At 41.7% G+C, this 57,671-nt stretch carries 30 protein-coding genes and 2 pseudogenes (2 of these 32 running past the window's edge); 18 read left to right on the top strand and 14 right to left on the bottom strand.

Annotation, left to right across the window (positions count from 1 at the left end; genetic code table 11):
• Together NSTC731_RS35570 and NSTC731_RS35565 are read right to left on the bottom strand one after the other, a co-directional pair.
• Positions 1 to 193 carry the start of a calcium-binding protein gene (locus tag NSTC731_RS35570; RefSeq protein WP_445629045.1) on the bottom strand. The gene continues 674 nt to the left of window position 1, outside the view, so the window shows 193 of its 867 coding nt (coding positions 1-193); it begins with the start codon at positions 191 to 193; the stop codon falls past the left edge of the window.
• A 32-nt stretch (positions 194 to 225) separates the two neighbouring features.
• On the bottom strand, positions 226 to 1,491 hold the full coding sequence (locus NSTC731_RS35565) for a glycosyltransferase family 4 protein (RefSeq protein ID WP_445629044.1): 1,266 nt from the start codon (positions 1,489 to 1,491) through the stop codon (positions 226 to 228).
• Between the two features lie 151 nt (positions 1,492 to 1,642).
• On the opposite strand from NSTC731_RS35565, the gene NSTC731_RS35560 reads away from it, so the two are divergent.
• Together NSTC731_RS35560 and NSTC731_RS35555 are read left to right on the top strand one after the other, a co-directional pair.
• Positions 1,643 to 2,368: a DUF429 domain-containing protein gene (locus NSTC731_RS35560; RefSeq protein ID WP_445629043.1), complete on the top strand. Its 726-nt coding sequence runs from the start codon at positions 1,643 to 1,645 to the stop codon at positions 2,366 to 2,368.
• A 156-nt stretch (positions 2,369 to 2,524) separates the two neighbouring features.
• Complete coding sequence (locus NSTC731_RS35555; protein WP_445629042.1) at positions 2,525 to 2,797, top strand: hypothetical protein; 273 nt, start codon at positions 2,525 to 2,527, stop codon at positions 2,795 to 2,797.
• A 254-nt stretch (positions 2,798 to 3,051) separates the two neighbouring features.
• Here NSTC731_RS35555 and NSTC731_RS35550 read toward each other — a convergent pair.
• From NSTC731_RS35550 to NSTC731_RS35540, 3 genes and pseudogenes are all read right to left on the bottom strand, one after another.
• Positions 3,052 to 5,760 (bottom strand): annotated as a pseudogene (locus NSTC731_RS35550) (beta strand repeat-containing protein); the annotation flags it as partial.
• An 861-nt stretch (positions 5,761 to 6,621) separates the two neighbouring features.
• On the bottom strand, positions 6,622 to 9,186 hold the full coding sequence (gene glgP / locus NSTC731_RS35545) for an alpha-glucan family phosphorylase (RefSeq protein ID WP_445629041.1): 2,565 nt from the start codon (positions 9,184 to 9,186) through the stop codon (positions 6,622 to 6,624).
• A 621-nt stretch (positions 9,187 to 9,807) separates the two neighbouring features.
• The gene (locus NSTC731_RS35540) at positions 9,808 to 10,131 is read right to left on the bottom strand and encodes a hypothetical protein (protein WP_445629040.1); all 324 of its coding nucleotides are present in this window, start codon (positions 10,129 to 10,131) and stop codon (positions 9,808 to 9,810) included.
• Between the two features lie 745 nt (positions 10,132 to 10,876).
• Here NSTC731_RS35540 and NSTC731_RS35535 point away from each other — a divergent pair.
• The 4 genes from NSTC731_RS35535 (at position 10,877) to NSTC731_RS35520 (ending at position 15,953) form a co-directional block, all read left to right on the top strand.
• Complete coding sequence (locus NSTC731_RS35535; protein ID WP_174707946.1) at positions 10,877 to 11,014, top strand: hypothetical protein; 138 nt, start codon at positions 10,877 to 10,879, stop codon at positions 11,012 to 11,014.
• Positions 11,015 to 11,551: 537 nt separating this feature from the next.
• Positions 11,552 to 12,253, top strand: coding sequence for an acyltransferase (locus tag NSTC731_RS35530; RefSeq protein WP_445629039.1), 702 nt, complete (start codon positions 11,552 to 11,554; stop codon positions 12,251 to 12,253).
• Between the two features lie 528 nt (positions 12,254 to 12,781).
• Entirely contained in the window at positions 12,782 to 12,898 is a 117-nt protein-coding gene (locus NSTC731_RS35525) for a photosystem II reaction center protein I (RefSeq protein WP_041566417.1), read from the top strand.
• 196 nt (positions 12,899 to 13,094) lie between these two features.
• The gene (locus NSTC731_RS35520; protein ID WP_445629038.1) at positions 13,095 to 15,953 is read left to right on the top strand and encodes a DUF3769 domain-containing protein; all 2,859 of its coding nucleotides are present in this window, start codon (positions 13,095 to 13,097) and stop codon (positions 15,951 to 15,953) included.
• A 145-nt stretch (positions 15,954 to 16,098) separates the two neighbouring features.
• Here NSTC731_RS35520 and NSTC731_RS35515 read toward each other — a convergent pair whose 3' ends face one another.
• The 3 genes from NSTC731_RS35515 to murJ form a co-directional block, all read right to left on the bottom strand.
• Entirely contained in the window at positions 16,099 to 16,398 is a 300-nt protein-coding gene (locus tag NSTC731_RS35515; RefSeq protein ID WP_445629037.1) for a hypothetical protein, read from the bottom strand.
• Positions 16,399 to 16,607: 209 nt separating this feature from the next.
• On the bottom strand, positions 16,608 to 17,129 hold the full coding sequence (locus NSTC731_RS35510; protein WP_445629036.1) for an outer membrane beta-barrel protein: 522 nt from the start codon (positions 17,127 to 17,129) through the stop codon (positions 16,608 to 16,610).
• Between the two features lie 310 nt (positions 17,130 to 17,439).
• A complete protein-coding gene (gene murJ / locus NSTC731_RS35505; RefSeq protein ID WP_445629035.1) occupies positions 17,440 to 19,044 on the bottom strand; it encodes a murein biosynthesis integral membrane protein MurJ in 1,605 nt (534 codons plus the stop codon).
• Between the two features lie 927 nt (positions 19,045 to 19,971).
• Between murJ and NSTC731_RS35500 the strand changes: the two genes are divergently transcribed.
• The gene (locus tag NSTC731_RS35500; protein WP_445629034.1) at positions 19,972 to 22,989 is read left to right on the top strand and encodes a GAF domain-containing sensor histidine kinase; all 3,018 of its coding nucleotides are present in this window, start codon (positions 19,972 to 19,974) and stop codon (positions 22,987 to 22,989) included.
• Positions 22,990 to 23,471: 482 nt separating this feature from the next.
• Here NSTC731_RS35500 and NSTC731_RS35495 read toward each other — a convergent pair whose 3' ends face one another.
• The 3 genes from NSTC731_RS35495 to NSTC731_RS35485 form a co-directional block, all read right to left on the bottom strand.
• Positions 23,472 to 23,798, bottom strand: a complete 327-nt coding sequence (locus NSTC731_RS35495) for a hypothetical protein (RefSeq protein WP_445629033.1) — start codon at positions 23,796 to 23,798, stop codon at positions 23,472 to 23,474.
• 44 nt (positions 23,799 to 23,842) lie between these two features.
• Positions 23,843 to 24,349, bottom strand: coding sequence for a pentapeptide repeat-containing protein (locus tag NSTC731_RS35490; RefSeq protein WP_322703928.1), 507 nt, complete (start codon positions 24,347 to 24,349; stop codon positions 23,843 to 23,845).
• 133 nt (positions 24,350 to 24,482) lie between these two features.
• Positions 24,483 to 26,000 carry an LCP family protein gene (locus NSTC731_RS35485; RefSeq protein ID WP_445629032.1) on the bottom strand — a complete coding sequence of 506 codons (1,518 nt, stop codon included), beginning with the start codon at positions 25,998 to 26,000 and terminating at the stop codon, positions 24,483 to 24,485.
• Positions 26,001 to 26,115: 115 nt separating this feature from the next.
• On the opposite strand from NSTC731_RS35485, the gene NSTC731_RS35480 reads away from it, so the two are divergent.
• The 3 genes from NSTC731_RS35480 (at position 26,116) to NSTC731_RS35470 (ending at position 29,232) form a co-directional block, all read left to right on the top strand.
• Positions 26,116 to 27,180, top strand: a complete 1,065-nt coding sequence (locus NSTC731_RS35480) for a mannose-1-phosphate guanylyltransferase (RefSeq protein WP_445629031.1) — start codon at positions 26,116 to 26,118, stop codon at positions 27,178 to 27,180.
• 78 nt (positions 27,181 to 27,258) lie between these two features.
• The gene (gene yidD, locus NSTC731_RS35475) at positions 27,259 to 27,555 is read left to right on the top strand and encodes a membrane protein insertion efficiency factor YidD (RefSeq protein ID WP_445629030.1); all 297 of its coding nucleotides are present in this window, start codon (positions 27,259 to 27,261) and stop codon (positions 27,553 to 27,555) included.
• A 30-nt stretch (positions 27,556 to 27,585) separates the two neighbouring features.
• Positions 27,586 to 29,232, top strand: a complete 1,647-nt coding sequence (locus NSTC731_RS35470) for an ABC1 kinase family protein (RefSeq protein ID WP_445629029.1) — start codon at positions 27,586 to 27,588, stop codon at positions 29,230 to 29,232.
• 60 nt (positions 29,233 to 29,292) lie between these two features.
• On the opposite strand, the gene NSTC731_RS35465 is transcribed toward NSTC731_RS35470, so the two are convergent.
• Positions 29,293 to 29,487: a hypothetical protein gene (locus NSTC731_RS35465; protein ID WP_445629028.1), complete on the bottom strand. Its 195-nt coding sequence runs from the start codon at positions 29,485 to 29,487 to the stop codon at positions 29,293 to 29,295.
• 12 nt (positions 29,488 to 29,499) lie between these two features.
• Here NSTC731_RS35465 and NSTC731_RS35460 point away from each other — a divergent pair, with 12 nt between their 5' ends.
• The gene (locus NSTC731_RS35460) at positions 29,500 to 29,661 is read left to right on the top strand and encodes a hypothetical protein (RefSeq protein ID WP_445629027.1); all 162 of its coding nucleotides are present in this window, start codon (positions 29,500 to 29,502) and stop codon (positions 29,659 to 29,661) included.
• Between the two features lie 47 nt (positions 29,662 to 29,708).
• Positions 29,709 to 29,882 carry a hypothetical protein gene (locus NSTC731_RS35455; RefSeq protein WP_445629026.1) on the top strand — a complete coding sequence of 58 codons (174 nt, stop codon included), beginning with the start codon at positions 29,709 to 29,711 and terminating at the stop codon, positions 29,880 to 29,882.
• A gap of 257 nt (positions 29,883 to 30,139) precedes the next feature.
• Here the strand turns inward: NSTC731_RS35455 and NSTC731_RS35450 are convergent, their stop codons facing one another.
• Together NSTC731_RS35450 and NSTC731_RS35445 are read right to left on the bottom strand one after the other, a co-directional pair.
• The gene (locus tag NSTC731_RS35450) at positions 30,140 to 31,069 is read right to left on the bottom strand and encodes an iron-siderophore ABC transporter substrate-binding protein (RefSeq protein ID WP_445629025.1); all 930 of its coding nucleotides are present in this window, start codon (positions 31,067 to 31,069) and stop codon (positions 30,140 to 30,142) included.
• 110 nt (positions 31,070 to 31,179) lie between these two features.
• The gene (locus tag NSTC731_RS35445; RefSeq protein ID WP_445629024.1) at positions 31,180 to 33,888 is read right to left on the bottom strand and encodes a TonB-dependent siderophore receptor; all 2,709 of its coding nucleotides are present in this window, start codon (positions 33,886 to 33,888) and stop codon (positions 31,180 to 31,182) included.
• 726 nt (positions 33,889 to 34,614) lie between these two features.
• Between NSTC731_RS35445 and NSTC731_RS35440 the strand changes: the two genes are divergently transcribed.
• The 6 genes and pseudogenes from NSTC731_RS35440 to NSTC731_RS35415 all read left to right on the top strand — a co-directional run.
• Positions 34,615 to 39,951: an amino acid adenylation domain-containing protein gene (locus NSTC731_RS35440; protein ID WP_445629023.1), complete on the top strand. Its 5,337-nt coding sequence runs from the start codon at positions 34,615 to 34,617 to the stop codon at positions 39,949 to 39,951.
• A complete protein-coding gene (locus tag NSTC731_RS35435; protein WP_445629022.1) occupies positions 39,944 to 44,746 on the top strand; it encodes an SDR family NAD(P)-dependent oxidoreductase in 4,803 nt (1,600 codons plus the stop codon). The genes NSTC731_RS35440 and NSTC731_RS35435 overlap by 8 nt, the downstream gene beginning before the upstream one ends.
• Before the next feature lie 22 nt (positions 44,747 to 44,768).
• Positions 44,769 to 48,857, top strand: a pseudogene (locus NSTC731_RS35430) (type I polyketide synthase); the annotation flags it as partial.
• Positions 48,858 to 48,860: 3 nt separating this feature from the next.
• The gene (locus NSTC731_RS35425) at positions 48,861 to 51,473 is read left to right on the top strand and encodes a zinc-binding dehydrogenase (RefSeq protein WP_445632246.1); all 2,613 of its coding nucleotides are present in this window, start codon (positions 48,861 to 48,863) and stop codon (positions 51,471 to 51,473) included.
• Complete coding sequence (locus NSTC731_RS35420; protein WP_445629021.1) at positions 51,466 to 57,312, top strand: beta-ketoacyl synthase N-terminal-like domain-containing protein; 5,847 nt, start codon at positions 51,466 to 51,468, stop codon at positions 57,310 to 57,312. The genes NSTC731_RS35425 and NSTC731_RS35420 overlap by 8 nt, the downstream gene beginning before the upstream one ends.
• 197 nt (positions 57,313 to 57,509) lie before the next feature.
• Positions 57,510 to 57,671 carry the beginning of an acyltransferase domain-containing protein gene (locus NSTC731_RS35415; protein WP_445629020.1) on the top strand. The gene runs 1,245 nt beyond the window's last position, so only the first 162 of its 1,407 coding nucleotides appear in the window; the start codon lies at positions 57,510 to 57,512; its stop codon lies beyond the right edge, outside the window.

Here is a 57,671-nt window from a genome sequence, read left to right as displayed (position 1 = left end):
GCGGCTGGTTAGCAGGAAAAGCTATTCGTTGAGCAATGTTAATAATACTTTGAGATTTACCAAATAATTGGTGTAAAGCCGTAAGGCTATTAGTTAACGCCCGCAAGCGAGGTTGCGGGTCTTTGCGTTGGGAAGCATGAAGACCCTCACCGCTAGGTTTGAAAAAATGGGCAATGGTAAAAATAATTCGCATTGTACATATCGCTTTTATCTTTTGACCAATGACTAATATTTACCAAATCCTTTAGAACTTGGACGCTTTTTCAAACTATCAGAAGTTTTGCCAGCAAACATCCATTGCAAATGCTGTGGTAACAGTTTGGCCAAATCATAACGCTTGATAATTGTCTCTCGCGCATTCGCACGAATTGCTTGCATTTCTTGAGGATTATTCAGCGCCTCTTCAACCCGATTAGCAATATTCTGGGGAGAAAAGAAATCTACCAGCAGTCCATTCACCCCATCCTGTACAACCTCTAAAACTGGCGAAGTCTTAGAAGCTATTAGCAAACATCCTGCTGCCATTACTTCTAACATTGACCAGGATAAGACAAAAGGACGGGTTAAATAAACATGAGCAGAAGAAGCTTGCAAAACCTGAAGGTATTCATTGTAAGGAAGCCTATCTGTAAAGTGCAGCCTCGATAAATCCAAAGATAATTTTAATTTTTCTAACATTAATTGTTTATAAGTCTGACCATCGGGGAGATTCTTTCCATAAGCAACCCGGTCTTCTCCGACAACTACCACGTGGCATTTAGGTCGTCGCTGCTGAATTAGCGCTACCGTTTCCATAAACTGCGGAAAACCTCTATAAGGTTCCATTCCTCGTCCTACATAAGTTACCAACTCTTCCACATGAGAAAGATCCAGATTTATTCTTGGTAAAACTAACTTTGCACCTGGTTTGGGGACAAAATAATTGGTATCAACACCATCATGAATTACAGTGAGTTTGCTATGATATTCTTTGGGAAACTGCTGACGCTGCCAATTAGTTGGAGAAAGACCGCGATCGCAGCTATATAAATCGGTTAAAATCGGCGCGTTTTTCACCCGGATGCGGCATTCATCATCAGCATTCAGCGGATCGTTGGGATCGAAATCTGCATCGGAACCGTGAGCGTGATAAAACCACTCGAAATAACACAATAATTCGGCTTTGGGGAAAACATCTTTCATAAATAAAGTCGGCCCCCAACCAGAATGACCATAAACTATATCTGGAAAGAAACCCTCTGATTTTAATTTTTCTGCCACGCGATAGACAGCTTGAGCAGTGAGAACAGCATTTTCCAGATTGCGAACGTAGTGGTGAGTTTGAGGCGCTGCTTCACGAGAAGGAGTATAAATAGCTTTAAAAACGCCAGGTATTTCTCCTTCCCGACGATTTGTCCCAAAGACAACCTGGCAATTAGGATCTTTACCCAAAACTATCGCTAGGTTGCGAAATTGCGAGGGAAAATTGGGATGTAAAAATAAAACTTTCATTGGAATAATCTTGATTAAATTATTGCCAGATAAAATAAATTAAGACAAGCTGCTTAAGATTATAAGATTATTTATCACAACTTTTAGCAAGTAAATTTAGATAAATGCTTCCCCGAAAATGTGAAAATAATCGCAAATTCGTGTTATTACCATGAAATTTATTGGCATTGATTTGGGCTGGAAATCCCAACCAAGTGGACTATGCTGTTTAGAATGGATAGATGGACAACTGCAACTACTCGATCTAGACCGCAAAGATGCCATTGCAGACATCCTCACCTGGATCGATCGCAGCGTCCAACCAGATGAGCCAGCCATTATCGCCGTAGATGCACCTACCCTCATACCCAATGCTACCGGGAGTCGTCTCCCCGACAAACTCAGCCACAAGTACTTTGGCAAATATCATGCAGGATGCTACCCAGCAAATCAAAACCTACCCTTTGCAGAGCGCACCATCAACTTTGGCTTAGAATTAGAATCGCGCGGTTTTGCCCACGCCCCCACCATAGAACCGCAAAAACTCAGCAGATATCAAATAGAAGTCTTCCCTCACCCAGCAATCGTTAATTTATTCAACTTAGAACGCATCCTCAAATACAAAAAAGGACGACTCAATGAGCGCCGTCTAGAACTAATTAAACTCCAAAAATATCTTTTTGATATTCTCCCTTCCTTCTCTCCTCCTCTGCGCCTCTGCGGTTTGTTCCTTCTTGAAATCCCCACCACAGGCGCAGCCCTCAAAGCAACCGAAGATAAACTAGATAGCTTAATTTGCGCCTATGTTGCTGCATACTGGTGGTATTGGGGAGAAAAACGTAATCTTGTATTAGGCGATCGCACCACCGGTTACATTGTCATCCCTCAAAGAATTTGAGCAAAGGCGAAGCCTTTGCTGCTTTAGAGTCCTTGCTGATGCTAAAAATAACGTGAGTTCGATGATCCTCTCCCGGACAACCTCCCTCTCCCACGGGGAAAGAGAGGAGCAACGAGAAATTAGGATTTTGGCTCCCCTCTCCGATATGGAGCTACCGTGTACACACAAATCGAATTTCTTCTTAAATCCAGTCGTTTATTGAATTCGGGCGGTCGTTTATTGAATTCGGGCGATCGTTTATTGAATTCGGGCGGTCGTTTATTGAATTCGGGCGGTCGTTTATTGAATTCGGGCTGTCGTTTATTGAATTCGGGCTGTCGTTTATTGAATTCGGGCTGTCGTTTATTGAATTCGGGCTGTCGTTTATTGAATTCGGGCTGTCGTTTATTGAATTCGGGCTGTCGTTTGTTGAATTCGGGCAGTGGTTAGGGTGGGGTAAAACCCAATACAGTTCAGTTAAGCTTTTTTCTCTTCCCCTGCCTCCCCTGCTCCCCTGCCTCCCCTGCTCAAGAACAGCCTGCCTGAACAGATAAATTTGCTTAACCCAAGCGTATTGGGGTAAAACCCAGATTCTTGAGCCAGTTCAGACTTGTGTATAGACCGTAGCCGATACGGAGAGGGCTTGTCGAACTCACGTTAAAAATAGCATTCCGCAAACCGTATCGCTTGGTAATGGCAGAGCGCTAATTAGGATTAAAAAACACAAAATTGTTGTTGCTTAGTGACAATCCAGCAGATAGTTGTGCAAATTGTACCTGAGTAAACCCAGATGCACTACCATCTTGGTCAAAGAACAATGCACCTGTAGCGCTGTTGTAAATAAATCGTTCTTCACTAGTGGTTGCAGATGTTCCGATTGTAAACTGACTTGCTGAAAGTGAACCTATTGACCGACTTCCAAACCCATAAGCCGATAGCTGAATCAATTCATTAGTAGCGTTGAAGTCATAAATAGTATCAACACCCTTGTCGTAATTATAGATAGTAAAGGTATCAGTACCGTTCCCACCTGTTAGGGTATCATTGCCACCAAAGTATCCCCCACAGAGCGTATCGTTGCCATTACTCCCCACAATGTTGTCATTGACATCTGTACCTAAGATATTTAATTGTTCGATATTCTTGTAGCTAACCCGATTTGTGCCTGTCGTAATTGACCCAGTGTTAGTAGTAGCATTGAAAGTCGAAGTCATTGCTTTGAAACTACTGCCATAATTTACAAACAACAAATCGTCACCCTTACCCCCATCAATCGTATCTTTGCCAGCATAACCCCCAGAGAGGGTATCGTTGCCATTATTCCCCACAATATTGTCATTGGCATCTGTACCTGTGATATCTAATCGTTCGATATTTTTGTAGCTAACCCGATTTGTGCCTGCTGTAATTGACCCAGTGTTAGTAGTAGCATTGAAATTCGTTGTGATTCCTTGGTTAGCATTGGTATAATCGGCGACCAACACATCGTCACCCTTACCCCCATCGATCGTATCATTGCCAGTACTATTACCCCTAAAGTCTACGGAAAGGGTATCGTTCCCACTGTTCCCCACAATGTTGTCATCGTAGGCTGTACCTGTGATATCTAATCGTTCGATATTCTTGTAGCTAACTTGATTTGTGCCTGTTGTAATTGACCCAGTGTTAGTAGTAGCATTGAAATTCGTTGTGATTCCTTGGTTAGCATAGGTATAATCGGCGAACAACACATCGTCACCCTTACCCCCATCGATCGTATCATTGCCAGCACTGCCCCCAGAAAGGGTATCGTTGCCATTACTCCCCACAATGTTGTCATCGTAGGCTGTACCTCTAATATCTAATCGTTCGATATTTTTGTAGCTAACCAGATTCGTCCCTGCTGTAATCGATCCAATGTTAGTAGTAGCATTGTAATTCGTTGTGATTCTTTCGCTAACATAGGTGTCATCGGAAGATTCGTAGGAAGAGTCGTAATCGAAAGACAACAAATCATCACCTTTACCCCCATCGATCGTATCTTTGCCAGTAATGCCCAGATTGTTCCGATCGTTAACACTAACGCCCCCAATGCCCCCAAAAAAGGTATCGTTGCCATCGCCCCCAAAGAGCAAATTATTGCCTTTTGAGTTGTTAATATTCAAGTAATCATTACCGATATCACCGTTGAGAATGTTATTACCTGTTGTATAACTAACATCCAAGGTATCGTTACCAGCATCACCATTGAGAGTGTTATTGCCTGTTGTATAATTAGCATCCAAGGTATCGTCACCAGCACCACCGTTGAGGGTGTTATTCCCTGTGCCATAAATTCTCCCAAAGTTTCCAAATTCGTAGTCGTAGAAGCCAGAAACGGAGAGATAATCCTTACCAGCGCCACCAGAAAGCAGATTATTACCTGTTGAATAAATAGCATCCAAATAATCATCACCGATATCACCGTTGAGAGTGTTATTCCCTGTTGAATAACCAGCATTCAAGGTGTCGTCACCAGCGCCACCATTGAGGGTGTTATTGCCAGAGGTAGGATTGCCAAATAAAATGAAGCCTCCTCGACTCTCGCTGTAGTCACCAGAGGCAAAGAGAGAATCATTTCCATCGCCACCAATGAGCAGATCGTTGCCTTTTGAATTGTTAAGATTCAAATTATCATCGCCAGTACGAAAACGATAAGCGATGGAGTTATCGCCTGTGTTCCCAACAAGCGTGTCATTCCCAGCACCACCAATGAGCGTGTCATTCCCAGTACCACCTCTGAGTAAGTCATTGCCACTTTTGCCATCGATTTTGTCATCACCCCCCTGACCATTTATGACATCATCTGAGTTATCAAAGCCGTTAACATTATTGTTCAGGTCGTTAAGGAAGGTGACTGTATTCTTATTGAAGATGGTACTTTGGGTAGAGTTGGCATTGAAAACATCAAAGCTGTCTGTGATGGTAGTTTGCCCATAAAACAGGATATTGCCCAAGTTTACACTCGCTCCAGTGGATTTGCTGAGGTTATCCAGATTTTCTAAGGCAAAGTTTTGCAGAATGACTTTGGGAGTAGGGTCGTCTTCATAGTAGGTTGCATTTGCAAAGGTGATTTCCAGATTGTTGCCATTCTGGGTCAGGATCATATTTTGGGCAGTTAAGCGACTATCGCCCTGAAAATTGAGAGTGTCCACTTCAGCAATGACTGCTGCTGTTGGGTGTGTTCCTTTACCTACGCCACCAAAATCGGTGATGATATCAATATCATCGGTGATGTAGTTATAAATAAATTTATCATTGCCACCGCCACCAGTTAGAGTGTTGTTACCCTGGTTACCTGCGATGGTATCGTTCCCTGCAAGACCGTTAATTGTGTCCGCGTCATAAGTACCCAGTAGGTTATCATTACCGTTGGTTCCAATGATATTTGCCATAACTTTTATCTACCTAAATCTAGCTTTTCAGTAACTTCCGTTATCAACATGGACTTTATTGCTATTTTTGGGTACAAAAATTAAACGGCATTTTAAGTTTTTGCCATACTTATACATCATCTTTAATTAACACTAGTATTCATCAAAGATTCATCCAAATAATGGCTTTTACGTGACACTATCTAAGCCTTAAGCGCTGTACAAACTAATGAGCGTGTAGATTCAGGCTCGTGGGTCATTTCAGGCTAAATTAATTATTTTTGTTCAGTAAAAATCAATGAACAAGAATAATTAAAAAATCTTACAATTGAATGCTGAAAATTTATACTTGGTATTTGGTTTATTGCCAGCGTTTAAGTTCTACTAGAAGAGAAAATACTTAACTTTCACTCAGTAAAAATATTTTTATAACCTCCTTGCGAGCCATTTTATGTATATGTCTATCTTGAGAATAGAGAACATCTAAATAATCCCAAAATCTCAGCTTGACTATATATTACTGTATTTACTTAGATATTTTTGCTTCAAAATGTATCTTTGTGTATTCTTCACATTATGTACTGATAAATTTACGTAAAAATATTTTGTTTGTGTACTATAGCGATTCTCAGTTAAGTGAAGTACAGATAATATTTTGAAACGCAGAGGGACGCAAAGTAAAGCGCAGAGGTACGCAGAGATTTGTACCTCAGTAGACTAGGAAATGCTATATTAGTCTTTATGTCTTGAATTTTAAATTGTTAAAATTTTTCATCATTCTAGCAATAATTATTTTTGAAGCGTGACTGCATTGCACACGAAAGGCGTTGCTATTAAATCAGCAACGCCTAATCTTGATTATTCAAAAATTAATCAGCACTCTTATTCTGCCCAAGCAATTAACCTTGGTTCATAAGGATTAGCCAGATTTTTATTTTTCGGCAATACACGCAAAGACAAACCTTGTAAGCCAGAAGCGGTATAGATGATATTACCAGTGTAAATACTCAATTGCTGTCCATCTTCGCCTTGGTAATCCATCACTACTGGCACAGCGTTGACAATTTCACCATTGGCATCGATCGCACCTTGATATAATTCCACCTGCACATCATTATTGCTCAAAGTTGCTAAGTCAACCTTGGCTTTGACAGCAACGGTTTGGTTAACTTCAATGTCTGAAGCTGCCGATACGTCAACATCTTTGATTCTGATGTTGAACCAGTGTTCGCTGAGTTTTTCTTTCCAAGCGGCTAGTTCTTTGGCTGGAGCATAGTTATCAACAGTCAGGGTATGATAGCGATCGCTAGCTGGGAAATAAGCCCTTTGGGCATATTCTCCTACCATCCGCGCTGTATTAAAGAAGGGACAATTCAGGCGAATTGCATCCTTCATTTTGGCAACCCACGGACGGGGCAAACCATCTGTATCCCGATGTTCATAAAATAACGGCACAACTTCCTTCTCTAACAATTCGTAGAGAGCATTTGCTTCTACTTCATCTTGGTAGTTTGGATCGTCATAATTTTCTCCATGTCCAATCGCCCAGCCTGTGCGGACGTAATCAGCTTCATCCCACCAGCCATCTAGCACACTTAAATTCGGCAATCCATTCATTGCGGCTTTCATACCACTAGTACCAGAGGCTTCCCGTGGACGACGCGGTGTGTTTAACCAGATATCGCAACCCGCAACCATTAACCGCGAGATATAAATGTCGTAATTGGGAACAAACACTACCTGTTTTTCTAAATGCTGTTCGCGGATAAAGTGATTGATCTCGCGGATCAGTTCTTTACCGGGGATATCTTTGGGATGTGCCTTCCCAGCAATCACGAATTGCACTTTCCGGTCTTTATTAGCTAGTAAAAGCCGCTTAACGCGATCCAAATCGCGCATCCACAGGGTAGCGCGTTTGTAGGTGGCAAAACGACGAGCAAAGCCAATAGTCAACGCGTAAGGATCTAAAACTTCTTGGGCTTGGGAAATTTCGGAGGCGGAAGCGCCGCGATCGCGCAAATGCTTGACCAAATGCTCGCGCACATACAAAATCATATCTAAGCGGCAGCGCTCGTGATTGCGCCACAATTCCTCATCGGGAATAGCGTCCATCCGTTCCCACAATGGGCTATCTGGTGGTGCTGATGACCAATTTGGGCCGAGATAGCGATCGTACAATTCTTGAGTCGATTTCGCCACACAACTCCGAGCATGGACACCGTTAGTAATTGCGGCGATCGGCACTTCCTCCACTGGCACTTTCTGCCACAAGGCTTGGAACATTTGCCGCGACACCACACCGTGGAGTTGGGCGACACCGTTAGAAAATGTTGCCATTTTCAGCGCCAGCACCGCCATACTGAAAGGCCCGGATAAATCGCCTGTATTCTCGCGCCCCAGTCCTAAAAATTGCTCTTTGGGCAAGCCAAATATCTCTGCATAATACCCCAGGTAGTACAACATTTTTTCGGGAGCAAACAAGTCAATCCCAGCTGGTACTGGCGTGTGGGTAGTAAAGATATTACTCGAAGCCACCACCTGTTTAGCTTGGGCATAATTCAGTCCCTCTTCCTGAATCAGCAAGCGGATGCGTTCGAGGGCAGAGAAGGCGGCGTGGCCTTCATTCATGTGGTAAGCGGTGACTTTCAGCCCTAAAGCTTTGAGCATTTGCACACCACCGATCCCCAGCATAATTTCCTGGTGGATACGCATATCGATGTCGCCACCATACAGCTGATCTGTGATGTCATGGTCGTAAGTGTTGTTGGGTTCAATGTTGGTGTCCATCAAATACAACGGAACCGTTCCCACCTGTACGCGCCAAACTCTGGCATACACCTTGCGTCCTGGATAATCTACCGCAATCCGCAGTTCAGAACCATCGGCATTGCGCTCTAGATGCAAGGGCATATTATAGAAATCGTTGAGCAGATAGCGTTCTTGCTGCCAGCCATCAGCATTGAGATACTGGGCAAAGTAGCCTTGCTGATACAGCAAACCTACACCTACAAGCGGTAGCCCTAAGTCACTGGCAGATTTGAGGTGATCCCCTGCCAGAACGCCCAAGCCTCCAGAATAGACGGGCAAACAATCTACAAGTCCAAATTCCGCCGAAAAATAGGCGTAGCATTCTTTTGGTTTCTGTTCCCGTTGTTTCTGATACCAAGTGCGCTCTTGCAAATAATCGTCTAACTGACGGTCAGCTCGATCCATTTGCGCTAAAAAGCCTTCATCTTCGACAACTTCCAGAAGCCGCGATTGAGAGATAGTACCCAGCATTAACACTGGGTTGTGATGGCTAGACTCCCACAGGTCAGAGTCTAAGCGACGGAATAAATCTTTAGTATCAACGTTCCAATCCCAGTGCAAGTTATATGCTAGCCGCCGCAGTGGTTCGAGTCGCGGCGGTAGTGAAGGGGATACGTTAAATGTGCGAATTGGCTGCATAGGTTGGCAAAACTCCAAGTTTAGCTATGGTTATTGTTTACTCTCTTTACCAATGTTGCCAATTCTTTATACTGTAGTTTGTGAAAAAGCGATGACTTTGTTAAGCATTGAGAATTATTTTTAACCTCGTTGCTAAAGTTTACACCAAGGTGTTTCTAATTCTCTGCCTTACTCTGAGCCATATACTTGGTATATTAAGATTTAATCATTTACTGGTATGTATCACTTAAAAAAATTTACTTTTGAATAAATAATTTATATTTATTTTAGTATTGCTTCCGGGGATCGATCGAGAGTCTTGGCTGAAGGTAAAAATTCCCCATAGCTGTGTCCAGTGAAGTTAAATTTTTTAATTATTTTTTCATAAAACCGCGCTGTCAAAGAAGGCAATCCCGATGAAAGGAGTTTCAAAAGCCTTGGATGAAAATCTTCTCAAGATTGTGATTTTTACTTAGCACTCTCAAGCTAGAAGACAGAAGGGAAACCCCATAAATAATCGGATGAAACCCCTACCAAGCAGTTAATCAAGAAAAGCGATGCCTGGGGCGGGCTACACTTATTCTAACTACTTGGTATGAAATATTTCACTAAGTCAGTAAAATAACTTACAAAGGTGTTATTTTACGCACCTAATGAAGGCTGATCTTTAGTATTTTTTGTCATTGTCAAAGCTACAGCTGCTGCATAAGCAAGTTCTGCTGCCATTTGATAAGCAAGTTTGATACTTGATGAAGTGTCCTTGGCTTTAGGAGATGGGGAAGCTTTTTTTCGGCGCGACTCAAGTTTTACATCACCTGCTGCAATCGCTCGCTGTAAAATGATCCAGGCATCTAGGTCTTCTGAGTCATAATTACCTTGAAGTTGCGATCGCAGTTGATCTTCGGCTATAACACTCAAAAAGCCGATAGTTAGAGCTTCTTGTACAATTTCTTTAATTAAAGCCATAATTTAAACCAAGTGTGTGAGTTAAAACTGATACCTCAATTTGGGAACTTAGATGTTTTTTTGTAAATTTATCCTCGAAACTAAGCTAAGTTTTAGCTTTCTTTAAATAAAATTTATAACGAGTACTACCAAGCACACATCACCCTTTTGGCTCACCCGAATGGGTGATTTACAATATTTTAGATAGTAAGTATATAGACAAAATAAATATTTTGAGCTAGTTTGGCTTTTTCACAAAGAGGGTGTCACAAGTATAGTAGATATCAATCTAAGTTGAACTCTCAACGATCAAATTACTTTGATCGGTAACAAGATAAACATAGGCAAAAATGCCAATAACCGCTGACAGAATTTTTTAAATCTCCCTCCTCAATGAATTTTATTTAAATGTATAAAAATATTCGCAAGTAGCGTCAGCTTTACTCGCACTTCTCTACAAGACGCTTTGCGTAGCTTGCTTCCACAAATTAGTACGACAAGCTACTTCAGCTGCGCGGTAGTTGAATCTCGACTTCGCTCGATTACCGCGCAGTCGAAACTCAGTACAAGTCTGTTACCACCGCAGGCATCGCTATAGTAAAAAAATTAACTTCTTTCCTTCATTCTCATCAACAATAAACCTGGAAATAAACTTATTTCATGAGAGTGTTCCACTAAAAATAAAATGTGTTATCGTTAAAAACAATTGTTCTTAAAAACCATTCATGTCATTAAAAACGTGAATTGGCTAGTCTGTAAATCATCTGTGTGCAACATGATTGGAGCAGCATACTCTAGAAATTCGTTGCAAGAAAGCCGTCATAGCAGTCGGGGAAGCGCTTACTTGTTTGCACCGATGGTTAACTTCAATGTGATGGCTGATGTAGGAGATAATCCACCCTAACTGGATTTTATTTGGGCAAAAATACCCAGAAAAATCCAACAATAATTACATTGTCATGCTAGGCAGAAATTTTATTTAAACTTTGAATATAGTCTAGTTAAATGTATTTTTTGTTGCCAAATAGCTTGTGAAACCGAATTGTTTCAAAAGACTAAAACCGCTTGAGAGTAAATAACCTCAAGACAAACAACACTATCCCTATTTGCTTTAGGAGTGCTGTTAGCAGTAGCAAGCTGTTCAAATTTGCCAGAAAACCAAAACAGTAGCCTATCTAAACCAGCAAATTTTCCATTAAACAATTTAGAATCTAAGTTTTGACACAGCAATGCACTGAAATTGTTTTGTTAATTGATTTTGTGAAATGTCAGCCGAAATTTTACGTGCATATAGTACAAAATCTGCTAGCAACTTAATACAATTGTGCATATTACTTGAGTAATTCTACACACCTAACCATTGGTATTGGCAGAAGATTAGAATACAGCCAAAACAACTTTAAACACTGTCAACAATAATTGATTCACGAGATATGTAGCCATGCAGAACGAGCAATATTTTTCCAAATTGCAGCGCGTGCAAGAACTTTTAGTAACTACAGTGTTAGGAGATATTCCAACACTTCTTCTCGGCCCAAAGTTGCGTAATTTAGGATATCGTAGTATTTTTGCCCAGATAGACAGCCCGGTATATATTCAAAATGGTGTTGAATTTAACGGTACTTCTTGTATTGAGATCGGCACAGGAGTCTATATTTTCAAAGGTGTGCGGATGGATGCGAGAGGACATAAAAATAATAGAATTCATCTAGGAAATAGAGTCGCGATTGAACGTAACGTTGATATCGGGTCTTTAGAAGATACATATATCCATATTGATGAAGACACATTCATTGCTCCTAGCGTGTGTATTGAGGGGCCAGGAGACATTAAAATTGGTAAACACTGCATGATTGCTGCCCATTCAGGGATATATGCTAATAATCATAATTTTGCCGATCCGATGGAGCTGATTAAATACCAAGGTGTTACTCGCAAGGGAATTGTGATTGAGGATGATTGTTGGCTAGGACATGGAGTAACAGTATTAGATGGCGTTACTATCGGCAAAGGCAGTGTTATTGGTGCAGGAGCAGTTGTTAATAGAGATATTCCTGCTTTTTCCGTTGCTGTCGGCACACCTGCACGAGTAATCAAAAACCGAATTGGCAAAGATATAGCAAAGCTTCAAGTTGAGAAATAGGGCATGGGGTATAAGACGCAGGGGGCAGGGGGCAGGGGAGCATACTTCGACTACGCTCAGTAACCAGGGGAGCAGGGGAGCAGGGGACAAGGGGACAAGGGGACAAGGGGACAAGGGGACAAGGGGACAAGGGGACAAGGGGACAAGGAGATAAACAAAACTCCTAACTCCTAACTCCTAACTCCTAACTCTTAACTCAGCACTCCTAACTCAGCACTCAGCACTCCTGAAGGGCATGGGGAATAGTAACTATCCCCTGTAAGCTGTTGCCTTTTTTGGGAAACCTTTGCCATCAGTCAACGTCACAAGGGTAAACGCCTCTGAGTTATCTTTCTTAAGGGCATCTACAAGTCAGACAACTGACATCTTGTACATTATCAATAACCGTAGGATAGACATTCCTAGTCTTGAGTCCCCAGAGTCCTCTAAAAAAGGGACGAGATTTGGGTAATATAAAGTAGCTATCTTTTCTGCATTGCAGATACTGAAAGAACAGCTTTCTTTGTTTTACCCGTTGGAGATATTTCTATGCTGACTTTAAAAATCGCTGTTTATATAGTTGTTGCCTTCTTCGTAACTATCTTCATCTTCGGATTTTTGTCGAACGATCCAGCTCGTAACCCCGGCCGTCGGGACTTAGAGTAAAAGGGCGATAAATCATCCGCGACTTTGGAAGGCGGAAAATACTAAACGCCACGGAAACTTACTAAGCGAAAATTTAGTAAGTTTCTTTCTCCAAGTAGCTTGCTGTAGGTAGCAGAAGGCGACAGTCGGAAGGCAAAATGTATGTTTATCCTTCCCTTTGTCATTTGGCTGTTTGTTAGCCCGATTTTGCTCAGTTATGCTTCATCCAGTTCTGCCACCTAATCCGCCTCCTATCTTTGAATCTTTACAACCTGTAAATCCCGCCTCATCTGCTAGTCATAAAAAGTTTCTTTCAGGTGTAGATACTGGAACACACGAAAACACAGACAAATCCAAGCAGCCCAAGAATTTGGCTCAGTTGGCAATTTCGGGTAACACTAAAAGCGATCTTTTATTGTCAACTCCGATCGACTCAACTCAAGAGCGCTTGGTAGTTGCTGAAACTGCTTCTGTACCTCATTCACCAGAAACCTTTCCACCAGAAGGTTCCCCACTCCCCGGTTCTGCAACTGCTGGGCTTTTGGGGCAGCCACTGGTTGTTGGTTATCCCACGCAAGAGGTTACAACCTCTAATCGCCAAGTTAAAAAAGACACAAAGACAAGTCCGAGCGTCGAACCCCGCCACTCGGAACTTCTGATGTCGGCACTGCGCAAACGGGAGATGCAAAGAAAAGTCGAAGCGGAGGCTTCAGACCAAAATGCAAAAGATGAGCCTTCTCAAAAACTCAGTCAGCGTTCGCTAAATCCAAACTCTAGTGGCGGACAAAAACCAACCTTTTTGGACTCTTCTAGCTTTAGCTATAAAGTTTCTCCAAGTCCCCTTGTCGCTCAATCTCCACGCTCTCTTCAAATCGCCCCAACTGTCACCAACAGTAACAAGTTAGACAAATCCAAAGCAGAAATTTTAGCTGAGAAGTTAACCCAACAAAAACAGCAAGGCGATATTACTACACAACAGTCTCTAAAAAAAGACAATATCTCTTTATCTGCTGCCGATCTAGCACCGAAGTCTCAATCAGTACAAAATTTTATAACATTTAAATCTCGTAAGCCCACAAACCAACTCTCAGCGCCCATCACTGTAGAATTTAAGTCTCAAGTCCAGCAACAAAGCCAAGTACCAACGCCTACACCACAAGTAAATACCACTCAGCCACAAGCTCAACCATCTGGTACAACTGCGCCAGCTACTACACCGCCAGCCGGGCCAAGAACTGTAGAAGTCACTTCAGATCGGCAAGAGTATGACGAGAAACAGCGAATTATTACAGCTGTAGGTAATGTAATTGTGCGATTTGATGGGGCAGTGGTGGATGCCGATCGCCTGCAAGTTAATTTGGACAACTTGATAGCTGCCGGTGAAGGCAACGTCATCTTAACACGGGGCGATCAGATACTGCGCGGACAACGCTTTACCTATAACTTCGTTCAAGATCGTGGGGAACTGGAAAATGGTAGAGGAGAAATTTACGTACCCTCAGCCCAAACAGATTTTGCTTTTTCACCCACGGCTGTAAGTGCTGGTGGAGTTTCAAGACTTCCGCCTAGCGATCGCATTCGAGCTAATCAGCCCCTTTCCGGTGTGAGTAGCCCTGGAGGAATTAATGTGACATTTGGTGGTCAGTCAAATGCTAGCAACATCCCGCGATCGAAAACAGGGGGTGTAGTCAATCGGCTCAGGTTTGAAGCTGAACAAATTGATTTTTATCCGCAAGGCTGGCAAGCAAGCAATGTCCGCATCACCAACGATCCTTTTTCGCCCCCAGAACTAGAGTTGCGTGCAAATACAGTAACTCTGACGCGAGAATCACCCTTGGTAGACCGGATCAGGACACAGAATCAGCGTTTGGTATTGGATCAAAGCGTCTCCTTACCAATTCCGATTAATGAGCGGACTATTGACCGCCGAGAGCGGGACGTTTCACCTGCAATAGTCTCCCCCGGCTACGATGGAAAAGATCGGGGTGGTTTGTATATTGAGCGTGGCTTTCCACTAATTGATACAGAGCAAACACGCTGGACAATAACGCCCCAGTTATTATTACAGAGAGGTGTGCAAGAAGGCGTGGGTGACTTAGGCTCACTGTTTGGTGTGAAGACCAAGATAAATTCTGTTTTGAGTCCACGGACGATAATTCAGGGAACTGGGGAGTTAACTAGTTTTAACTTGAATCACGTGGAAGACAATTTGCGAATCAATTTAGGATTGCGCCAGACATTAGGCACTTCTCTTCCCCATACATTGAATGTGCAATATAACTACCGCGATCGTCTCTACAACGGTACTTTAGGTTTTCAAACTGTCCAGAGCAGTTTTGGCGGCATTATTAGCTCTCCGGTAATTCCTTTAGGAAAAAGTGGCATCAACCTCAACTATCAGGCAAGTGCCCAGTATATTGATGCCAACACCGATCGCCCAGACTTGCTAGAACCAGTGCGGGAAAACGATCGCATTTCACTGGGTCGTTTACAAGCCAGTGCTACCCTTAGTAAAGGGCTGTTGCTGTGGCAGGGAAAACCATTACCACCCACTGCCAGTGAGGGGTTACGATACACCGCTACCCCTGTAGTTCCTTACTTGCTAGCGATCGCTAGCCTTACAGGTACTACCAGTTATTACACCAATGGTGATAACCAAAGCACACTAATTGGTACAATTGGCTTACAAGGGCAAATTGGTCATTTTTCCCGACCTTTTTTCGACTATACCGCCTTTAATGTCAGTTACTCTCAAGGCTTAAATAGCGGATTATCACCCTTTTTGTTCGACCGCTCCGTTGATAACCAAGTATTGACTGCTGGAATATCACAGCAAATCTACGGCCCTTTTCGCTTAGGCTTCCAAACATCTGTTAACTTGGATACTGGTAAAGAAACTAGCACCGATTACATTTTGGAATATAGCCGTCGCACCTATGGCATTACCTTACGTTACAATCCGGTGCTGGAGTTAGGCGGCTTCAGCATCCGGATTAGTGATTTTAACTGGGGTGGCGGCACCGATCCATTTTCGCAAGTTAAGCCAGTAGTAAACGGCGTGCAACAGGATTATTAGTTTAAGGGACTAGGGACGATTCGACAGGCGATCGCACAATTGGTTGATGTGCCACCAGGTACAATACGGTTCGGTTAAAGGGGAAGGTGGGGCCCCCTCTGGGGATAAGGGGAAAGGGGAAAGGGAAAGAAAAAACCTTTAACCCTTACCCATTAACCTTTTCCCCAAATGCAATTGGTGAGTTTACAATGCTTATCCGAACCGTATTGCCACTAGGTATTCTCAAGCTGGCATAGTCGCCGCTTAGTTGAACGTGTGATGGTGGTTGATGTAGGGTTACACAGCATTTGTGAACTGCGGCTTGGTATTCTCGCCATTGCCTACGGATTGCAATACTTGCAGCATCGTTACCTAAATCGGAAAATCTTAGCCCCGCTCGCATCAGCCAAGATTCTACGTCAGTTGTTTCACCAACTATTTCTGGAGTAGGATTAATCTTTTTCATGAGTAATATCTTATACATGTATTCTCAATTACTCATTTCACTTTAAAAGAAACTATCAATACTAGCCAATATCATTTTTTATCAAAATCATCAATAAAAACTATTCATACCTGAATAGAATACTCAGGTATGAAAGAATGAATTACGATTACGGCTGGTAAACAGCATTGCTTTAGCTTGTGAATAGGCTGTTTTCTAGCTTGTAATTACTAAAAGCGATAGCCTAATCCGGCTTGGAAGCTGACAGCATCAGCATCACTATTTCTGTAGGCGTCAATACCCCATTTAGTATCGCCGTAGGCAATGACATTTTTGCTAACTTCTGATTCAACACCAAGGGTAACTACAGGTGAATTCCGATTGCCCAATGGAGTTTTTTGACCTTCGTCAGTTACAAAGGAATAACCACCACCGAAGTAAACGTTAGTATTTTTGGCGATGGGCGCATCATAAGTGACTATGGGCATAATTGCAGCAGCATCACCACCATACAACACAGAACCCCGCAGTGAAACAGGCGCATTGGGTACGGCGTATCGTCCTTGAATATTACCACCAATTTGTGCTTCATCGTTTCCTTGTCCGCCACTGGTTGCACCAACCGCAACACCAGCACCGATGTAATTACCGTTAGTACCGTTAGTAACTGCTGTTTGAGCAGATGCAATGCCGGCTGAGAGGACAATGGAAGCAACAGCAAATGCAGAGGCAGCTAATTTTGTAAGTTTCATAGAATTATTCTCACTAGAGTTAAGTAAAATCAATCTTCTCTAGTACTAGAATCTCTTTTTTTACAAAATGTAACCTCACGCATCTGGTTCACCCAAGTGGCTGAATTATTTCTCACCCACCTGGGTACAACAACTGAAATATTTGATTGAAGAATTCAGAAGTCAGAATTCAGGAGTCAGAATTCAGAACAAGAAAGTGGAAGATTCAGACTCGCCACTGTCTTGTCTTTACGCTGCGCTATCCGGTTTTTCGGACTCCAATTCATACTGACTTCTGATTCCTGACTCCTGAATTCTATTTAGATAACAGTTATTTCTTTAAAAACCGCTGACGTAGACGAGAGATAAAAATATTTACCTCTGGTATTTTCAGCCAGGAAGCGATCGCCGCAAACACCGCAATTCCCACGAAACCAGATATACACAATTGCAACACCAAAATCAGTAAACCCGTTTTACCTAACACTTGCCCACAAGCAAACAAAGTCCCATAACTTGCGACCCCAGCAACTACGCTACCACCAGCCAAACCCAGAATCGGCAAACTCCACTCGCGCCAAGGTAAACCATTGAGTTTGCGATCGAGCAACCATAACAGCATTAACATTGAGCTACAATTTACACCCACCGTTGCTAATACCAAACCGGGAGCGCCAAAAGGTTTAACGAAAAACCAATCTAATATAATGTTGAGCAAGATGTTAAAAATACTGATGCGAAAAGGTGTCTGTCCATCGCCTAAAGCATAGAATACCCGCACCAAAACATCACGCCCCAAATAGACAAACATCCCAATTCCGTAAGCGACTAACAAGGACGAAACTAGCTGTGTGGCTTCTGGCTTGAAAGCACCGCGCTCATATACCACCTGTACAATAGGTACAGATAGCGCCACCATCAACGCCCCTAACGGTAGCATGGTAAAAGCAGTGAGTAGCAGTCCTTGGCGAATCCGTAATTTTAAATCCTGCCAATTTTCGGGGCTAGATAGTTTAGCAAATATCGGTAATAAAGGCAGCAAAATGATATTAGAAATAATCCCTAACGGAGTTTGGACTAATAGATTGGCATAGTTAAATCCCGCCGCCGCGCCAGGGATAGGACTAGCAAAATAAAGGTCAGTGGCAACATTAATTGGCATCATTCCAGAGGAAACTGTTGCCGGAGTCATGATTTTAATTACTTCTTGAACGCCTGGGGATTTAAAATCAAACCGCAAGCGTAATGTCCCTAATCCTAACCGCCATTGAACAATTAGCTGCACTATCCACTGGAGAATTGCTCCTGCCAAGGTTCCCCAAGCTAAAACCATTCCCCCGATTAAAGCGTACTCCGGTTTAATAATGTCCTTGCCCAGTTGCATCGCCAAGATTGCAATACCGCCAACAACGGTAATACTAGATAATAAAGGACTAATAGAGAGTAACCAATATTGATTGGCTGTATTGAGAGTACCAAAGCCAATGCCAATTAAACCGGCAAATAAAGCCATTGGGGCCATAATGCGGAGTTGTTGAATTGCGATCGCTCTGGTTGTTTCTTGCAAACCATGACCGACTAAATCAACGATCGCATCCGCAAACAGAACTTGAGCCACTGTCAACAGCAACAGCAATCCAGCTACCAGCGTTGTCACGGTTTCCACTAAAGGAGCCGCTTCTTCTCGCCGACGCTTGGCTAAAACGCTGACGATCGCACTGTGTAATGGCCCATTTACGCCACCAAGTAAGATTAATAGAAAGCCAGGGATAATATAGGCATAACTATAGGCGGTGGCAGCAGCACCAACACCAAACGCGGCAGCGATCGCCTGCTGCCGCACTAAACCGAAGACTTTACTAATTAATGTGGCTGCGGCAACAATGCCAGCAATTCCAGCGAAAGAACGAGAGGGTTTTTGATCTTGTTGTGTCACGAATAATACCCGACAACTCTTGCAGAGTGCATACTTTAAAACATTTAACCTGAAATTTTGCAGTCTGTCAGGTAAATTTTGACAAATTAGTAATTTTAAATGCCTACCCCGGATTTCTCACCGATACTCAAAGCCTGTGCTTGTGCAGGGGAGCAGGGGAGATGGGGAGCAGGGGAGCAGGGGAGAAGTTGCAGTAAGTTTTTCCCCTCTACCCCTCAGCCCCTCAGCCCCTCAGCCCCTCAGCCCCTCAGCCTCTTCCAAATGCGGGCTACGCCAACGGCAAAGACAAAGCGATGTCTACGGTAAATGCTCGCCTACGCTCAAAATTAAATTCCTGAATTGCGATAATACAGCGAATTACAAGTTAGTTAGATTGCGATTTCAAAAGGGTCAGACCGATTTTCTGATTTACCCCGACAACAATAACTTAGTGACAGCTTTGCTTCAGTTTATAGTGAATATACTCAAATAAGCTTTGCGCTCCTCTGTGTTTTAAATTAAACCCTCAATTGGCGACGAATTTACACAATTGTGTACTTAGTCATCTCCTCTTTTGTGTACAAGCCAAAATTATTTTTTAATCCATTACAAGGATAGATCGAGAAAGGGGAACTATAACAATAACCATCTTCTGGGAAATAGTTGAACTAGGGATTGGGGATTGGAGACTAAGGACTGGATATCGGGCGAGATTTGAATCCCAAACAAATCTTACTCATATTTTATTTCCTAGTACCCAGTACTCAGTCCCAAAGCGCCCATTTGTCCCTACCCCAACAAGTTGCTATCCATCTGAAATTGGTGAATCCTGGACGCGGCCAGTTGAAGACTGTAAAACTTTGCAGTTTGTCATATTTTTGACACTTGTTAACCCCATGAAGTTTGGTCTGAGGAACCCTTGTATAAAAAACGAGATAATCCAGAGCAATGGAACCCAATTCAAATTTCACAGAAAATCAACTTCTTTTATCAAGCGCTCAACTTCAAGAGCAACTAGAGCAACAAAAAGCTCTGGCGAGTGTAATTGTCCGAATTCGGGAATCTCTTGACTTAGAAAAAATTTTTCAAACGACTGTTACACAAGTGCGTCAGTTACTAAATGCTGACCGAGTAGCAGTCTTCCAGTTCGACCGCGAACAAAACTGGCAGGGAGAATTTGTTTCTGAAGATGTTGCAACTGGCTGGAACTCAGCAATGGCAATAAAAGTTTATGACCACTGCTTTGGAGAACAATTTGCTTCTAGTTATCAACAAGGTAGAGTGCAAGCAGTAGCAGATATTTACAATGCGGGACTGAGTGATTGTCATCTGGAAATTTTGAGCAAATTTCAGGTGCAGGCCAACCTCGTTGTTCCTCTATCGCGGAAGCAGGAACTGTGGGGATTGCTTTGCGTTCATCAGTGCAGTGAGACTCGTGAATGGAAAGAATCGGAAATTGAGTTTATTCGTCAAATTGCTGACCATCTTATTGTTGCGATTCAACAAGCAAAGCATCTTCATGAAGTCAAATTGCAAGCTGCAAAATTGGCTCAAGCAGTTCAGCGCGACCAAGTAATAGCTAAAATTGTCGATGAAATTCGCTCACCCCTTGATATTGAAACTATCTTTAAAACCACAACTCAAGAAATACGTAAACTGTTGCAAGCTGACCGAGTTGCCATCTTTAGCTTCAATCCCGATTGGAGTGGTAACTTTGTTGCTGAATCATTTACTGAAGGTTGGACTCCTTTAGTTGGTCTTCTGCCTGCGATCGCTGATAGTTATTTACAACAGACGCAAGGCGGGCGTTACGTTCACAACCAGACTTTTATAGTTAATGATATTTACCAAGGTGGATTAACAAACTGCCATGTGGCTCTGTTGGAGCAATTCCAAGCAAAAGCCTTTGCTACTGCCCCGATTCTCCAAGGAGATCAACTTTGGGGAATCATCGCTGCCTATCAAAATGCTTCACCCAGAGAGTGGCAATCTCATGAAGTCGAATCACTGACCAAAATCGGCACACAAATTGGTGTAGCAGTGCGACACCATAAGTTACTGGCATACGCTCAGTACCAAGCAGAGCAACAAAAAACATTAACTAGCGTGATTACTCGGATTAGGGAGTCTCTAGATTTAGATACAATCTTCCAAACTACTGTCACTGAGGTTCGGCAAATGCTGCAAGCAGACCGAGTGGCAGTTTTTCGTTTTGACCCGCAAAAAGATTGGGAAGGAGAATTTATTTCTGAAGATTTTGTGCCTGAGTGTAACTCGGTAATGGCAGAAAAAGTTTATGACTATTGTTTCGGAGAAAACTTTGCACCTCTTTATGCTCAAGGTCGAGTAAATGCGATCGCTGATATTTATCAAGGAAAGTTCCCCGGTTGCTACGTCCAAATCTTAGAAAAATTTCAAGTACGGGCAAATATGGTCGCACCTCTATTAAAAAAAGGTGAACTTTGGGGATTGCTGTGTATTCACCAATGCACTGCTCCTCGCTACTGGCAACCCTCTGAAATTGAATTTACCAGTCAAATAGCCGAGCAATTAGGAGTTGCATTAAAACAGGATTCTTATTTAAAACAAGTTCAAATGCAAGTTATCCAGTTAGCAGAAGCCACTGAACGCGAAAAATCAATGGAACGCCAAGAACTACTGGCTGCAACTATTGATAAAATCCGCCAGTCACTCGATATTAAAACTATTTTTAGAACTACTACTCACGCTGTGCGAGAGTTACTTGAAGTCGAGCGAATTGCAATCTACCGTTTCAACCCGGATTGGAGCGGTAAATTTGTAGCAGATTCCTTTAAAGATGGTTGGAAACCAGTTGCACAAACCCAACCAACGATTATAGAAACTTTTGAGGATACAGACGACGATAACGAACTTCCGCGTAACGAAACCTTTGTACCGATTCGGGAAGGTGAAAAATTATGGGGATTATTAGTTGCTTATCAAAATTCGCAACCACGTTATTGGAAAGAAGAGGAAATTAATTTACTGGCTCAAGTTGGGGTGCAATTAGGAATTGCGATTCAGCAAGCAGAATTACTCGAACAAACTAAACGTCAAACTTTAGAACTTACTCAGACTCTGCAAGAATTAAAACAAACTCAGACTAGGTTAATTCAGGGTGAAAAAATGGCAGGATTAGGACAACTACTTGCTGGAGTTGCCCATGAAATCAACAATCCTATCAGTTTTATTTTTGGCAATCTTATTCATTTAAATGAATATACTCAAGAACTGCTCAAGGTAGTGAATCTTTACCGTCAACACTCTTCAATATTGCCAACTATCCAAGAGCAAATCAACAAGAGTGATTTAGACTTTATCATCGAAGATTTACCGAAAACCCTTGAGTCTATGAAAGTAGGAACAGAGCGGATTTGTGATATTGTGCTATCACTGCGAAACTTCTCTCGTACAGATGAGGCTGAATTGAAGCCAGTAGATATTCATGAAGGGTTGGATAGTACTTTGTTAATTTTAGGGCATCGCCTCAAAAATAATAATGAACGTCCAGCAATTGAGATTGTTAAACAATATGATAGTTTACCTTTGCTCGAATGCTATCCCGCACAATTAAACCAAGTGTTTATGAATCTTTTGAGTAACAGTATTGATGCATTAGAGGAAAAGTTTAACACTATACAGCAAAGGTATTTGAAATTATTACAAACGTGTCCGAGAATACCCTTGACTATCTGGATTAATACGCAAGCCATTAATAACCAGGTTGTAATAAGAATCGCTGATAATGGTCTTGGGATTCCAGAAGAGGTGCGATCGCATATATTCGATCCTTTCTTCACTACCAAAGCACCAGGTAAAGGTACGGGTTTAGGATTGTCTATTAGCCATCAAATAGTAGTAGAAAAACATCATGGTCAGATGAAATGTTCCTCTAAACCAGGAGAAGGAACAGAGTTTTTAATTGAAATTCCCATTGATAATTAGAGGCTACTGATTTTTAACAATCTCAGTCAATTTAAAATAGGGGAACCAGGATAAGTAGAGGTTTCCTCCGTTCCCCGAAGGCATCATAACAGACTAATACAGCACCACCTGAATCAATATAATAATTTATTTTCTTTAGAGTTTAGGATCGTTTTTTGGGATGCGATCGCAGAGTTGATGTTGAGAAAGCGGCAGAATTAGTATAAACAGCTACTAATTTGAAGCGAGAAAACTTTTGATCGTCTTAACTATTTCTTGTTTTTCTTCAAATCCAGAACTATAGCAGCCACTTAAAGATACGGTTTCACCAGATATTAACGTTAAGCTAACCCGATAAACAAAGCCATCTTCGCTAGAAGAGCTTTCAACTTTAATCTCGACAATTTCATTCAACGAGTAAAGAAAAACTGCTTTTCCCAATGTCCCAAACCATCTATAGCGGCTGAGAGTTAAACTATTTGATTCTTTATCAAAATTACAGTTTATAAATGAACCTGTCGAAATTCTCGCAATTTACATATAATTTTTGATGACTTTTGCTCAATACTAGAAGCTTGTAAATTTTGCGGAACACGGTAACAACTAAGTTGTGTAACTGGTATGATCGCGAAAATAGCAAATAATAAAATTATCCCTACTTGTCCAAAAAATAACCCAAGAAATCGAAGCAACTTGGGTTGAATAGTAAAATTAAGTTTATTTTGTGTTTGCTCATGAATTTTTATATTTTTACCTTTGAGAAAATACCAAAATAAAAGCAAATTTGTAATTAATAATACATAATCTAAAAAAGAAGCTTTATTTTCCATATTCCGATAAAATATCTCTATTTTATGCTCAACGCCGAGATTCTTCACTTACAACCCAAACTATCTCGCGTTGACATACCTGTAACTGGATTTACGCCATCGGCTCTTTCACACAGCAGCGACACTTGATAGCGGTCAATTAAAGCATCGGTAAAATCAGCGCCAGTGACATCAGCATCATAAAAGCGGCTGCGGGTCAAAGTTGCTTCCGTAAATATGGCATTTTTCAGGTTAGCACCATCCATAGTGGCGCGATCGACTAAAGCGCCGCTCAAGTTCGCATCTTCCAAATTTGCCTTTAATAAAACTCCTTTAGTCAGAATTGCGTTGGTTAAATTTGCTCCTTGAAAATTTGTCCCCCGCATTTCTGCTGCAACAAAAGTTACACCTGCCAAATCAGCATGAGAAAAGTCACGATTTTCTAAATTTATATTGTTGTAATTGATTGTGTTTATCTGAGCAAAAGCTGGTTTGGGATTAAGTATTATCCACCCAAAGGCTAGTAGCAAAATTACAATCAAACCCAAAAAGCGCAGTAAAATCTTTTTCATAACTTTATTATTTCTCAGTAGTCCTTTGTCATTAGTTCTATCTTACAAAGTTCTGAGCGGAGGAAACCCCCGCTCAGATTTTGCGCTTTGTCATTTGACCAATGACCAATGACTAATGACTAATGACTCTTAGCTATTTCCAATCTTTACCAATGCGGATTGTCAGATCGGATTCTAAATCACCAATCGCCGCTACCTCGATTTGACCCAAGCCTAAGACTTTTTGCAAATCAACCCCAACTCGTCGGTTGCCTTTTTGGACAATAATCTGAGTTTGACGTTGGGTATCCGGCCAATCAGGCACTTTGTAAATATTATTAAAGCCTTTCTGTTTAAGATAAGCAATAACTTTTTCAGTTAGCTGAGGTTGATTTGAAGCATTTTGAATAGCAATTTTGAGGTTAGGAACCTGACGCATATCTGGCTTTAGACCAGGTATATTTACCCCAACATAATCATTCAACAGGCTCTGTTGTCCAGTCATATTCAGCCAATAGCTATCGGGGTCTTTGCTAAAACGGCTAAAGGTACCAGGCAACACAGTCATTTGGAAATTATCCCGATCTAGGTTAAGTCCGAAATTGACCAACGCCATCATTTCTTCCATCTTCAGGTTGGTATCAAAATATTTTCGCATTAGGCGAGTTAATTGAGGCAACCTGGGTAAGATGGTGGGACTATTTAAGCGTTGCAACAAGGCTGCCACAAGTGCTTGCTGACGCTGGACTCTCGGCAAATCTCCTAAACCTGGTTCGCGGAATCGGGCAAACTGTTCTGCTTGTTCGCCATTCAGGGTTTGCCAGCCACTGACTAAATTAATCGATAGCCGACTGCTGGAGTCTTTATATTCCATTGATTGAGGAACAAAGACTTCTACACCGCCTAACTGATCGACTAACTGCCGCAAGCCGCTCGTAGAAATACGGATATAACGATCGATTGGGGCGTTGTTTAAGGTACGGCTAACTACCCGTGCAGCCAAGACTGGGCCGCCTTTGGCATTGGCATCAGATACCTTAGTTAATCCCTTTTCTCCCTTTTCGGGGATGGCGATCATTGTATCTCTGGGAATGGAAAGCACTCTTACAGATTTTTCACTAGGATTAAGTCGTACCAGCAGCATGGAGTCGCTTTTCCCGGCAAAGCTTTCTGGTGAGCCATCAACGGTACCGCTGACTGGTTCAATCCCCATGATTAAAATATTCATCGGACGTGAAAGCTTGTACTGGGAGAGTTGACCCCATAACTCTCCTGGTAATGGGATTTTTACTTCGTCTTTAGCAGCGGTTCCTAAATCGTCATCTGTTCGATCTAGATTGCTCCATAAAGGAGTCCACAGCGCTAACGTTGACACCAGCAGCCCAGATAAGATGATGCCAATGACAACCGTCATAAACCATAACAGCCATCGAGGCATGGTTAAGCCCAGTCTCTCAGAAAGCTGATTTGGAAACGCGCCCACAGATTCGATGACGCTACGGTTCGGATTCGCTGGCTGGTTTAGTTCGACCTGCTCTTCCTCTGAGTCGGCTACTGGTGCTGGTGTTACTTGATTTTCTGTCCGTTGAAGTTGCGACGATCCCACGTCACTTTCAAATACTACTTGCCCAGACGTAACCGGATTTTCCGACCATTCGACTTGTTTTATCACAATTATCTCCCCACTCAACCACTCCCTAAAAGTATGTTAATCCAAGCTACAAATATTGCCAGTGGAAAAGCTCACTGTAAACTTGTAATGTTCTTCGGTAGGCGTGTATGACAACATGAATACTTTATTGTTCCCCGTAATCCTAGCTGGTGGTAAAGGTGAACGTTTTTGGCCCCTAAGCCGCAAAGACCGACCCAAGCAATTTTTAAGTCTTGATGGTAGCTCTAGAAGTCTATTACAAGCAACCGCCGATCGATTGATTGAACTCTGTGGCGGATGGGATTCCTTGTGGGTTATCACTTCTAGTCAGATAGCTGAAGGCATAAGACAACAACTACCCGATTTACCAGTTGAAAATTTACTAATTGAATCGGAAGGCAGAGACACCGCCGCCGCCGTTGCTTGGACAAGTTTAGAAATCAAACAGCGCTATGGTGAAGACGCTGTGATTGGCTTTTTCCCTGCTGACCACTGGATTGCTGACCAAGAGGCGTTTGCACGCACATTAAATGCAGCTACGCAACTGGCAACAAGCACAGCAGCGATCGTTACACTGGGGATCAAGCCTACTTTTCCATCAACCGGCTACGGCTACATTGAACAAGGTGAAAAAATAGGTAGCTTTAATGAGTTGCCAGCTTATCACGTGAACCGCTTTACTGAAAAGCCCGACCGAGAAACGGCAGAGACTTTTTTATCTACGGGACGTTTTAGCTGGAATAGTGGAATGTTCGTTTTTCGGGCAGGGGTTGTTCTCAAGGAACTACATACCCATGCTCCAGAAATTATCGAACCTTTAGAACAACATGGCCCTGATATCTATCCCCAGTTGCCTAAGAAGAGTATAGACTATGCGTTAATGGAAAAGACAACTCTAGCATACGTTTTGCCAGTTGATTTTGGTTGGGATGATTTAGGAGATTGGAATGCGATCGAACGCTTACTGAAAACGGAAGAGACTCCCAATGTAGAACTTGCTACTCACGTAGGTTTAGATACGCAAGGGGCGATTATTTACGCCTCAAATCCAGAAGATGTAGTTGTTACTATTGGTTTAGAGGATGTGGTGATTGTGCGCGATCGCAATGTCACCCTCGTTGTCAAAAAAGAACGTACCCAGGAAATCAAGCAGATCCTTAAAATTATCCAAAGCGATTCCCGATTTACCGACCTGCTATAAAAGTTAGAACCCTTGGCAGAGGCGAAAAAGTCTGTTTTCCCATTATAACTTGACTGTCCGTTATTTTATCTGACAGTTATGGACATTATTAGCTTTGAGCCTCTGGCCAAGACAATAGCAATCGATTCTATTACTGCCTATCAAAAATACATTTCTCCGTCCAAAGGATTTTCTTGTTCCCATCGCTTATTACACGGTGGAGATTCCTGCTCTAGTTACGTCAAACGGATGCTGAACGAACAGAAGCTCCACCAAGCCGTACAATCATCCATAAAAAGATTTCAAGAATGTGCGGCAGCTAGCAAAATTTTAACAAGCACCAAAACTAGAGCCGATTTCCGTTGTATTGTCATTCCCTGCTGCCTACCTCTTTAACTCCTCTGCCTCTTTGAGTTTTTTATAAAAATGTTCCTCACCCAAACTGTTCCCCGTCAACGAGAAATCCTGGAAGTCTTCCTTCGCAATGGCTGGGACTATATGCGAAGGTTACTTACTGGTGGCAAAGCTGATGAACCGCAGCTGCCGACACCTGCGGTTTTAAAAAATATTCTGGTAGACTTGGGCCCAGTTTACGTCAAACTTGGTCAGTTAATGTCTACCCGCCCTGACTTACTGAGCGCTTCCTATATTGAGGAATTGTCAACTCTACAAGATGAAGTACCACCAGTTCCTTGGTCAGAGATAGAAATAATTCTCCGCAAAGAATTAAAACGTCCATTAGCAGAAACCTTTAGCACAGTTAACCCGATCCCCGTAGCCGCAGGATCGATTGCTCAAACACATCGAGCTACACTAGCAGACGGTCGAGAAGTCGCTCTCAAAGTGCAACGTCCAGGAATTGATATTACTATTGGTCAAGATATTGCTTTAATTCAAGGTATTGCCGATTTAGTGGCGCGGACTGATTTTGGGCAAACCTACGAAATCAAATCCATCGCCGAAGAATTTACCAAAGCCTTAGAAGCCGAATTGGATTTTACACGGGAAGCGGGTTTTACAGACCAACTGCGGCGCAACTTATCTCAGAGTCGCTGGTACGATCCCACACAAATAGTGGTTGCGGAAATTAACTGGGAATTGACTACACCAAAGTTACTGGTAATGGAATGGCTGGATGGGATACCGTTCTTGGAGGCGGATTTGAATAGTGACCCCAATGTTAAAGATCCTGCCGAAAAGCGTAAAGAAATAACTACTTTGTTATTTCGAGTATTTTTCCAGCAATTATATATTGATGGCTTTTTTCACGCCGATCCCCATCCAGGAAACTTGTTTTATCTCAAAGATGGTCGTGTTGCCCTCTTAGATTGTGGCATGGTGGGAAGACTCGATCCCCGAACACAGCAGATATTAACAGAGATGTTGTTAGCGATCGTTGATTTAGATGCTCAAAGGTGCGCTCAGTTAACTTTACAGCTATCAGATTCTGCTCAACCAGTGATTTTGTCGCGGTTAGAAAATGATTACGATCGCATGTTGCGAAAGTATCACAATGTCAGCCTCACACAAATAAACTTCAGTCAGATAATTTATGAAGTTTTACAAGTTGCCCGCAACAATAAAATTAGGTTGCCTAGTAATATGGGTTTGTATGCCAAAACCCTAGCGAATTTAGAGGGTGTAGCGCGGACATTCAACCCAGAGCTTAACTTTTTTGATGAAGTCAAACCATTAATTACAGACTTGTTTCGTCGGCAATTACTGGGCGATAATCCAGTGCGATCGCTATTACGAACAGCCTTAGATATTAAAAGTCTCTCTCTCCAATCACCCCGTCAAATTGAACTGTTATTAGACCGAGTTACATCAGAAACCTTACAGTGGAATTTATCGTTGCGAGGATTAGATGGTGTGCGGCGCACGATGGACGATGCAGCGAATCGACTATCTTATAGTATATTAGTGGGTTCACTGATTATGGGTGCAGCAATTATTTCTACCAAAGCGCAGACAACACAGCTATCTTTTTTAAGCACCACCCTGTTTGCCGTCGCTAGTTTATTGGGTTTGTGGTTAATTGTTAGTACATTGCGATCGGGACGTTTACGGTAAAATCATTTTGAATTTTAGACTTTGAATTGAAGGAAAATCTAAAATTCAAAATTTAATGACTCATACCGTTTGGATTTTCAGCGAAGGAACAGCGATCGCCAAATAGACAACCAACAAGCAAAGCTTCTGGACTGGGTTGGCTACCAGCAACTGGGATAAAATAGTTTTGAGGAAGCGATCGCTATTAATGCCAAAGATGCCCCAAAGCGATCGCCAATTACCTCTGATACCAGCTGGTTGTAAGTTAGAAAGCATCAGTTAAAAAACTTGGGTCATCGATTTAGTACCCATTCTGACAGCGAAATTGTACTTCATCTTTATGAAAAATTTAGCATCGAATGTTTGCAATATTTGCGGGGTGAATTCGCATTTATTTTATGGGATGAAGCGAGGCAGGTTTTTTACTGCCTGCGATCGCTTCGGTATTAAGCCACTTTTCTATACAACGGTCGGGAACTTTATTGCGTTGCTTGGAAGTGATTCAACCAGGTTGTTTGGAAGTTCAACAAATTGTTCTACAACTTTATGCTCAGGGTATTAATCCTACACTTAAAAATATTCGTCAGTTTATGGCTAAACCCTCTGTTTTATGGAAAAAGGAAGTTGTGGATGCTTTTTGGGAAGCTCGACGTTCAGTTGAAAATGCTTAAAGCCAGTCTGAATCAGGGTTCGGCAAGCTTATCTTTTAATTTCCGGCAATCTTTTCCTTTAAGTCACAATTAACGATCGCAAAACTTTTCGGTCTACTGAAATTATCATTCAAATCACATTTATTGTTTTCGGCTATTTTTCTAGGAGAACCATTAAACTTGAAAATGGATATTAGGAAGCAGTTTAGTAGTTATGGGTAATTTAGTTTTAATCCTTTAATAAGACTACAAGGGGAGCAATGCGATTTAGTGAGGTGCTAAAACCTGGGACGGTCGATCAGGTATCTAAAAAAATCATCAATTATTGTATTGATTGCAAAGATATCGCCTTCATGCCAGGACAACCCGTCAACGAAATAAACTTGATTTCGTTGAACCGCTTTAAGTTGTCGCCACAAAGGTTTTTGTTGGAGCTTTTCTAAAGTCTCCTTAGCACTTTTGCTTCCCCAGGATAAAAAGAAGAGAACATCACCATCAATATCAGACAGACGCTCTTCAGAAATATTTTCTATATAGAAAAAATCCCCCCTTTGTGAGGATGGGCGTTTTAGCCCAATATCATTAAGGACTCTGCCAACAGGACTTTTTTCGCCATAAGACCAAATTCCAGAGAATGGTTTTATCGAAGCAACTGAAACCTGCATTTGGTGACGGCGATTACCCAAAGCTTGTTTAAGTTTTTCAATGCGCTGCCAATATTCTTTCATTAATTGATTGACAGCTTCTTCTTTATTCAAGACCTTGCCAAGGTCTAGCAAATCTCGATCCCAACGACGAGTGAGTAAATCGGGATGCCCTATTATGACCGTAGGCGAAATCTTAGATATCTGCTTGTAATAAACATTCAGAATATAAGGATGAGCCAAAATTAGGTCGGGTTTCAGGAGCAAAATCTTTTCGAGGTTTGGTTCATTTTCGCTTCCAATCAAATCAACTCCATCTACTTGGTCTCGAAGATATTTTGGAAAAGGCTCACTAGAATCATATCCCGTTGCAATTGGTTTAATCCCCAATGCTAAAATATCAGCCAAAAAACTTGACCATAGTGTGACAACTCGTTGCGGATGCAGAGGGATACAAGTCTTTCCCATCAAATGTTCTACCTTTCGGCAGTTTTGCGTTGGCTGTTTCAAGCTTGTAGCACTATAATTCAGATTCTTGCTACAAGCCGAAATAAGTACAAACATCAAAACTCCTAATAATAGTAGATAGATGAAGCGACGTAAAAACATTGAGGATAAGTATCAATAGAATAATTGCAACACGTTGTCCAACCGATTACCAACACAACAGCGAGTTAAAGCTCCCAACGAATAGAGCCGATGATTGTAAAGGGTGCGCCTCTTTCAAGACCTAAAGTGTAACCGTAGGTAGAACTGAAATAGTCCGTATCAAATAGATTACGAATATTCATCGCAGCGTTAAAGCGATCTCTACGGTAGAAAATCGCCGCATCAGTACGCAAGTAATTGGGTAATTCAACCGAGTTGTCTGAAAGTGCCGCCCGCTCACCCACATAAAAAAGCCCTAAACCAAATCCCAAACCTTTGAGATTGCCCTTCTGGATTTCATAAGTTGTCCAGAGGCTAGCTTGATTTTCTGGCACACCCAGCAATTTATTACCTACAGAAATATCAATATCCTCGGTAACTTCTGCATCAGTATAGGCATAAGAACCGATCACTTTCCACCCTGGTAGAATCTCACCCGCGACATCTAACTCAATCCCTCGACTCCTTTGCTCGCCTACTTGAATCTGGAAATCACGGTTATTTTGATCCGGTATTGTAACATTCGTCTTGGTGATTTGATAGACTGCCAATGTTGTTGAAAGCTTTCCGTCTAGAAAATCAGTTTTAATGCCTGCTTCATATTGGGTTCCTTTGGTCGGCTTAAACGCTCTATTATCAGGATTGAATCCAGAGGTAGGAAGAAAAGATTGACTATAGCTGGTGTAGAGAGAAACCGATTTACTCGGCTGATACACCAACCCAACTCGGGGGCTGAAAGCACTATCATTTTGTTCGGGAGAATCAATTCCGCTATTTGTCTGATTTTGTGAAACCCAATCTAAGCGCCCGCCAATTAATAGCTTTAGATTGTCTAAAATACTAACTTGATCCTGAAGGTAAGCACCGTAAGATTGGGTAGATGAATCGAAACTATAATTTGGAATATATGTGGGATTTGAAATATTGTAATCTGGGTTGAAGATATCTAGATTGGGAAGAGGCGAATCGGAAATCAAAGCCTCAAAAGTCTGAACATTGCGATTAAAATCAAAACCCACTAAAAGTTGGTGCGAAATCGATCCCGTCTTAAACTTTCCAAGCAAGTCGATCTGTCCAAAATAATTATCTATTGAGTATCCACGTCTTTCAGCGTTAATACCTACTAGCGAACTATCGTCTACTATATCTAATCCTCCAGCAAATGCGTCTCTAGTTCTAGTAGTAGCCACTGAAAAATTGTTACGAATCTGCCAGTTGTTGCTCAACTTTTGATTCAGGATGTAGCCAAATTTTTGAGTCTTGGCATCAATAAAGGTTAAATCAGGATAGCCGAGAAAGAGATTCCGAGGCAGGAAGCTACCATCACTGAAAAACCAACTACCAGACTGATTCGGATATCCATTATAGTTAGTGTATTCATAGTATAGATTCAGGTCTGTTCGATCGCCCAATTTCAAACTGATTGAGGGTGCGATCGTGGTTATATTTGTGTTGACGGAATCTTGAAACCCCTCCGAATTTTGATAGTTAGCAATAAACCGATAGAGTACAGTTTTATCGGCATTTAATGGCCCTGAGAAGTCGATGCTGGGCTGATAATAGCCAAAATTCCCCGCTTCAAATCCGAGACTGTAGTAGGGTTCACTCAAAGGTTGTTTGGTAGTAACATTGACGATTCCACCCGGTTCTACAGCACCAAATAGAACTGAAGCGGGGCCTTTGAGAACCTCTACTTGTTCGATCGTCCCAATGCCTGTCAGCGAAAAGCTATCATTATTGTAACCTGTATCTCGATAGCCATTGCGGAAATTCCCGAGCTGCACAAATCCTCTGATGATTCTGCCTCCTGAAGGCGCACCGAAGTTGCTTCCTGCATCAACAACGCCACTGACTGTTTCCACTGCCTCTTTTAAACTTCTTACCTTGCGATCTTCTAGCACCTGTCGTGGCACCACCTGAATCGATTGGGGAATATCGCGCAATGGTGTGTCGGTTTTAGTAGCAGTTGACGTTTCTGATGCGTTATACGTATCTTGCTCCCCCGTCACCAACAACTCAATTGGCTCATCCTGCTGTGCTGTTGGTTCTTGCTGCGGTGTCTCGCTTGCTGGCTTTTGTTGATCTTGTGGTGTTTGGGGTTGCTGCGGTGGAGAAGTTGCTATTGCCGCAGAATTTATACCAAACACCAGCCCTGTATTATCATCGAATAACTCAACTGTGGGTAAACTTTTTTCACCCACCACCGTCAATCGGACAGTATTGGCATCAACATTTGTAACTGTTATCTCAGTAATTTCTGCAAGTGGTTTTTCTGAACGAAATATAAAAGCTTCTCCCGATGCTAAACGCAACTGTGCGCCAGGTATATCTGCAATAAAATTATTACCCGTACTGAGATTTTTAACTTGTAGTTCTTCCCCACGAGTCGTCTCTAAAATCAACTCCACACCTTTGTCTGTAGGATTGGCTTTAACTCCTATGATTGGTACAACTCGATCCCCACTTCTTTGTTCTAAATTTGGGGGGTTGGTTGGTGTTGGTGTCTGTACTAGCATTTGAGCGCTAGTTGCGGGAAGTTTGATTTCGCTGAGTTGGAGAATGTTTTTACTTGCTTTACCAGGTGCTGTTTGGGGTGAAGTAGATTTCCCTATCACTTGGGTAAAAGATTTGCCTTGAACATCTTCTCGTACTTCCTCGCCTTTAGAAGGAGTGCTGATACAAAGAACAACCGTACCTGTCAGCAGCAGGCTTTGAAACAATTTATCTAACTTCATTTATCCGCTTACACTCAATCACACTACTTGGTTGTACCTAAAGACACAATGGCAATCTCTGAGAAATATTATCATTTAAATTGAAATTATTTGAATCATATTATGAAGCGATGCAACACACAAGATAATTAATAGTTTTTTTCATTTAGCTATGGATACTAAACAATAATTTTCAAGCTACTTATTTGCTTGATATATAATCAGAGATTGTATTGGCAGCTAAAACTACTTTTCTGCCTTGAAAATGGGATTGGGAACTAAAAATTAGGAATGAAGGACAAGTTAGTTTTTGTCGTGTGATTGCGGGCGATCGCTCGTGGAATTTTAACCTGAAGATCGGGTATTGGTCATTTTTATTTTGTCATGAAATATTTATTTTCCCAGAATTTTCAGTCTACCAGTGACGTTTTTAGATTTATCATCTATCTACAGATATAAATAGTAGAGCATAAATAAAACTTATATAATGTATTTTTGTTGATATTAACTTTCTATACTTAGTCTATTGCTAAAGCTACTCATTCTCGTTAGTGTAATCTGAAGATAAATAAAAATTACTCGCAATAAGCTAGATATTGCTCCCAGAAAATCACTAATCATTAATTAGGATTTAAACAATTTTAAGTAATTGGCTGAATTAATTAACGATTTCCTTTTTATTTTTCTCTAGTCAGAGCGAGAAAAAGAGCAGCAGTGTATCAGGGTTGTATCTAGTTGAAAATCAAAATGAATCAATATTCTCATCGGTTCCTTGAAGCTTGTGGCAGTGGTTCTACATTTGTTGATTTACTGCGCTTAAGAAGCTCTACCCAGCCAAACAGAGATGCTTTTACCTTCTTGCTGGATGGGGAAACAGAACAAACAACGCTAACCTATCAAGAATTGGATAGGCGATCGCGTCGAATAGCTGCTCAATTACAAGCATTGGGTTTGACTGGAGAACGCGCCTTACTACTTTATCCAGCCGGACTAGATTTTTTGGTTGCTTTTTTCGGTTGTTTATATGCCGGAGTTGTGGCTGTAACGGCATATCCCCCTCGAAATCAGCGCAACACACCGAGAATAAAAGCTATTTCTCTAGATGCACAAGCAGCGATCGCTCTCACTACAACAGAAATCCTGCCTACAGTGCGGTCTTTAATGTCAGAAAAGACTGGCTTAGAGTCTTTACAGTGGCTAACTACTGATAATCTTGCTCTGGGAATAGAAGATGCTTGGCAAGAACCCTCTATCGATCGAGATACCTTAGCTTTTCTGCAATACACCTCTGGTTCTACAGGGACACCAAAGGGTGTAATGATTAGTCATGGAAACCTACTGCACAATGCTGACACAACTTACCAATTTATGGAGCATTCTCCAGAAAGTAAGTTCGTGACGTGGTTGCCGATGTACCATGATATGGGTCTGATTGGGGGAATATTGCAACCTTTGTATGGAGGTTTTCCTTGCATTATCATCCCTCCAACTTCCTTTCTCCAACGTCCTTATCGTTGGTTACAAGCTATTTCTCATTACCAAGGGACAACCAGTGGTGGCCCGAATTTTGCTTATGAGTTATGTACTCAAAAAATTACTTCCGAACAAAAAAAGACTCTTGACTTGAGTAGTTGGAGTGTGGCATTTAACGGCGCGGAACCGATTCGGGATGATACTCTAGAGCGGTTTGCAGCAGCTTTTGCCGATTGTGGCTTCCGTAAAGAGGCATTCTACCCTTGTTACGGAATGGCTGAAACAACTCTGATGGTTTCTGGTGTGCAGAAGACAACATCACCGATTATCAAGACAGTCCAAAAACCTGCATTAGAATTGAATCGGGTAGTTGAATCATCTGTTAAGGATGAGGATGTCTATCATTTCGTCAGTTGTGGTCGAGTTATACCACAACTGGAAGTGGCGATCGCTAATCCTGAAACCCTCAGTAGTTGTAAACCTGATGAAATTGGGGAAATCTGGGTATCTGGGCCGAGTGTTGGCCAAGGTTATTGGAATCGTTATCAAGAGACAGCAGAAACTTTCCATGCTTATCTATCAGATACAGGTGTAGGCCCTTTTCTGCGGACGGGAGATTTAGGGTTTTTACAAAATAACGAGCTTTTCATTACAGGTAGAGCCAAAGATTTAATTATTATTCGCGGTCGAAATCTTTACCCACAGGATATAGAATTAACCGCAGAACGCAGTCATCCATCTTTAAATTCTGGTGCTAGCGCAGCATTTACAGTCGAAGTTAACAACGAAGAACGGCTGGTAATCGTCCAAGAATTGAAGTTTCGCGCCAAGCCAAATTTAGCAGAAGTTATATCTGCAATTCGCCAAGCTGTTACAGAAGAACATGAAGTACAAGTTTATGCTGTGGTTTTGATTAAACCAGGTAGTATTCTCAAAACTTCTAGCGGTAAAATTCAACGTCGTGCAACTCGCGCTCAGTTTCAGAATGGTGAATTGAATATCGTTGTCAGTAATATTCTTAAAATTAGCAATATTGTCACAGAGGAAACTCGATTACAGCGTTCCGAACTTTTAGCGCTTTCTCCAAGGGAATGTCAACGGCTTTTAGAAATCTATCTGATTGAACAAGAAGCGAGAGTACTGGCGATCGCACCAGATGATATCAGTCCTGATGAACCATTAAGCGTTCTGGGGCTTGATTCTTTAAAAGTGTTTGAATTGAAAAACCGGGTTGAGATTGATTTAGAAGTAGAAGTATCGGTAGCAGACTTCTTTGCAGGGATGAGTACGCGATCGCTAGCTACAAAGATCCTCGCTCAACTGACAACAGATGCACTACCGTCAATATCCCTTACCAAACAAGATAAAAATACATCCGTTCAGCCTCTATCTTTTGGCCAGCAGGGATTATGGTTTATTAATCAGCTAACTCCCGATAGTCCTGCATATAACATTCCTATAGTTATTAACTTAAAAGGCTGCATTAATTTAGCAATTTTACAAGATAGTCTTAACGAAATAATTAGACGACACGAAGTATTACGGACGAGCTTTACAGTAGTTGATGGACAACCAGCCCAAGTTATAAATCAAGCGCCACCTTTAACTTTGGCGATTGAGGATTTGCGTTCATTTTTAGAAAGAGAACGCCCTCAAGAAGCGCAACGTTTAGCTACGGAATTTGCACAGCAGGCATTTGATTTAGCTACTCAATCACTTTTGCGTGCTAAAGTTTTACAATTAAGTGATAAAAATTATCATTTAATTGTCACTCTACATCATATAATTGCAGATGGTTGGTCTATCGGTATTCTGATCGAAGAACTAGCTGCACTATATAAAGCATTCTCCACAGGCAAACTCCCGGCGCTTCCTGAATTACCCATTCAGTATCAAGATTATGTCAATTGGCAACGACAATGGCTTGATTGCGATCGGATTCAATCTTTATTGACTTATTGGAAACAAAAGTTGCAAGGTCAGCTACCTATACTAAATTTACCAACTGACCGTCCGCGTAGAAGCTTTGCTTCTTCCGATCGGACATCGCCAGTTCAAAAATTCAAAGGCGCTCAAGGGAAACTAGTTCTTTCTCAAACTCTGACAAAAGAGCTAAAGAATTTGAGCCGTCATTTGGGAGTAACTCTGTTTATGACCTTGCTTACAGCCTTTAAAACGTTGCTGTATCGTTACACTGGTCAGACTGATATTGTAGTAGGTTCGCCAATAGCTAATCGTAACAGAGCAGAAACTAAATCATTAATAGGTTTTTTTGTCAATGTTTTAGTACTACGTACAGACCTTTCTGGCGACCTGAGTTTTCAGGAGTTACTAGCGCGGATAAAGTCAACAGCTTTAGAGGCATACATTCATCAAGACTTACCTTTTGAGAAATTAGTAGAAGAAATACAGCCAAATAGAGACTTGAGTTACAATCCACTATTTCAAGTAATGTTCGTTCTTCAGAATGTGCCAATATCAAATCCCAGACTGTCAGATGTCTCTGTTACTTGTCAGGAGGGTTACAACGGGACATCAAAGTTTGATTTGACATTATTTATGGAGGATGACGAGCAAGGGTTGGTTGCAACTTGTGAGTACAACACAGATTTATTTAATGCAGATACTATCGCTCGAATGCTAGTACATTTCCAGACTTTATTGGAAAGTATAGTTAGCAATCCCGAACAACGCATCGCAAACTTGCAACTCCTGACACCATCTGAAGTACAGCAATTATTAGTTGAGTGGAATAATACCGAGACAGATTACCCACAAGATAAATGTATTCATCAACTGTTTGAAGCACAGGTAAACAAAACGCCATCTAATATTGCTGTTATTTTTGAAAACCAAAAATTAACCTACCAGGAGTTAAACGACCAAGCTAATCAACTAGCACATTACTTACAAAAACTAGGGGTGAAGCCAGAAGTAATTGTAGGTGTCTGCATGAAACGCAGCCTAGAAATGCTGATTGCATTGTTAGCTATTTTAAAAGCAGGTGGGGCTTATGTACCACTAGATCCAGCCTATCCCCAGGAACGCTTAGCTTTCATGGTAGAAGATAGTCAGACCAAGGTGCTGCTGACTCAAAGCCATCTAGTTGAATTGTTTGCCAAATCGAATGTGCATATTGTCTGTATTGATAGAGATTCACAATTACTTACCCAACAGAGCAGAGAAAATCTGTTTAGTGAAGTAAAATCCAATCACCTAGCTTATGTCATCTATACTTCGGGTTCTACTGGTGTACCAAAAGGTGTGGCGATCGCCCATGAAAGTTGTGTTGCTTTATTAACATGGTCAAGAGAAGTTTTTACAGATGACGATCTTGCTGGAGTTTTAGCATCAACCTCTATTTGCTTTGATTTATCAGTATTTGAACTGTTTGCTCCTCTCAGTTGGGGTGGTAAAGTAATTCTTGTAGAAAATGCTTTACACTTACCCTCATTGGTTGCTGAGGTAAGCTTGGTTAATACAGTCCCAAGCATTATTGCAGAATTACTGCAAGTAGATGGTTTACTTCCTTCAGTCAGAACGGTTAATCTTGCCGGTGAACCACTGCAAAATCAACTTGTGGAACAGATTTATCAAAACGATCGTATTCAGAAAGTTTTTAATCTTTACGGTCCGTCTGAAGATACAACCTATTCTACGTTTGCTCAAGTAAATAGAGATAGCAACGTAATTATCGGTCGTCCAATTGCCAATACACAAATTTATTTACTTGATACTAAGTTACAACCAGTACCAATTGGTATCCCAGGAGAAATTTATATTGGTGGTGCTGGTTTAGCTAGAGGCTATTTAAACCGACCAGAGTTAACAAAAGAGCTGTTTATATCTAATCCGTTCAATAATAAACTTGAATCACGGCTATATAAAACTGGAGATTTAGCTCGTTATTTACTTGATGGAAATTTAGAGTACTTGGGGCGAATCGATCATCAAGTTAAGATTAGAGGATTTCGGATTGAGTTGGGTGAAATTGAGAATGTATTACTCAAACATCCAGCAGTGCAGAAAATTGTAGTTTTGGCGCGAGAAGATAAACCACGTGTTCAACAATTGGTGGCTTATATTGTTCTTTTACCAGACGAAACACTTACAACTAGTGAACTGCGAAGTTATCTCAAAGAACTGTTACCGGAATATATGGTTCCTGGTGTTTTTATCTTTCTAGACACCTTACCACTTTTGCCTAACGGAAAAGTAAACCGTCGTGCTTTACCTGTACCAGAAGACTTGCGTCCAACATTGACGACTACTTATGAAGTACCCCAGTCGGAAATGGAACAGCAGATAGCACAGCTTTGGCAAGAGGTGTTACATCTCGATCGAGTGGGTATTCATGATAATTTCTTTGACCTTGGTGGGCATTCACTATTGATGCTTCAGGTTAATTATAAACTGCGGGCAATTTTGCAGCTAAACATATCAGTTGTAGAAATGTTTCAGAATCCGACTATTTACTCACTGGCGCAATATTTAAGTCAACAGCGACAGCTTTCTTTTACAGGAACACGCGATCGCGTGAATAAGCAAATTGAGGCTATAAATCGCCAAAAACAACAATTGAGTAAGCAAGGTAAAAAGATTTATGATTAGCACTATACATAATGATGCTGTAGAAGGCATTGCCATTGTTGGGATGGCAGGGCGTTTTCCTGGTGCTAAAAATATTGACGAATTTTGGCAGAATTTGCAATCTGGTGTAGAGTCAATTTCTATCTTCACAAATGAAGAGATAGTATCTGACGGTATCGATTCCGTTACACTCAGCGATCGCAATTATGTAAAGTCTAGTGCCATATTAGAAAATATCGATTTATTTGACGCTGCATTTTTTAGTTTTAATGCCAAAGAAGCAGAAGTTACTAACCCCCAAAACCGGATTTTTTTAGAGTGTGCTTGGGAAGCATTAGAAAATGCTGGCTATGATTCCAATAGATATGATAGTCGTATCGGAGTTTACGCTGGTGCTAGCCTAAATAACTATTATTCATTAGATTTAAACCGCGATCCCATAGGATCAGCGCAATGTTATCAAACATTAATTGGTAATGATAAAGATTTTCTGACTACTCGTGTTTCTTACAAATTAAATCTCACAGGCCCAAGTATTACGATCCAAACAGCTTGTTCCACCTCATTAGTTGCAACAACACTTGCTTGTCAAAGTTTGTTGAATTATCAGTGTGATATGGCTTTAGCTGGTGGAGTTTCTATTCACGTACCCCAGAAAACAGGTTATTTGCATGAATCGGGAGGAACACTATCTCCTGATGGTCATTGTCGTGCTTTTGATGCCAAAGCACAGGGAACGACTATTGGTAATGGTGTAGGAGTTGTTGTCCTCAAACGATTGAGCGATGCTCTAGCAGATGGTGATTGTATCCATGCTGTAATTAAAGGTTCAGCAATCAATAACGATGGTTCTGGTAAAGTTGGCTATAGTGCGCCTAGCGTCAATGGTCAAGCAGAGGTGATTGCTGAAGCGATGATGCTGGCGGGAGTTGAGCCTGAGACAATCAACTATATTGAAGCTCATGGTACTGGTACAGCTTTAGGCGATCCGATTGAAATTGCTGCCCTCTCTCAAGCTTTTTGTCGCAGTACCACCAAAAAAGGCTTTTGTGCCGTCGGTTCAGTGAAAACAAACATTGGTCATCTAGATGCAGCATCTGGGATTGCCGGACTGATTAAAACAGTTTTAGCCCTGAAACACAAGCAGATACCAGCAAGCTTGAATTTTGAGCAGCCAAATCCCCAGATAGATTTTGCCAACAGCCCCTTTTATATCAATGCAAAGCTAGCAGAATGGAAAACAGGAAGTACTCCTCGTCGTGCTGGTGTGAGTTCCTTGGGTATAGGTGGGACTAATGCTCATATTATTTTAGAAGAAGCTCCTGGAGGGGAGCAGGGGAGCAGCCCTTCTCTACGAGACGCTGCGCGAACGGCTCCTTTCGACTTCGCTCAAGGCAAGTCGCTCAGTGACCGAGGGGCAAGGGAGCAGGCGAGAAAGTATCAATTGCTGGTAGTTTCTGCAAAAACTAGCTCTGCTTTAGAGACAACAACTGCAAATTTGGCTAATCACCTGCAACAGCACCCAGAACTTAATCTTGCAGATATAGCTTATACATTGCAAGTGGGGCGTGCTGAGTTCAATCATCGTCGCGTGTTGGTGTGTGAAGATATCGAGGATGCAGTCAGCGCTTTGCAGTTAGAAGATCCAGAAAGAGTTTTCACTCGCTTAGTTGAAAGTGGCATTCACGTTGGCGCAGCCTCTCGTAAAGAAGTTACTCCGCAGAAGTATCGTCCCATCGTCTTCATGTTTCCTGGACAAGGCGCTCAATATGTGGACATGGCTAAAGAACTTTACCAAACTGAACCAATTTTTCAACAACAGATTGATTTGTGTTGTCAATTGCTGCAACCCCATCTAGGGTTGGATTTGCGTTCACGAAGTGACTCCGCAGGAGTATCGCTGATTTATCCCAACGAGTCTGAGTCAAAAGCCGCAGCAGAGAAACTGCAACAAACTGATATTACTCAGCCTGCATTATTTGTTATAGAATATGCTCTCGCTAAATTGTGGATCTCATGGGGCATTTCTCCCCAAATAATGATTGGTCATAGCATAGGGGAATATGTAGCAGCTTGCCTTGCTGGTGTATTTTCCCTGGAAGATGCTTTGGCAATAGTAGCTATCCGTGGACGACTGATGCAGCAACTTCCAGCAGGTGCTATGCTTTCGGTTTCACAAACAGAAGCAGAGATAAAAACTTTACTAAATGAAAATTTATCTTTAGCCGCCAGCAATGCTCCTCGTTTGTGCGTAGTTTCAGGAACCCATAATGCTGTAGACACGATTCATAAGCAACTTACAGCATTAGGTGTAGAGTGTCGGCGTTTGCATACTTCCCACGCCTTTCATTCTGCGATGATGGAACCTATGATTGAGCCATTCATCAAAGAAGTTAAAAAAGTCAAACTAAATCCGCCGCAGATTCCTTTTATCTCTAACGTCACAGGAACCTGGATAACAGCAGAAGAAGCCACAGATCCCGATTACTGGGCAAGACATTTACGCCAAACAGTGCAGTTTGCAGCCGGCATCTCTGCGTTGCAGCAAGAGGCAAATTGCATCATGCTAGAAGTGGGGCCAGGAAGCAGCTTGTGTACTTTTGTTAAAAAGCATTCAGATTCTCTAGCACTCTGTTCATTACGACATCCTCAAGAAAAACAGTCAGATATAGGATTTTTACTGAACACACTCGGCAAACTCTGGTTATATGGAGTACAGGTAAATTGGTCAGGATTTTACGCCCACGAACACCGTCATCGTCTCCCACTACCAACATATCCCTTTGAGCGGCAGAGTTATTGGATTGAAGACTATAAATACAGACAGCATAACAGTGCTAAACCTGTGTCATTTGGCAAAAAGCCAGATATTGCCGATTGGTTCTACTTACCTTTATGGAAACAATCTATACCTGCTGTACTGTTAAAACAGAAGGAATCGATCGCTCAGAAGTCTTGCACTCTTGTGTTTCTCGATGAGTGCGGTTTGGCAGAAGAACTGGTTAAACGACTTCAGCTTGATGGTCAGGATGTAATTATAGTGAAGGTGGGGTCGAAGTTTATTAAGTTGAATGAGCGTGCATATAGCCTTAATCCTAGACAACGTAAAGACTATGATGCCCTGCTCAATGAACTAGTAGCACAAGATAAGATCCCAAAAACGATTGTTCATTTATGGAGTGTGACTTCTGTCGATCGGATTCAATCTGGAATCGCAGGAGTTGATGAAGCCCAAGAAAAAGGTTTTTATAGTCTGCTGTTTTTAGCTCAAGCACTTGGAAAACAGCGAATTACAGATGAGCTGCAAATAACGGTCATTTCCAACAATATACACTCAGTGACTGAAGAAGAACCGCTATGCCCAGAAAAGGCGACTCTATTAGGAACTGTTAAGATCATTCCTCAAGAATATCCAAATATCAACTGTCGTAGCATTGATGTTGTGATTCCAAAAGAAGTAAGTTGGCAACAAGAGAAACTTGTAAATCAGCTGGTGAATGAGCTACAAATACAATCCTCCGATATAGTTGTTGCCTATCGTGGTTTTCATCGCTGGGTGCAAACCTTTGAACCAGTCCGATTGGAAGAAGCAGAGGGAGGAAGATCGCGATTAAGGCAAGGAGGAGTGTATTTAATCACAGGTGGACTCGGAGGCATTGGACTTGCTCTAGCGTCACACCTAGCGAAGGCGGTACAAGCCAAACTAGTTTTGATCGGGCGTTCAGCTTTTCCTGCTAGACAAGAGTGGGAACAATGGCTAGCTACTAACGATCGCCAAGATCGTATCAGTAGTAAAATTTTGAAAGTAAAGGAACTTGAAGAACTAGGTGCAGAAGTTTTGGTACTGAACGCTGATGTGGCTAACCTGGAACAGATGCAAGAAGCGATCGCAAAAATCCAGAAACAGTTTGGCCAAATCAATGGTGTTCTTCATTGTGCAGGAATTGCGGATTATGCAGGTGTGATTTCTCGAAGAACGCGAGAGATGACAGAAAATATTATGGCCCCTAAAGTCAAGGGTACACTAGTATTAGATAACCTTTTGAAAGATGTTAAGTTAGATTTTTTAATTCTTTGTTCATCTCTTAGCTCGATTATTTATAGAAAGAAATTTAGTGAAGTTGGCTATTGTGCTGCCAATGAGTTTCTTGACGCTTTTGCTTATCATAAAACCAATCGAGATCGGACATTTACAGTTTCTATTAACTGGACTGATTGGCAAGATGTTGGGATGTCAGTAGAGGCGGTGAAGCGATTAGTTAATAAACAAGATATTTCTGATGCTCAATCCCTATTAATGGATGCTTTATTACCTTCGGAAGGGATAAAAGTCTTTAAACATATTCTCAACAGTGCAGTCCCTCGAGTCGCAGTATCGACTGAAGATTTGGCAACTGTGATTGAACGCGATCGCAATTTTAATGCCCAAGCTCTTTTGGAATCTTTAGGCAAGGCTAACGAGTCTAAATCCGTACATCAACGACCTCAGTTGAGTAATGCTTATTTTGCTCCTAGAAATAAAACTGAGCAAACAATTGCAGATGTTTGGCAAAAACTACTTGGTATTGACTTAGTAGGTATCCACGACAACTTTTTTGAACTCGGTGGCGACTCTCTAGTAGGTGTTCAAGTTATTTCGCAATTAAGTAAAGAATTACATATAGAAATTCCTGTAGTCAGTCTTTATGAAAGTCCAACAGTCAGTTCTTTGAGCAAAGCTTTAAATATGGAACAGGCTGACAAACCTATGGAAGAAAGGAGCGGACGGGGGCAAAGACGAAGAGAAAAAAGAATGAAACAGAAGGGTGCTCTATAAAAAATTAATCAAAGAGGTACTAATGAAAATCCATGAAACATTTTCTAATATAGCGGGTTTAGATATAGCTGTAGTGGGTATGGCAGGTCACTTTCCAGGTGCAAAAAATATTGATGAGTTTTGGCAAAATTTACAGGACGGTGTAGAATCAATTTCATTTTTTTCTGAGAGTGATTTAGTATCTTCAAATATCGATCCTGCCTTGTTAAATAATCCTAATTATGTTAGAACCGCATCTATACTGGAAAACGTAGAGGAGTTTGACGCGTCATTTTTTGGTTTTGAACCTAAAGAAGCTGAAGTTATAGATCCCCAATATCGCCTCTTCTTGGAGTGTGCTTGGGAAGCAATTGAAAACGCTGGCTACGATCCTGAAACCTATAAGGGTTTGATCGGGGTTTACGCCGGGGCAAATATGAACACCTATCTATTAGAAAACCTTTATCCAAACCGCGATACTATAAATCCTGTTAATGGAGCTTTACAACCTCTACATGGCAGTGGTCAAGCTTTCCTAACTACAAGTGTCTCTTACAAATTAAATCTTAGAGGGCCTAGTATTACTCTCCAAACCTTCTGTTCTACATCATTGGTTGCAGTCCACTTGGCCTGCCAAAGTTTGTTGAATGAAGAATGTGATATGGCTTTAGCTGGTGGTGTTTCAATTAAAGTTCCACAAAAAGCTGGCTATTTATATCAACAAGGAGGGATGTTGTCTCCCGATGGGCACTGTCGAGCCTTTGATGCCAAAGCACAGGGAACTGTTTTCGGCAGTGGGGCTGGAATTGTCGTATTAAAGAGATTAGAGGATGCTCTTGCTGATGGAGACTGCATTCATGCAGTCATCAAGGGTTCAGCAGTCAATAACGATGGCTCTTTGAAAGTAAATTTCACTGCCCCTAGTGTAGAAGGTCAGGCGGAGGTAATTGTAGAAACCCTGAGAAATGCTGGAGTAGATGCCGAAGATATAACGTATATAGAAACTCATGGAACCGGAACAGCTATGGGCGATCTCATTGAAATCACTGCACTCAAAAAAGCTTTTCACACTACTACTCAGAAGAAGGGTTTCTGTGCGATCGGTTCAGTGAAAACCAATATCGGACATCTAGATGCAGCAGCCGGTGTAACAAGTCTCATCAAGACTACGTTAGCGCTTAAACACAAGCTGCTCCCACCTAGTCTGCACTTTGAACAAGCCAATCCCCAAATCGATTTTAATAACAGCCCCTTCTACGTCAATACTAAGATTTGTGAATGGAAGGCAGATCGCACACCCCGTCTGACTGGAGTCAATTCGTCGGGTTATGGTGGAACCAATGCCTTTGTCATTCTTGAAGAAGCTCCACCGATCAAATATTCGGAAGAATCCAGACCCTGGCAATTGTTGGTACTCTCGGCTAAAACCATCTCTGCGCTTGAAATTGCCACTGCGAATCTAATTGCATACTTAAAGCAGCATTCAAATGTTAACCTAGCGAACGTTGCTTACACACTTCAGGTTGGTCGCAGGGCTTTCAACCATCGCCGGATGGTAATCTGCCATGATATTAATGATGCGATCGCTATTTTGGAAACACAAGATCCGAAACGGGTTTTCCAGGTCTACCAAGATCGCCTAGATCCTCCCGTTGTGTTTATGTTTCCAGGGCAAGGAGTACAGTACGTAAATATGGCGCTGGATCTCTACCAGACAGAGCCAACTTTTCAAGAGCAGGTAGATATCTGCTCAGAGTTTCTCCAACCACATCTAGGGCTTGACCTGCGACATATACTCTACCCCAATACAGAAAGGACTAAAGAAGCCGCGCAACAACTGAAACAGACCGCAATTGCTCAACCAGCGCTCTTTGTCATCGAGTACGCCCTAGCAAAATTGTGGATGGAGTGGGGAATACATCCCCAGGCTTTGATTGGTGAAAGCCTTGGGGAATATGTCGCTGCGTGTTTGGCAGGAGTACTTTCATTAGAAGATGCTTTGACTTTAGTAGCTGCGCGGGGACAACTCATGCAGCAAGTGCCTGAAGGTGCTATGCTTGCCATTCCACTTTCAGAAAAAGAAGTTCAACCCCTGCTAGGCAAAACACTATCTCTAGCTGAGATTAAGGAATCATCTCTTTGCATAGTTTCAGGTTTCATAGATGCTGTAGAGGCATTACAGAAGCAGCTAGCTTCCCAAGGCGTCGAGTGTATGCGTCTGGATACCTCCCATGCCTTTCATTCTGTGATGATGGATGCCATCTTAGAGCCATTCACAGAGGAAGTTAAAAAAGTCAAACTGAATCCTCCCAAAATTCCTTTTGTATCCAGTCTTACGGGAGCTTGGATTACAGAAGCAGAGGTGACAGATCCAAACTATTGGGTGAGGCATCTGCGGCAAACAGTTCGCCTTGCTCAGAGTATGCAAGAATTGTTGAAAGAACCAGAACGCATTTTGCTAGAGGTTGGCCCAGGGCAGACTTTGAGTGCATTCGCCCGTCGTCATTCTGATAAAGAAGCCCAGCAAATTGTATTAACTTCCTTGGGCTATGCACAAGAAAGTCAGTCGGATGTAGCATTATTGTTAAATACATTGGGTCAGCTATGGCTTGCTGGAGTACAAGTAGATTGGTCGGGATTCTATATCCATGAGCGCCGTCATCGTATACCTTTACCTACTTATCCTTTTGAGCGTCAACGTTACTGGATTGAACCCAAAATACAGGTAAACGCTCTCAAGACGGGTGAAAAGAAATTGCCTACAACCTCTCTACTAGGTAAAAAGCTGGACATAGCCGACTGGTTTTATGTCCCATCTTGGAAACGCTCTCTGCTGCTTGCCCCTCAACTAAGTCAAAAGTCAGTTTTGGCTTGCACTCTTGTATTTATCGATGAGTGCGGTTTGGGTTTTGAGCTAGTAAAACGACTTGAACTTGAGAGTCAAGATGTGATTACGGTGAAGATTGGGTCAGCGTTTACAAAGTCGAGCGATCGCGTATATATCCTTAATCCTCAACAACGTGATGATTATGATACCTTGTTCAATGAACTTTTAGCACAAAATAAACGCCCAAAAACGATTGTTCATTTATGGAGTATTACACCGCACAGTTACGCAGAATTAAGACTTGAGGAAGTTGACAAAATTCAGGAAAAAGGATTTTACAGTCTGCTGTTTTTAGCCCAAGCACTTAGTAAACACCATACTGATGAATGTCAAATCACGGTTGTCTCCAACGATATGCAGGAAGTTGTGGGGGAAGAGTTGCTGTGTCCAGAGAAGGCGACTTTACTCGGACTCGTTAGGGTGATTGCGGAAGAATACTCAAACATTATCTGTCGTAGCATTGATGTTGTTATTCCCCGATTGGGAGTTAAGACTGAGCCGAAACTTTTGGAGCAGTTGCTCTGCGAGTTACAAGCTCTAAGTTCTGAGAAGGTTATTGCTTACCGTGGAAATCATCGTTGGGTGCAAACTTTTGAGCCAATTCGATTGGAGAAAGCTGGTCAAGGAATATCAAGGTTAAAAGAAGGAGGCGTTTATCTTATTACAGGTGGATTTGAAGACATTGGTTTTGTCATAGCCCAACATTTAGCACAGACTGTACAAGCCAAGCTGATCCTGACAGGAGGTTTAGCTTTTCCTTTACCAGAGGAATGGGAACAATGGCTAGCTACTTACGATGAGCAAGATAACACAAGCCTCAAGATTCGGGAAATCCAGAAACTTAAAGAGCTAGGTGCAGAAGTTTTGGTAGTCAGCGCCGATGTGAGCAATTTTGAGCAGATGCAACAAGCGATCGCATTCGCCCAAGAGCGATTTGGTCAGATCAATGGTGTAATCTACGCAGCCGAGGTTTCTGCTAGCGGCGTGATTTTGCAAAAAACGCCAGAAATTACAGAAAGTATGCTGGCATCTCAAATAAAAGGCATACTAATTCTCAATAAAATTCTCAAGGCTGTTCCACTAGATTTCTTTGTTCTGTCTTCATCAATCACTTCCATTACAAATAAATTTGGGCAAGTATATAATGCTGCTGCTAATGCTTTTCTTGACGCTTTTGCTCACCATAAAAGCGACCGAGATGGCACATTTACCGTATCGATTAACTGGGATTCCTGGCAGAAAGAGGGGATGGCAGCAGAAGCCATGAAGCAATCAAGACCAACCCTGGATATTTCCCAATCTCAATTAAAAGAAGTGTCTCACCCTTTATTCGATCAATGTATAGTTGAAGAGAAAGACCAAGAGATATACATCAGCAAATTTAGCGTCATCAAACACTGGGTTTTAGATCAACATAGGGCTATGGGTAAAGCGACACTTCCGGGAACAGCTTACTTGGAAATGGCTTTAGCCGCTTTTGAAAACCATGTTCAGAACGGAACGATTGAAATTCGGGAAGTATTTTTCTTGACTCCCTTGGTAATAGAAGATGATGAAGAAAAAGAAGTTCGTACACTTTTAAAGAAGAAAGGAGAGGGCTTTGAATTTTCGGTCACAAGCCAATCAAACTCAGGGTCAAAGCAATGGCTCGAACATGCCAAGGGCGAAATAGCTTGTATAAAATTAGAACCATCAGCAAAACAAGAACTCAGAGAACTTGAGGCAAGATGTAATCAAAAGGAAATAATCATTCCAGAAGGAGAGCATAAGCTTCAAACAGGATTTCTAGAGTTTGGTTCTAGATGGAATAACTTGAAGCAGGCAAAATTAGGAACAGCTCGGGGGTTGATTGTTCTGGAACTGCCCGAAGTATTTGCCACCGATATTAATTCATATAAGTTACATCCTGCTTTATTGGATAATGCCACGGGTTTTCTAAGTATTGAAAACGAAAGTGTTTACTTACCGTTTTCGTATAAAAGTCTGAAAATAAAAAAACCTTTGCCAAGCAAAGTATACAGCTACATCAGATATACAGAAAATAATCAGTTCAGAGAAGGAATTTTAAAATTTAACATCACCATCATGGACAACCAGGGAAACGAACTGGTTGAGATTGAAGAATTTATCATGAGGAAAGTAGATATTAGCACAATTACTGCTGAACAGTCTAATGGTAAACCTCAAAAAATTCCTTCTGTTTCTGCAAGCGAAAACTTCTCTTTGGAGATTGCTTCCCCTGGCATCTTAGATAGCCTGACTTTCCGACCTAGTACCCGCCAAAAACCAAGTCTGGGTGAGGTAGAAATCGAGGTCTGCGCGACTGGTCTTAACTTCAAAGAAGTGCTTATAGCGTTGGGGCTGCTTCCTGTTCCACCCAATGTTGATGTCAAGTTCGGTAGAGAATGTTCTGGAAAGATAGTCGCTCTGGGAGAAGGAGTTAAGGGTTTTGAGGTAGGAGATGAAGTTATGGCGTTTGGCGATTCCTGCTTTAACCAATTCACAACGACTTCTGCTTCTTTGGTAGCACTCAAACCAGAACATCTTAGTTTAGAAGAGGCAGCAACAATTCCTGTTGCCTTTATTACGGCTTACTATGCCTTGATAAAATTAGCTAGGCTTCGCCAGGGCGAGGGTGTTCTCATTCATGCTGCTGCTGGCGGTGTTGGAATGGCTGCCGTGCAAATAGCCCAGTGGGTGGGAGCCAAAATCTTCGCCACAGCAGGCAACCCGGAAAAACGAGCATTTCTGCATTCGTTGGGTATTGAATATGTTATGGATTCCAGGTCTTTGGCTTTTGCCGATGAAGTGATGAAGTATACTGATGGCAAGGGTGTGGACGTAGTTTTGAATTCCCTATCAGGAGAATTCATGACTAAAAGCCTTTCACTTCTAGCACCCTATGGACGCTTTCTCGAACTCGGCAAGCGGGATATCCTCAACAATAGCCAATTAGGTCTACGACCTTTTGAGAAATGCTTATCGTTCTTTGCTACAGAAGTGGGAAACGATCTCCCTGACTTTATTTCTACCTGGCACGAAGTAGTGCAACACTTTAAAGATGGCAATTTTAATTCCCTTCCGCATCAGATATTTCCAATTACAGAAGTAGCTCCCGCCTTTGAATACATGGCTAAAGCCAAACATATCGGCAAGATTATAGTATCTTGGGAAAATCAGGAGGCTTTGAAAGCGCTGGTTGCTTCGGAAGGAAAAGTTAGTCAAGAAACTATAGCTTCTCCCGCCCGGTTAGGTTCTCCGTCTACTGTTTTTTCCACAGTTGGCTCTGTTATGCAGGACAAACCTGCTATTCTCAAGGAAGGGTTATTACCAAAAGAGGGTGTAGAGGCGTTTGACCGCATTTTAGGAAGTACACTTACCCAGGTTCTAGTATCAACCCGTGATTTCTTAAATCGAGTTGAGCCGGATAATGCTTTTAACTCAGAACCTTTCCAAGAAGCCTCACAAAAGTATAATCTCTCTAAACCGACACAATCACAACCTGCACTCAGTGGTGCTTATGTAGCTCCCAGAAATGAGATTGAGCAAAAGCTCGCTGTCATCTGGAAAGAACTTCTTGGGAAAGATTTGGTAGGAATACAAGACAACTTCTTTGAAATCGGTGGCAATTCCCTCCTAATAGTCCAAGTTCGCAGCCAACTGCAACAAGTATTTAATGGTGATATCGCAACGGCTGACTTGTTTGAATATCCGACCATAAGTGCCTTAGCAGAATATTTAAGTCGGAAAGAGGCCCAGCAACCTGCCTTTGGGCAAGCATATAACCGTGCTAAAAAGCAACAGGAGGTTATGGAAGAAGAAATGCAACTAATGAAGCAAAGGAGGAGAATACGTGAGTAACCAGTTGAAAGGTGTAGCCATAATTGGCATGAGTGGTCGTTTTCCCGGAGCCAAAAATGTCGATCAATTGTGGCAGAATCTGTGTAACGGTGTGGAATCAATTTCATTCTTTAGCGATCGCGAGTTAGTCGCTTCAGGCGTAGATCCAGCTTCGTTGAATGACCCTCAGTACGTCAAAGCAGGGGCTGTGTTACAAGACATTGAGATGTTTGACGCTTCATTCTTTGGTTTCTCGCCTAGAGAAGCTGAAATCATAGATCCGCAACAACGTCTTTTTTTGGAGTGTGCTTGGGAAGCGCTGGAAAATGCTGGTTATGACCCGAAAACAGACAAAAATCTAATTGGCGTTTATGCAGGGGGTAACTTAAGTACCTACTTACTTAACAATCTGGCCTCACACCCTGAACTGATTAAAGCGCTGGAGTCGCAAATTACAATTGCTAATGATAAAGACTTTATATCCACACGAGTTTCTTATAAATTAAACCTAAAAGGTCCCAGTATTAGCGTCGGTACGGCCTGCTCTACGTCATTAGTAGCAGTTCACTTGGCGTGTCGAGGATTGCTAAGTTATCAGTGTGATATGGCCTTGGCTGGTGGTATTGCGATACAAGTTCCACAAAAACAAGGTTATTTCTACCAAGAAGGTGGTATGGCCTCTCCTGATGGTCACTGTCGGGCTTTTGATGCTAAAGCACAGGGTAGCCCTTTCGGTAAAGGAGCGGGTATTGTCGTGCTGAAAAGATTGGCAGATGCTGTAACTGATGGGGACTGCATTTATGGGGTTATCAAAGGTTCAGCTATCAATAACGATGGTTCCGAGAAGGTGAGTTACACCGCACCTAGTGTAACAGGCCAAGCAGAAGTGATTGCTGAGGCTCAGGCGATCGCTAACTTTGATTCTGAAACAATCACCTATATTGAAACCCACGGAACTGGTACACCTCTAGGCGATCCAATTGAATTTAGGGCGCTTAACAAGGTGTTTAGTGCCAGAACTAACAAAAAAAACTTCTGTGCCATTGGTTCAGTCAAGACCAATGTCAGCCACCTGAGTTCGGCATCTGGTGTAACGGGCTTGATCAAAACAGTCTTGGCGCTCAAACACAAGATGATTCCGCCCACCCTGCACTTTGAACAACCCAATCCAGAGATTGATTTTGCTAACAGCCCCTTTTACATCAATACTCAGCTTCATGAATGGCAAACAAAGGGAACTCCTCGCCGGGCTGGGGTTAGTTCTTTTGGTATCGGCGGCACTAATGCTCATGTTGTTTTAGAAGAAGCACCAGTACAGGTCAAAAGTCAAAAGTCAAAAGGCAAAAGTAAATATTTACTGTGTCTATCGGCTAAAACTAGCTCTGCCTTGGAGACAGCAACTACAAATTTGGTTAATCACCTGCAACAGCACCCAAAACTCAACCTTGCTGATGTGGCTTATACATTGCAAGTTGGTCGGCATGGTTTGAGTCATCGGCGGATGGTTGTTTGTCAAGATACTCAAGATGCGATCGCAGCCCTCCAAAATCCCAAACGAGTTTTCACTAGCAATCAGGAAACGAATCAGCGCCCAGTAGTATTTATGTTTACTGGTTTGGGAACCCATTATCTCAACATGGGTGATGAATTATATCAGCTTGAACCAACTTTCCGCGAACACCTCGATCGCTGTTGCTCGTTGTTTGAACCCCTTTTAGGTATTAATCTCAAAGAAGTTATTTATCCTACTTCCCATTCAACAACCGAAACAACCAAAGAAAAATCGGGTATAGATTTACGCCAAATGCTTGGTCGCGATCGCCAATCACTAGATCCTGCCGCCCAAAAACTAAATCAGACATACCTTACGCAGCCAGCACTGTTTGCCATTGAGTATGCTTTAGCTCAATTATGGATATCCTGGGGCATTCGTCCAGTAGCAATGATTGGTTACAGCATCGGTGAATATACCGCAGCAACAATAGCCGGAGTATTGTCTCTAGAAGATGCGATTACTCTTGTTGCTAAAAGAGCGCAAATGATTCAAGAGTTGCCAGGGGGAGCTATGCTGGCGGTTCCCTTGACAGAGCAAGAAGTGCAACCTTTCTTGAATGAAAACCTTTCATTATCAGCAGTCAATGGCTCATTTCAATGTGTACTTGCGGGAACTACACAGGCTGTAGAGGAATTGGCAGGAAAGTTGAGTGCTAAGGGATTAGCCTGTCGGCAATTGCAGACTTCTCATGCCTTTCATTCTTACATGATGGAGGCGATCGCTGACTGTTTCACCGAACTAATGCAAACTATCAGCCTCAAACCACCGCAAATTCCTTATATATCTAACGTTACCGGAACTTGGATTACAGCAGAGCAAGCTACAAATCCCAGTTATTGGACACAGCATCTATGCCAACCCGTGCGCTTTGCTGATGGAGTAAATCAGTTGGGGACAAAACATAGTCCAATTTTTTTAGAAGTTGGTCCAGGACAAGCATTAAGCAGCTTGGCGATGCAATGTTTAGATAATGTTTCTGACGAAAACAAAGTAATATTATCCTCGCTGCGCTATGCTTATGAGCGACAATCTGACATTGCTTTCATTCTCAATACATTAGGACAACTGTGGCTTGAGGGAATCAAGATAGATTGGTCGGGATTTCATGCTCATGAGCGCCGACATCGCCTTCCCTTGCCAACATATCCCTTTGAGCGACAAAGATATTGGATTGAACCACAAAAATTATTACCTGCACAAATAAATTTCCAACCCAAGTTAACAGCATCAGAGCTTTGGAAATCTTTGGTAGAAGCTGGTCAACTCCAAGCTAGTGCAGGGGCGTTGGAATTCGATGAGCAGATTTCTCAAGAGAAAAGAGAATGTTTAGACCGTTTATGTATTGCTTATATTAATCTTGCTTTAACACGTTTAGGAGCTTTTAGTAATCCCAATAAAAAGTATTCTTTAGACGAGTTATTTGGCCAATGTCAGATTATTCCTACTTATAAAGAATTGTTAAGTCGATGGCTGGAAATATTGGTAGAGCAAGGTCAGTTAAATCGAGAACAAGAGCTATTTACTAATTTCCTGCCAATATCAGCACACTTTGTTAATGAAATATTAGTAGAAGTCAAAGCCAAATGGGTAGACACGCCGCAACAAATAGATTTGCTGCAACTATATGGCGAAAATATGGTATCTCTGCTGACTGGGAAAAAAGAACCACTGGAGTTTCATGTTTCTACCTTATTAAAGTCAGGAGAATTTACAGTCCAACAATCCCCTGAAAATAAATATTACAACTCAATCATGCGGGTATGTTTAGAACAGGTGTTAAAAGCATTACCCCATCAAGTAAATTTGAGAATTCTGGAACTTGGCGCTGGAACGGGTACAGGGACGGCAGAGCTATTACCCATACTTCCACCGGAAAGAACAAATTATACTTTCACTGATGTGGGAGGTTTTTTCCTGAATGCAGCCAAAAATAAATTTAGCGATTATCCATTTGTTGAATACCAATTGTTAGACCTTGAGCGATCGCTACAAGAACAAGGATACTCAAATCACAGTTTTGATGTAATTGTAGCTTTCCAGGTGCTGCACGTTACTCGAAATATTGGAGAAACTCTCGATCGCATTCGCTCTTTACTTGCTCCTGGAGGTTTACTTTTATTTTGGGAAACAACTCAACCCAGGTTGGAATTTGAGTTCATTGACGCGCTACTGATGAATCCGATAGAGAATCCAGAAAGCGATCGCAATATGTGCAATCCCTTTTTATCTCAAGAGCAGTGGCAAACAGAACTCAAATCTCATGGTTTTGTACAGGTAAAAGCTTTCTCAGAATTTGCACCTTTTACAGACCACATAATTGTCGCTCAAGCTACTGCCCCAGCAACGCCCAAAGCACCAGCAGCCTTTACAGCATTACTTCACGAACAAGAAGTTTCATTTGGCAAAAAGTCCAACATTGCTGACTGGTTCTACATCCCTTCATGGAAACGTTCGCTACCACCACAGTCAAACGGTCAGGTGAAACAAGCAGAACGCTGGTTAGTCTTTGTTGATGAGTATGGGTTAGGCGCTCAAATCGTCAAGCGCCTCGAACTTGAAGGTCATGATGTAATTACCGTCAGAGTTGGGGAGCAATTTGGCAGCCAAAGCGAATCTTCCCAGAAACATCTGGGCAAGCGTGCATATACAATAGCACCTCAACAACAGGATGATTACAATACTCTACTCAAAGAACTTCGCGCCCAAGACTTCATACCAAAAAGAATTATTCATCTGTGGAGTATAACCCAGTCAGGATATGCAGATTTTGATACAGTCCAAACACAAGGATTCCAGAGTTTGCTGTTTTTGGCACAGTCGCTAGAAAAACAGAATTTTACTGATGAATTCCAGCTTGCAGTTATTTCCAACAATATGCAACCTGTAACTGGAGTTGAAAATCTTTGCCCAGAAAAAGCAACACTCCTTGGACTAGTTAAGGTCATCCCACAAGAATATTCAAATATAAAATGTCGTAGCATTGATGTTATTATTCCCTTATCAGAAAGTTGGCAAGAAGAGAAATTTGTAGAACAACTACTGACAGAACTTAAAGCCAATTCTTCTGACTCAGTTATTGCTTACCGTGGTTTGGAACGTTGGGTACAAACTTTTGAGTCTGTCCAATTAGATGCGAATGTCCAAGATACACCCAGGTTCAAAGAAAAAGGAGTCTACTTAATTACTGGTGGACTCGAAAAAATAGGACTTGTAGTAGCCGAACATTTAGCAAAGACAGTACAGGCAAAACTGCTGCTTTTAGAGGCTGAGGATTTTCCCAACCGACAGGAATGGGAACAGTGGCTGAAAACTCACAACGATCAAAATAACATCAGCCGCAAAATTTTAAAAGTGCAAGAACTAGAAAATTTGGGCGCAGAAATCTTAATAGAAAGCGCTGATGTGGTAAATTTAGTACAAAACAAGTTTAGTCAAATCAATGGGGTATTCCACACAAATCAAATACCCGCAGATAATTTATTTAGCCCCATCTTAGAGATAGATCCAAGAGAGTGTCAACAGCAACTTCAGCAAGAAATACAAAGACTCTTAGTATTAGAAAAGGTTTTGCAGTCTCAAAAGCTTGATTTTTGTCTATTGATGTCTTCATTAACCTCAGTTTTAGGAGGATTAGGCTCTGTTACCTACTCAGCAGCCAGTTTATTAATGGACGCTTTTGCTTACCAGCATAATCAGAAAAATCCTGTTCCTTGGATGAGTATTAACTGGGATACATGGCAATTTGCAGCAGAAAATTCGCAAATACCTGCTAATACAAGTTTGACTGAATTTACCATCGAACCTTTAGAAGGTATTAATGCCCTTGAACAAATTCTTTTGTGGAGTCAATATCATCAAATAGTTGTCTCAACTGGTAATTTACAATCTAGAATTGACCAATGGATTAAATTAAAGCCTTTACAACCAAAAAATACTGCCCAAACAGTTAATTCATCTTCTCGTCACTCTAGACCGAACTTAAAAAATGCATACATTGCTCCTAGTAATGATGTAGAGCAAAAACTAGTTGAAGTTTTTCAAGAGTTACTGGGTATAGAGCCAGTAGGTATTCATGACAGCTTTTTTGCTTTAGGGGGAGACTCTCTAACGGGAACTGTACTTATTTCTCAGCTTCGCAAAACTTTTCAAATCGAACTACCTGTTCGTTCTCTTTTTGAAGCTCCTACTATTGATGAATTAGCTTTGGTGATTGAAGAAATTCTCATAGAAGAGTTAGAACAATTATCTGAAAATGAAACAAGTGAAAATACCAACAAAATTCTTGATGTGCAATTTTCAGACTAGATTACAAAACTTAGTCATTATAGGATAAATCGATGAAAACATCAAAAAATAACTCTCACAAATGTTATACCAATTGGAAAAAAGAATGCGAAAATTAGACCATTTGTAGAGACGCGATTTCTCGCATCTTTACCCAAAGATGTGTTGCAATTATTAATTGAATTGGTATTAAGTAGCTATTTTGGAGTTTGTAAACAATGCTTACTAGTCCTTCTCGTCCTTGGCAGTTATTAGTAATTTCTGCAAAGACCGACTCAGAACTAAAAACTGCTACTGTCAACCTTGCAGATTACTTGAGACAGCATCGTGACTTTAACCTTGCGGATATTGCTCATACATTGCAACGCGAACAAGAGGTT

It is taken from the genome of Nostoc sp. DSM 114167 (assembly GCF_052692655.1).
The sequence above is the reverse complement of the archived record's forward strand: the minus strand, read 5'-3'. Positions and strand labels throughout refer to the sequence as shown.

Bases quoted from the DNA above. Each gene is read 5' to 3' on its own strand.
- NSTC731_RS35490 (WP_322703928.1), bottom strand. From the start codon at position 24,349: ATGAAAAAGATTTTACTGCGCTTTTTGGGTTTGATTGTAATTTTGCTA.
- NSTC731_RS35565 (WP_445629044.1), bottom strand. From the start codon at position 1,491: ATGAAAGTTTTATTTTTACATCCCAATTTTCCCTCGCAATTTCGCAAC.
- glgP (WP_445629041.1), bottom strand. From the start codon at position 9,186: ATGCAGCCAATTCGCACATTTAACGTATCCCCTTCACTACCGCCGCGA.
- NSTC731_RS35440 (WP_445629023.1), top strand. From the start codon at position 34,615: ATGAATCAATATTCTCATCGGTTCCTTGAAGCTTGTGGCAGTGGTTCT.
- yidD (WP_445629030.1), top strand. From the start codon at position 27,259: ATGGACATTATTAGCTTTGAGCCTCTGGCCAAGACAATAGCAATCGAT.
- NSTC731_RS35425 (WP_445632246.1), top strand. From the start codon at position 48,861: ATGGCAGCAGAAGCCATGAAGCAATCAAGACCAACCCTGGATATTTCC.
- NSTC731_RS35515 (WP_445629037.1), bottom strand. From the start codon at position 16,398: ATGAAAAAGATTAATCCTACTCCAGAAATAGTTGGTGAAACAACTGAC.
- NSTC731_RS35470 (WP_445629029.1), top strand. From the start codon at position 27,586: ATGTTCCTCACCCAAACTGTTCCCCGTCAACGAGAAATCCTGGAAGTC.
- NSTC731_RS35530 (WP_445629039.1), top strand. From the start codon at position 11,552: ATGCAGAACGAGCAATATTTTTCCAAATTGCAGCGCGTGCAAGAACTT.
- NSTC731_RS35510 (WP_445629036.1), bottom strand. From the start codon at position 17,129: ATGAAACTTACAAAATTAGCTGCCTCTGCATTTGCTGTTGCTTCCATT.
- NSTC731_RS35445 (WP_445629024.1), bottom strand. From the start codon at position 33,888: ATGAAGTTAGATAAATTGTTTCAAAGCCTGCTGCTGACAGGTACGGTT.
- NSTC731_RS35450 (WP_445629025.1), bottom strand. From the start codon at position 31,069: ATGTTTGTACTTATTTCGGCTTGTAGCAAGAATCTGAATTATAGTGCT.
- NSTC731_RS35435 (WP_445629022.1), top strand. From the start codon at position 39,944: ATGATTAGCACTATACATAATGATGCTGTAGAAGGCATTGCCATTGTT.
- NSTC731_RS35560 (WP_445629043.1), top strand. From the start codon at position 1,643: ATGAAATTTATTGGCATTGATTTGGGCTGGAAATCCCAACCAAGTGGA.
- NSTC731_RS35540 (WP_445629040.1), bottom strand. From the start codon at position 10,131: ATGGCTTTAATTAAAGAAATTGTACAAGAAGCTCTAACTATCGGCTTT.
- NSTC731_RS35520 (WP_445629038.1), top strand. From the start codon at position 13,095: ATGCTTCATCCAGTTCTGCCACCTAATCCGCCTCCTATCTTTGAATCT.
- NSTC731_RS35525 (WP_041566417.1), top strand. From the start codon at position 12,782: ATGCTGACTTTAAAAATCGCTGTTTATATAGTTGTTGCCTTCTTCGTA.
- NSTC731_RS35495 (WP_445629033.1), bottom strand. From the start codon at position 23,798: ATGGAAAATAAAGCTTCTTTTTTAGATTATGTATTATTAATTACAAAT.
- NSTC731_RS35465 (WP_445629028.1), bottom strand. From the start codon at position 29,487: ATGCTTTCTAACTTACAACCAGCTGGTATCAGAGGTAATTGGCGATCG.
- NSTC731_RS35500 (WP_445629034.1), top strand. From the start codon at position 19,972: ATGGAACCCAATTCAAATTTCACAGAAAATCAACTTCTTTTATCAAGC.
- NSTC731_RS35480 (WP_445629031.1), top strand. From the start codon at position 26,116: ATGAATACTTTATTGTTCCCCGTAATCCTAGCTGGTGGTAAAGGTGAA.